The 48,192-nt window shown below is 58.6% G+C and carries 57 protein-coding genes (1 of these 57 cut by a window edge); 9 read left to right on the top strand and 48 right to left on the bottom strand.

Going from position 1 to position 48,192, the window contains the following annotated elements:
• Both NF876_RS01315 and NF876_RS01320 read left to right on the top strand, forming a co-directional pair.
• Positions 1 to 500 carry the 3' end of a hypothetical protein gene (locus NF876_RS01315; protein ID WP_262267209.1) on the top strand. Its footprint begins 937 nt before the window's first position, so only the last 500 of its 1,437 coding nucleotides appear in the window; its start codon lies off the left edge, out of view; it ends in the stop codon at positions 498 to 500.
• 23 nt (positions 501 to 523) lie between these two features.
• On the top strand, positions 524 to 829 hold the full coding sequence (locus NF876_RS01320; RefSeq protein WP_262267210.1) for a hypothetical protein: 306 nt from the start codon (positions 524 to 526) through the stop codon (positions 827 to 829).
• A gap of 318 nt (positions 830 to 1,147) precedes the next feature.
• On the opposite strand, the gene NF876_RS01325 is transcribed toward NF876_RS01320, so the two are convergent.
• The gene (locus tag NF876_RS01325) at positions 1,148 to 2,386 is read right to left on the bottom strand and encodes an AAA family ATPase (protein WP_262267211.1); all 1,239 of its coding nucleotides are present in this window, start codon (positions 2,384 to 2,386) and stop codon (positions 1,148 to 1,150) included.
• Between the two features lie 7 nt (positions 2,387 to 2,393).
• Positions 2,394 to 2,771, bottom strand: coding sequence for a hypothetical protein (locus NF876_RS01330; RefSeq protein WP_262267212.1), 378 nt, complete (start codon positions 2,769 to 2,771; stop codon positions 2,394 to 2,396).
• Positions 2,772 to 2,952: 181 nt separating this feature from the next.
• Between NF876_RS01330 and NF876_RS01335 the strand changes: the two genes are divergently transcribed.
• Complete coding sequence (locus NF876_RS01335; protein WP_262267213.1) at positions 2,953 to 3,318, top strand: hypothetical protein; 366 nt, start codon at positions 2,953 to 2,955, stop codon at positions 3,316 to 3,318.
• 5 nt (positions 3,319 to 3,323) lie between these two features.
• Here the strand turns inward: NF876_RS01335 and hfq are convergent, their stop codons facing one another.
• The 21 genes from hfq to NF876_RS01440 all read right to left on the bottom strand — a co-directional run bounded on the left by hfq (position 3,324) and on the right by NF876_RS01440 (position 16,487).
• Positions 3,324 to 3,560 carry an RNA chaperone Hfq gene (gene hfq, locus NF876_RS01340; protein ID WP_262267214.1) on the bottom strand — a complete coding sequence of 79 codons (237 nt, stop codon included), beginning with the start codon at positions 3,558 to 3,560 and terminating at the stop codon, positions 3,324 to 3,326.
• Positions 3,561 to 3,667: 107 nt separating this feature from the next.
• Entirely contained in the window at positions 3,668 to 4,018 is a 351-nt protein-coding gene (locus NF876_RS01345) for a hypothetical protein (protein WP_262267215.1), read from the bottom strand.
• Positions 4,019 to 4,057: 39 nt separating this feature from the next.
• Positions 4,058 to 5,062, bottom strand: coding sequence for a DUF4424 family protein (locus NF876_RS01350; RefSeq protein WP_262267216.1), 1,005 nt, complete (start codon positions 5,060 to 5,062; stop codon positions 4,058 to 4,060).
• 162 nt (positions 5,063 to 5,224) lie between these two features.
• Positions 5,225 to 5,590 carry a hypothetical protein gene (locus tag NF876_RS01355; RefSeq protein WP_262267217.1) on the bottom strand — a complete coding sequence of 122 codons (366 nt, stop codon included), beginning with the start codon at positions 5,588 to 5,590 and terminating at the stop codon, positions 5,225 to 5,227.
• 189 nt (positions 5,591 to 5,779) lie between these two features.
• On the bottom strand, positions 5,780 to 6,172 hold the full coding sequence (locus tag NF876_RS01360; protein WP_262267218.1) for a hypothetical protein: 393 nt from the start codon (positions 6,170 to 6,172) through the stop codon (positions 5,780 to 5,782).
• Positions 6,173 to 6,354: 182 nt separating this feature from the next.
• A complete protein-coding gene (locus tag NF876_RS01365) occupies positions 6,355 to 6,735 on the bottom strand; it encodes a hypothetical protein (RefSeq protein ID WP_262267219.1) in 381 nt (126 codons plus the stop codon).
• A gap of 192 nt (positions 6,736 to 6,927) precedes the next feature.
• Positions 6,928 to 7,575, bottom strand: coding sequence for a hypothetical protein (locus NF876_RS01370; RefSeq protein WP_262267220.1), 648 nt, complete (start codon positions 7,573 to 7,575; stop codon positions 6,928 to 6,930).
• Positions 7,576 to 7,586: 11 nt separating this feature from the next.
• Positions 7,587 to 8,267, bottom strand: coding sequence for an FRG domain-containing protein (locus NF876_RS01375; RefSeq protein WP_262267221.1), 681 nt, complete (start codon positions 8,265 to 8,267; stop codon positions 7,587 to 7,589).
• Positions 8,268 to 8,347: 80 nt separating this feature from the next.
• Positions 8,348 to 9,265, bottom strand: a complete 918-nt coding sequence (locus NF876_RS01380; protein ID WP_262267222.1) for a hypothetical protein — start codon at positions 9,263 to 9,265, stop codon at positions 8,348 to 8,350.
• A gap of 111 nt (positions 9,266 to 9,376) precedes the next feature.
• Positions 9,377 to 9,598, bottom strand: coding sequence for a hypothetical protein (locus tag NF876_RS01385; RefSeq protein ID WP_262267223.1), 222 nt, complete (start codon positions 9,596 to 9,598; stop codon positions 9,377 to 9,379).
• A 273-nt stretch (positions 9,599 to 9,871) separates the two neighbouring features.
• The gene (locus NF876_RS01390) at positions 9,872 to 10,039 is read right to left on the bottom strand and encodes a hypothetical protein (protein ID WP_262267224.1); all 168 of its coding nucleotides are present in this window, start codon (positions 10,037 to 10,039) and stop codon (positions 9,872 to 9,874) included.
• Between the two features lie 97 nt (positions 10,040 to 10,136).
• Positions 10,137 to 10,529 carry a hypothetical protein gene (locus NF876_RS01395; protein ID WP_114944437.1) on the bottom strand — a complete coding sequence of 131 codons (393 nt, stop codon included), beginning with the start codon at positions 10,527 to 10,529 and terminating at the stop codon, positions 10,137 to 10,139.
• A gap of 986 nt (positions 10,530 to 11,515) precedes the next feature.
• Positions 11,516 to 12,322: a hypothetical protein gene (locus NF876_RS01400; RefSeq protein WP_262267225.1), complete on the bottom strand. Its 807-nt coding sequence runs from the start codon at positions 12,320 to 12,322 to the stop codon at positions 11,516 to 11,518.
• A 75-nt stretch (positions 12,323 to 12,397) separates the two neighbouring features.
• Positions 12,398 to 12,883 carry a Panacea domain-containing protein gene (locus NF876_RS01405; protein WP_262267226.1) on the bottom strand — a complete coding sequence of 162 codons (486 nt, stop codon included), beginning with the start codon at positions 12,881 to 12,883 and terminating at the stop codon, positions 12,398 to 12,400.
• A gap of 112 nt (positions 12,884 to 12,995) precedes the next feature.
• Positions 12,996 to 13,715, bottom strand: a complete 720-nt coding sequence (locus NF876_RS01410; protein WP_262267227.1) for a hypothetical protein — start codon at positions 13,713 to 13,715, stop codon at positions 12,996 to 12,998.
• A gap of 312 nt (positions 13,716 to 14,027) precedes the next feature.
• Positions 14,028 to 14,282, bottom strand: a complete 255-nt coding sequence (locus NF876_RS01415) for a hypothetical protein (protein WP_114944445.1) — start codon at positions 14,280 to 14,282, stop codon at positions 14,028 to 14,030.
• A gap of 25 nt (positions 14,283 to 14,307) precedes the next feature.
• Positions 14,308 to 14,508: a hypothetical protein gene (locus tag NF876_RS01420; protein ID WP_114944446.1), complete on the bottom strand. Its 201-nt coding sequence runs from the start codon at positions 14,506 to 14,508 to the stop codon at positions 14,308 to 14,310.
• Positions 14,509 to 14,597: 89 nt separating this feature from the next.
• Complete coding sequence (locus NF876_RS43325) at positions 14,598 to 15,053, bottom strand: HAD domain-containing protein (RefSeq protein WP_373696612.1); 456 nt, start codon at positions 15,051 to 15,053, stop codon at positions 14,598 to 14,600.
• A gap of 161 nt (positions 15,054 to 15,214) precedes the next feature.
• The gene (locus NF876_RS01430) at positions 15,215 to 15,553 is read right to left on the bottom strand and encodes a hypothetical protein (RefSeq protein ID WP_262267229.1); all 339 of its coding nucleotides are present in this window, start codon (positions 15,551 to 15,553) and stop codon (positions 15,215 to 15,217) included.
• Between the two features lie 377 nt (positions 15,554 to 15,930).
• Entirely contained in the window at positions 15,931 to 16,248 is a 318-nt protein-coding gene (locus NF876_RS01435; protein ID WP_262267230.1) for a hypothetical protein, read from the bottom strand.
• Positions 16,245 to 16,487, bottom strand: a complete 243-nt coding sequence (locus NF876_RS01440) for a hypothetical protein (RefSeq protein WP_262267231.1) — start codon at positions 16,485 to 16,487, stop codon at positions 16,245 to 16,247. The genes NF876_RS01435 and NF876_RS01440 overlap by 4 nt, the downstream gene beginning before the upstream one ends.
• 565 nt (positions 16,488 to 17,052) lie before the next feature.
• On the opposite strand from NF876_RS01440, the gene NF876_RS01445 reads away from it, so the two are divergent.
• Complete coding sequence (locus NF876_RS01445) at positions 17,053 to 17,280, top strand: hypothetical protein (protein WP_262267232.1); 228 nt, start codon at positions 17,053 to 17,055, stop codon at positions 17,278 to 17,280.
• Positions 17,281 to 17,607: 327 nt separating this feature from the next.
• Here NF876_RS01445 and NF876_RS01450 read toward each other — a convergent pair whose 3' ends face one another.
• The 8 genes from NF876_RS01450 to NF876_RS01485 all read right to left on the bottom strand — a co-directional run bounded on the left by NF876_RS01450 (position 17,608) and on the right by NF876_RS01485 (position 23,266).
• Positions 17,608 to 18,522 (bottom strand): ATP-grasp domain-containing protein, encoded by a 915-nt coding sequence (locus NF876_RS01450; protein ID WP_262267233.1) that lies wholly within the window; start codon positions 18,520 to 18,522, stop codon positions 17,608 to 17,610.
• Between the two features lie 59 nt (positions 18,523 to 18,581).
• Positions 18,582 to 19,484: a 3'-5' exonuclease gene (locus NF876_RS01455; RefSeq protein ID WP_262267234.1), complete on the bottom strand. Its 903-nt coding sequence runs from the start codon at positions 19,482 to 19,484 to the stop codon at positions 18,582 to 18,584.
• A 22-nt stretch (positions 19,485 to 19,506) separates the two neighbouring features.
• On the bottom strand, positions 19,507 to 19,845 hold the full coding sequence (locus tag NF876_RS01460; protein ID WP_262267235.1) for a hypothetical protein: 339 nt from the start codon (positions 19,843 to 19,845) through the stop codon (positions 19,507 to 19,509).
• A gap of 14 nt (positions 19,846 to 19,859) precedes the next feature.
• Positions 19,860 to 20,369 (bottom strand): macro domain-containing protein, encoded by a 510-nt coding sequence (locus NF876_RS01465; protein WP_262267236.1) that lies wholly within the window; start codon positions 20,367 to 20,369, stop codon positions 19,860 to 19,862.
• Positions 20,370 to 20,513: 144 nt separating this feature from the next.
• Positions 20,514 to 21,347: a GIY-YIG nuclease family protein gene (locus NF876_RS01470; protein ID WP_262267237.1), complete on the bottom strand. Its 834-nt coding sequence runs from the start codon at positions 21,345 to 21,347 to the stop codon at positions 20,514 to 20,516.
• A gap of 82 nt (positions 21,348 to 21,429) precedes the next feature.
• The gene (locus tag NF876_RS01475; RefSeq protein WP_262267238.1) at positions 21,430 to 21,717 is read right to left on the bottom strand and encodes a hypothetical protein; all 288 of its coding nucleotides are present in this window, start codon (positions 21,715 to 21,717) and stop codon (positions 21,430 to 21,432) included.
• Between the two features lie 13 nt (positions 21,718 to 21,730).
• On the bottom strand, positions 21,731 to 22,828 hold the full coding sequence (locus NF876_RS01480) for a DNA-methyltransferase (protein WP_262267239.1): 1,098 nt from the start codon (positions 22,826 to 22,828) through the stop codon (positions 21,731 to 21,733).
• A gap of 42 nt (positions 22,829 to 22,870) precedes the next feature.
• Positions 22,871 to 23,266, bottom strand: coding sequence for a L5-gp82 domain-containing phage-derived protein (locus tag NF876_RS01485; RefSeq protein WP_262267240.1), 396 nt, complete (start codon positions 23,264 to 23,266; stop codon positions 22,871 to 22,873).
• A gap of 147 nt (positions 23,267 to 23,413) precedes the next feature.
• Here NF876_RS01485 and NF876_RS01490 point away from each other — a divergent pair, with 147 nt between their 5' ends.
• Complete coding sequence (locus tag NF876_RS01490; RefSeq protein ID WP_262267241.1) at positions 23,414 to 23,815, top strand: hypothetical protein; 402 nt, start codon at positions 23,414 to 23,416, stop codon at positions 23,813 to 23,815.
• A 10-nt stretch (positions 23,816 to 23,825) separates the two neighbouring features.
• On the opposite strand, the gene NF876_RS01495 is transcribed toward NF876_RS01490, so the two are convergent.
• The 6 genes from NF876_RS01495 to NF876_RS01520 all read right to left on the bottom strand — a co-directional run bounded on the left by NF876_RS01495 (position 23,826) and on the right by NF876_RS01520 (position 26,429).
• On the bottom strand, positions 23,826 to 24,146 hold the full coding sequence (locus NF876_RS01495) for a hypothetical protein (protein ID WP_262267242.1): 321 nt from the start codon (positions 24,144 to 24,146) through the stop codon (positions 23,826 to 23,828).
• Positions 24,139 to 24,513 (bottom strand): hypothetical protein, encoded by a 375-nt coding sequence (locus tag NF876_RS01500; protein ID WP_262267243.1) that lies wholly within the window; start codon positions 24,511 to 24,513, stop codon positions 24,139 to 24,141. The genes NF876_RS01495 and NF876_RS01500 overlap by 8 nt, the downstream gene beginning before the upstream one ends.
• Positions 24,514 to 24,540: 27 nt before the next feature.
• Positions 24,541 to 24,666 carry a hypothetical protein gene (locus NF876_RS01505; RefSeq protein WP_262267244.1) on the bottom strand — a complete coding sequence of 42 codons (126 nt, stop codon included), beginning with the start codon at positions 24,664 to 24,666 and terminating at the stop codon, positions 24,541 to 24,543.
• Positions 24,663 to 25,433: a hypothetical protein gene (locus tag NF876_RS01510; protein ID WP_262267245.1), complete on the bottom strand. Its 771-nt coding sequence runs from the start codon at positions 25,431 to 25,433 to the stop codon at positions 24,663 to 24,665. Before NF876_RS01510 ends, NF876_RS01505 begins: the two co-directional genes overlap by 4 nt.
• Positions 25,434 to 25,453: 20 nt before the next feature.
• Positions 25,454 to 26,113 (bottom strand): ribonuclease HI, encoded by a 660-nt coding sequence (gene rnhA / locus NF876_RS01515; RefSeq protein ID WP_315974450.1) that lies wholly within the window; start codon positions 26,111 to 26,113, stop codon positions 25,454 to 25,456.
• A 70-nt stretch (positions 26,114 to 26,183) separates the two neighbouring features.
• Positions 26,184 to 26,429: a hypothetical protein gene (locus NF876_RS01520; protein ID WP_262267246.1), complete on the bottom strand. Its 246-nt coding sequence runs from the start codon at positions 26,427 to 26,429 to the stop codon at positions 26,184 to 26,186.
• 569 nt (positions 26,430 to 26,998) lie between these two features.
• Here NF876_RS01520 and NF876_RS01525 point away from each other — a divergent pair.
• Positions 26,999 to 27,460, top strand: coding sequence for a Ros/MucR family transcriptional regulator (locus NF876_RS01525; RefSeq protein ID WP_262267247.1), 462 nt, complete (start codon positions 26,999 to 27,001; stop codon positions 27,458 to 27,460).
• A gap of 14 nt (positions 27,461 to 27,474) precedes the next feature.
• On the opposite strand, the gene NF876_RS01530 is transcribed toward NF876_RS01525, so the two are convergent.
• Together NF876_RS01530 and NF876_RS01535 are read right to left on the bottom strand one after the other, a co-directional pair.
• The gene (locus NF876_RS01530) at positions 27,475 to 27,873 is read right to left on the bottom strand and encodes a thermonuclease family protein (protein ID WP_262267248.1); all 399 of its coding nucleotides are present in this window, start codon (positions 27,871 to 27,873) and stop codon (positions 27,475 to 27,477) included.
• Between the two features lie 8 nt (positions 27,874 to 27,881).
• Positions 27,882 to 28,355, bottom strand: a complete 474-nt coding sequence (locus NF876_RS01535) for a hypothetical protein (RefSeq protein WP_262267249.1) — start codon at positions 28,353 to 28,355, stop codon at positions 27,882 to 27,884.
• Positions 28,356 to 28,611: 256 nt separating this feature from the next.
• On the opposite strand from NF876_RS01535, the gene dinB reads away from it, so the two are divergent.
• Positions 28,612 to 29,652 (top strand): DNA polymerase IV, encoded by a 1,041-nt coding sequence (gene dinB, locus NF876_RS01540; protein ID WP_373371474.1) that lies wholly within the window; start codon positions 28,612 to 28,614, stop codon positions 29,650 to 29,652.
• Between the two features lie 98 nt (positions 29,653 to 29,750).
• Here the strand turns inward: dinB and NF876_RS01545 are convergent, their stop codons facing one another.
• On the bottom strand, positions 29,751 to 30,524 hold the full coding sequence (locus tag NF876_RS01545; protein ID WP_262267250.1) for an ADYC domain-containing protein: 774 nt from the start codon (positions 30,522 to 30,524) through the stop codon (positions 29,751 to 29,753).
• 557 nt (positions 30,525 to 31,081) lie between these two features.
• Here NF876_RS01545 and recA point away from each other — a divergent pair.
• Positions 31,082 to 32,125 (top strand): recombinase RecA, encoded by a 1,044-nt coding sequence (gene recA, locus NF876_RS01550; RefSeq protein WP_262267251.1) that lies wholly within the window; start codon positions 31,082 to 31,084, stop codon positions 32,123 to 32,125.
• Between the two features lie 35 nt (positions 32,126 to 32,160).
• On the opposite strand, the gene NF876_RS01555 is transcribed toward recA, so the two are convergent.
• The 3 genes from NF876_RS01555 to NF876_RS01565 all read right to left on the bottom strand — a co-directional run bounded on the left by NF876_RS01555 (position 32,161) and on the right by NF876_RS01565 (position 36,316).
• Positions 32,161 to 33,303 (bottom strand): GGDEF domain-containing protein, encoded by a 1,143-nt coding sequence (locus NF876_RS01555; protein WP_262267252.1) that lies wholly within the window; start codon positions 33,301 to 33,303, stop codon positions 32,161 to 32,163.
• An 89-nt stretch (positions 33,304 to 33,392) separates the two neighbouring features.
• Positions 33,393 to 35,039 (bottom strand): bifunctional diguanylate cyclase/phosphodiesterase, encoded by a 1,647-nt coding sequence (locus NF876_RS01560; protein ID WP_262267253.1) that lies wholly within the window; start codon positions 35,037 to 35,039, stop codon positions 33,393 to 33,395.
• Between the two features lie 356 nt (positions 35,040 to 35,395).
• On the bottom strand, positions 35,396 to 36,316 hold the full coding sequence (locus NF876_RS01565; protein WP_262267254.1) for a metallophosphoesterase: 921 nt from the start codon (positions 36,314 to 36,316) through the stop codon (positions 35,396 to 35,398).
• Between the two features lie 496 nt (positions 36,317 to 36,812).
• Between NF876_RS01565 and NF876_RS01570 the strand changes: the two genes are divergently transcribed.
• Positions 36,813 to 38,396: a hypothetical protein gene (locus NF876_RS01570; RefSeq protein WP_262267255.1), complete on the top strand. Its 1,584-nt coding sequence runs from the start codon at positions 36,813 to 36,815 to the stop codon at positions 38,394 to 38,396.
• 156 nt (positions 38,397 to 38,552) lie between these two features.
• Here NF876_RS01570 and NF876_RS01575 read toward each other — a convergent pair whose 3' ends face one another.
• The 5 genes from NF876_RS01575 to NF876_RS01595 all read right to left on the bottom strand — a co-directional run.
• Positions 38,553 to 39,902 carry a M10 family metallopeptidase C-terminal domain-containing protein gene (locus tag NF876_RS01575; RefSeq protein WP_262267256.1) on the bottom strand — a complete coding sequence of 450 codons (1,350 nt, stop codon included), beginning with the start codon at positions 39,900 to 39,902 and terminating at the stop codon, positions 38,553 to 38,555.
• 1,102 nt (positions 39,903 to 41,004) lie between these two features.
• Positions 41,005 to 44,694 (bottom strand): vitamin B12-dependent ribonucleotide reductase, encoded by a 3,690-nt coding sequence (locus NF876_RS01580; RefSeq protein WP_262267257.1) that lies wholly within the window; start codon positions 44,692 to 44,694, stop codon positions 41,005 to 41,007.
• 247 nt (positions 44,695 to 44,941) lie between these two features.
• On the bottom strand, positions 44,942 to 45,154 hold the full coding sequence (locus NF876_RS01585; RefSeq protein ID WP_262267258.1) for a hypothetical protein: 213 nt from the start codon (positions 45,152 to 45,154) through the stop codon (positions 44,942 to 44,944).
• Between the two features lie 117 nt (positions 45,155 to 45,271).
• Positions 45,272 to 47,269 (bottom strand): hypothetical protein, encoded by a 1,998-nt coding sequence (locus NF876_RS01590; protein WP_262267259.1) that lies wholly within the window; start codon positions 47,267 to 47,269, stop codon positions 45,272 to 45,274.
• A gap of 179 nt (positions 47,270 to 47,448) precedes the next feature.
• The coding region (locus tag NF876_RS01595; protein WP_262267260.1) for a hypothetical protein at positions 47,449 to 48,192 on the bottom strand (744 nt) is incomplete at its 5' end.

The following is a 48,192-nucleotide window of genomic DNA, read 5'->3' on the forward strand; positions in this document are numbered from 1 at the left end:
GAAGCCCGTTTAACCGGGAACCCTCCGTGCCCGGATTCCGTTGTGACCCGGCGAGTCCCCAGGATCCCGCAGCAGTAGAGCGCGCAAGGGACCTACTGTGCAAGCCAGTCATCTTTGGCACCTTCCGGTTCGTAGCGAACGATTCCTATACGGGATACGCGGCCTGCATGTTCACGAACACCTGCCTAGATGGTGGCAAGATCGGGAACCACGGCGGCACCGGCGCCCTGTACCGCCATGGCCTCCCAAACTGGGTGCGGACCTGGGTGCCAATCCACGAGCTCGGACACACCTTCGGGCTCTGCCATGTCGATGGGTTGGACCGCATCATGGTCAACCCGAAGGACCATAGCTGGTGGAGCGGGTGGCTGATCCCGGAATACCTCTGCTTCAGCGGCGAGCCTCAGTTCAGCCACGACGAAGCAAAGAAGGTCTGGGACTATATCATAGCGAACTTCCCAATCGACTGCCTCGCTGACAGGCATGTTGTCGTGACATGAGTAGGATCAGCCACGATCGTAGCTTGCGGCTAGCGCTGACGGCGCTGCCCGCTCATGAGGCGGCGGCCGTGAAGCGGCGTCTCGACTCGCTTCGTACCGACTGCGGCTGTGGCCTTGGGGCGATCGTCATGCTCGGTGCGACGGGACTGTGGGTCGCCCATACGGTCGTGGCGCCGGTTGCCGGGCGGTCCTGGCAATCCACGGTCGCCTTGGGATTGCTCGTGGTCTTCACCAGTACATTGATCGGCAAGCTGCTGGGGATTGCGCTGTCACGCATACGTTTCCACTTCGCGGTACGAAGCCTGAGGCGGCGGGTTCCCCTTGAATAAAAGGACTGGTGGATGGTGGAACCGGTCATCGTTGAAGGTGAACGGCGGCCCCAGAGCTGCTACGGGTCGCCGGATTACTTACGTGGATGTTCCCCGTGACTGACGCAGCCGCCTCAAGGGGCGGCTGTGCCAGCTTTAGCAAAGGGTTGAGTGGCCACTTTGGTAGCGCCGGTGGCCGCTGATGGCTGTGGCGGTGAGGCGATCAGGAGCATGCCCGTCGACAACACGGCGAGGATGAGACACCAGCGCCAGACTGACGCCTCATTCCAAAGCCTCCGGATGGGTCTGGGAACCAGCCGATCAAACATGGTGCTCCTCCTATCCGGTGATCGTCACCTGGACCATATCAAGGTCCGACTCATTCATCGTGAGCTTGACGCGGCGAGCGCCCTTCTGCCTGGCCTCGATCAGGACATCGGCAATGCGCTTCTCGAGGGCTCTGATCACGGCGCGCACACCGCCGGCAGTCTGCAGAACCTCGGCCCGCTGCATGGCGTCGAACAGGATCATGTCGTCAATCCCGCCCTGGTCGAGCTCGAGGCCGTAACTCTCCACGATATTAACGATTTGGATGATCGCCACCCGGGCAAGGTCGAGCCCCTGAAGCGGGTTGAAGACGAACACCTCATCAATTCGGCTCAACACCTCGGCCGGGAAACCGGCCTCCTTGAGCACGTTGTGAACCGCAGTCAGTAGCTTATCGCGGTCGGTGATCTCCCGAGCCAATTCGCCAATCCGGTCTGCAGCTGCGTTGGTCGTTGCGGCGAAAATGGCCCGGTTGGTCGGCACTTTCTGGCCAGTCGAGGCTTCGGTCACGAAGCCATCATTCCAGGCAGTCAGAAACCGCTTCTGGACGTCGACATGGGCTTTCTCGATTTCATCAAGGAGCACGAAGGAGTTGGGTTGATCCCGCAGCCCCCCTGTGAGGCTCCCATATCGATCGGAGCCTGAGTATCCAGGCGGCACGCCAAAGAGGCGCTCGGCGCCGGCAGGATTGCTGCAGGTCGACATATCTTCAAAGAGGAACCCGCGCTTCAAGTTGCGAGCGAACTGCTTGCCCATTTCGGTCTTGCCCACGCCGGGCGGGCCGACGAACAGGAAGACGCCGACGGGCTTGTCGCGTGCGACTTGGGCCAAGCGACGGCGCAGGGTGGCCGCAACCTCGTCCGCCACAACATCCTGGCCTACGACCTTTTGCTTCACGGCAGCGGCAAGAGCAGTCGCGTCGAGGTTTTCGGCGCGCTGGACAGCAGCCAGACGTGCGAGGAGGCCATCCTTGTTAGTGTAGCGATCGAGAAGGTCCATGATGATCCGCAGCCACCTGGGTGGCAGTCCTTTGACGAAAAGCCCGACGAAACGGGAGGTGAGGCGGGTTTCGTGGGCTAGGCCGATAAGGACCAGAACCCACGTCACAATCGCGATGGCAAGGAACCAATTGAAGTACGAGCGCCCATAGATGGGCAGATTGGTCATGAGATAGATTGCCGTGATGTAGAGTGCGAGGAGGGTGAACCCGATCTTCACGACGAAGTATGGGAAAGAGAATGACTTTCTCATCGTCTCCTCACGAGGTGGCGACGGGCCGGTACCGGATCTGAAGACCCGGACCATACTGCCCTCCATAGCGACGGCCGGCGGCCTGGCTCCAGCCCTCGGCTTCTGACCAGGCGGCGAGGTCCGCCTCGCTGCATTTCGCGAGCTCGATCACCTTGGGAACCTCGGTGACGGTGACATCGACATAGCGTCCCTTCATGTCGCGATCGGCATAAAACCTGACCTGATCGCCGACCTTCAGACCTTTCCAGCGCTCATATCCTGGCCACGATGGAAATCGTGTCGTCGAGCTGCGCTCGCCTGCCAGAATGGCGTCGAATGTCGTCTTCGATTTCAGACCCGACCGTGAGTCGCGTCCGTAAGAGAAATACATCGTCGCCTTGAGCATGCTCATCTCATCCATTTTGCGGGATTTCTGATTTGAGTTTTTGCTGCCCCTTCCTGATAGATGATCCTAGCTGTGCCCTCCAAGGGCCCAGACGCTAGCGCGACAGGCTGTCTCCTTGACCATTCTCCTCCGTTCCTATTTTGTTCCTACAAATCCCCAAAGAAACGGAGTTACAGTTACCATGGCCGGCGCAATTCAGCCTGCAGATCAAATCAAGAGCCCGGAACGGTTGCTGGCGGAGGCGGAGCGCAGGATCAAGAAGCTCGAGGCGAAACTGGCTGGTCAGCAGGAGACGATCCGCGACCTCCGATCCCAGATCCGGCAGGATAACAACCAGGCTGAACAGATTGCTGAATTGAAGGCCGAGCTGGGTGAGCTTAAAGGCGAGCTCAGGGAGATCACCCGAGCAAACCACGAGTATGTCGCTCGCTATGAGGCCATACGTGACGAGATGGGGAAATCCAAAGTTGAGGCCAGAGGATCGGGGAAGTCTACGCAAGGCTCCAAAAATCTAGGAAGGATCATTCCCGAAGATGTTGCCGCCTGACATCGCTACATTTCGGGAGGACTGATTTCGAAGCCTTCCGGCACCGCGATCGTCGAGATCGTGTGCTTGTAGACGGTTTGAGAGCTTGAACCTCGGGTGAGGAGGACAGTGTATCGGTCGAACCGATCAATCCGCCCGATCAATCTCACCCCGTTGATCAAGAACATATTGACGTCCACCCTGGCGCCACGCAGACGCTCAAAGAACCAATCTTGCTCCTGCGGGCTGACGGATTTGGCCACCGTGCTCTCCTCACTGTGTGGCTCTTCTATACAGCGTGGGTTGCGGGCTCACGCAAGAAAAAAGCCGCCTCAAGGCGGCTTGCTCCGGTATCCACCCTCAGAAAGGCCTACTTTGGGCTTCCTGTATCGAGAGTCTCGGAAAGATCCCGGCTGCTGTAAGAGAAGTTCGCCCGATCAATCTCGTATCGCATTCCAGGCTTGCCGTTGAGCTCAATCGAGGCCCAAATCCCGGCTGACTGGAGTATTGTGACGCGTACAACTTTCTTCTTGAACCGGTATTCCCGCTTGAATGGAAGCTCCGCCGAAGGAAGCTCAACTTCGGTACATGCTCCTTCATACGACTCGTTTGTCGTGTAGTTGAAATAGCTGCAGTGCCTCTTGTAGCTTTCTGCGGTTGCCCCGCTTGAAATCGTGATCAATGCTGCAGTTAACAAGGATCCTAGTAGCGTATTCGTCATAGATGCTCCGCAATTGAGCGAGGATGGTGAGCAGAACGATCAGATTCCTGCTTCCAGGATCAGCACCGAAAGGTTCTGTTTGGGCTTGAAGTTCTTCTTGACCATCTGAAACTGCGTTGGCGCAATCTTCTTAACACCCTCGGCGCAGAAGCTGACCATATTGTCAGGTCGTCCTTTGTCGACGGTCAGCGTGAAGGTGCCGATGGGACCGGCCCAGTTCGCGCCAGTGACGAGGATGTACTCGAGCATACGCTGGCTCGCACCCTTGTCGCGCCTGAGTTCGCGGGCGGCCCACCTTTTCGCACCGTTTATGAAGTCCTTGTCCATGCAGGAATTTTCGCCGATGAGGTACATGTCCTCTACGGTCTTGGCGGTGACCATGGACTCCAAGGAGATAACAGTGGCTCCAACGCTGGGCTTATACCGATGCTGGATGACTGTGTCCCGCCCAGCCGGAAATGTTTGCTGCCAATGATAAGACCCAGCTAGGGCCCACTTTGGAAGCGGTTCCTTGTATGATGTGCCGTCCTGCCGGTAGGACTCTTGAAGCTCAATGATGCCTTCCTTTTCCAAGCGGGCGCCCGTGGCACGATCTAATCTCTTAAGGGCGGCATCCACTCGTTCAGCGTAGGGTGGAACCGGTATGTTTAAGTCTCGAAGGACCTTGGTCACATCCCGGCCCTCGACCATCGCTTTCGCCTCGAACTGAATGGGAAGTGGCCGCCCGTCAACCGTAACCGAGAACCGCATTGGGTTTGCCTCGGGTCCATCGGGGTAGTCTGCGTCTGACATCGTGACGCGAACCTCCGGCATGGGGAACGCCACCGTACCGGTGACATCCTGGGAGGTGAGATTCCGAAAGCGGTAGGTGACCCGGACTTCCTCGGTCGAGAGGAACAGATCTTCTGAAACCATACTCACGGCGTCGGTCTGAGTGAAAACGAGCTCTCCGGCCGCAAAGTGGGCCATCGTATCGTTTGCTTGAGCCGGCAGCGCCGCAACGCTAACCGACAAAATGGCAGCAACCGCAAGGAGGTGACGCATCGAAGAATCCTCATGACGGTGGGCGGGCACCGTTCCGCAACAGACCATATGAGAAAGAGCGCTTGTGCGAACCTTTCGTCGCCCTGCGACATAGCGATATTCCGGGGCACCCTCATCGAGCATGAAAAAAGCCGCCCGAGGGCGGCTCCTTCATGGTGCCGATTAGGCGGCCTGCTTCATCTCTTCGACAGCCTGCTCGCGCGACGTCGAGAGGCCGATTATCCGGAAAACCTGCTTGCTCTTGCGCTCGGCATCCGCCGGCATCTCGTCGAACACGCCGAAGACACGGATCGGCTGGCCTTCCTTCAGCTGCTCGCGAATCGAACTCAGGGCTGCACCGCTCGCAGTGTGGAACATCGTGTAGACTTTGTCTTTGCCCTGACGGCGATACTCGCCGATGAAGCTCACGAACTCCGTGCCGTTCTTATTCTTGCCTTCCTTGATAGTCTTGGGCGTGACCGTGCGCGGGTACGAACGGGCGCGGGTCTCGGTGGAAACGGCGGCGGAGGTGGCGGTATTGTCGTTCATCGAACTCTCTTCCTTTTCGGGGATTGAACCGAGCTTCTGCTCACTTTTCTGCAGGAACCTGAATTCTCGTCTTTCTGTCGGAGACCTTCAGATCGCTTTCCGGATGGTGCGTAATCACGCCCTCCGCACCCATGAGAAAAGCCGCCCGAAGGCGGCTCTCTTTATCGTCCCACGTTCTTGGACTTGACCTTATGCGGCGTCTTTCATTTCGGTCTGGGCGGCATCGACCGGAGCGCTCTCACGCGGCGTGCTCAGGCCGATAATCCGAAACACCTGACCCTCGGTGCGATCTTCCGTAGCCGGCATTGTCTCGAAGATGCCGAAGACGCGGATCGGCTGGCCCTCCTTGAGTTGATCCTTGATCGCCGCCAGAGACTTGCCTGACGCGGTGTGGAGCATCGTCGAGGGCTTGCTGGCGCCGCGGCGGGTGTACTCACCGACGAAGCTGACAAACGGCGTGCCGTTCTTGTTGGAGCCCTCCTTGATCGTCTTCGGCGTCACCATGCGCGGGTAGGTGCGCTGCTTCTGGGCGTTGTCGTTGGCGACGGTGGCGACGTTGGAGGCGACTGCTGCGTTTGTCATCGAACTTTCCTTTCCGGGGATTTGACAAAAACTCTTGCGCTCTCACCAGAGAGCAACTGATGTCTTTTCCTGCGTGGCGTAAGACACCTGGTGATGTGATCGATCGGTGCGTTCAACACGCCCGATCCGCCCATGAAAAAAGCCACCCGAAGGCGGCTCGTTCTTCTCTCTTCGTGCAGTCCTTATGCGGCCTGCTGCATCTCTTCGGCACCCTGCTCACGCGGGACCGACCGGCCAATAATCCGGAAAACCTGTTTTGCCTTCCGCTCACCGTCGGCCGGCATCTCGTCGAAGACGCCGAAGACCCGGATGGGCTGGCCTTCCTTCAGGTCGTCACGAAGTCCAGCGAGGGCAGCGCCACTCGCAGTGTGGAACATCGTGTAGGTCTTCTCGGAGCCGCGGCGGCGGTACTCACCGATGAAGCTGACGAATTCGGTGCCGTTCTTGTTCTTGCCTTCCTTGATTGCCTTGGGCGTCACAACGCGCGGGTAGGTGCGCTGCTGCTTGGCGTTGTCGTTAGCGGCGACGGTGGTGGCGGAGGTGGCAACGGCTGCGTTTGTCATCGAACTCATCCTTTTTCTGGGGATTTTGACCAAACTTTTCCCGCTTCTTTGAAGCGAAACCTGATCTTTGCTTTCGGGTATTTTCTGAATTTCCCTTAGCGCTCGATTGAGTGAGAGAACGAGCCAATATCCGAGCAATAAAAAACCCGGCACCAGGCCGGGTTCTCGATCATCTCGTGTATCCGCAGTAATCTAAGCAGGATGATCCACGCTCAGCCTGAATTCCTTGATCACCACATCGCCGTTATTTTTGAGTGTTCCTGTGACGAAGGCCGGCACGGTCATTGAGCCTTCGACCTCAAAGCCATCAGGATATTTCACCGGAACATCGACCAGGAGCTGGGCGCGTGTGCTGAACTTCCCGCCTGACTCGATCTCGACCGAGTCGGGAGAGCATTCCGTTACGAACAGGCTCGCCTTGGGGTGGTCCTTCTTCACCTCGTTCCACGACGGGTGCTTCTGGACATCGAAACTGCGAACGAAGGCAGCCACATGGACAGTGTCCGGCTCGGTCGGCATTGGACTGATCACTTGCTCGCCACCGTAGAACTGTGAGGAGGTTACCTTGCCGCGGACCCCCCATGACGCACCTAGGGACTGGTCCGTGCGAGATGCAACCTCCAAAGTGACTTCCTTTGTGGGACGAAGGGTTTCTCTGGCATGGATCCTAACGAAACCCTTTGCCACTTCAGTTGTCCGGATTCCGCCTCCGGCTTTGCCCTCAGAAGCACCCGCGAAGCCCTTCAATGCCTCTGCCGCTCGCTTCTTCACGCCCTGCGATCCAGCGGAACTCCGCTTCTTGACCCCTGCTCCGGCATCTCGAGACTGGGTTTTCGACATTTGAGACCTCGCTACAGGCGTGTACGATACTTCCAAGAGAGCGTGGCGCCTAGTCCATCGAGATCAACCATTAGGCGTCCACGGTTGACCCCAAAAGCATCAAGTGCCTGCCTGAAAAATGGTTTCTCAGCCCCGGGAATTTCAAGGGTATGATACCTTAGAGCGCGGCCGGGCGTCCATTTGGCCGTTGGGTCGGGGTGTAGGGAAAACAGGCCCTGCTGGGCAGTGATCCGTCCCACGCGCGGCGGGACCTGGACGAGAGCCACGTCCGATAATCTGGGATCGAAGGGCTGTACGTCATCCCTTCTGTCCAAGGAGGGCACGTTGATCATGTGGACGACGCCGTCGTCCGTGTTTTCTTCCTTCTCACAGGCAAACCAGGCCGCAACCAGAGGGTTGGTGGACCAGTCCAGAAGGCGGGTGGGAAGGCCATGGTGCTGTGCCAGGGCGAGCCATTCAAGTTCGCTGAAGCCACTCTCGACGTAACGTTTAGCTTCCCGAATAAAGTCCTTGAACAGGTTGTACTCGTCGGCACGACGGTAGCCCGCGCTTCCGACACACTGGTCGCGGCCGGCGGATGGGGTGAGAGGCCATTTCTTAGCGGCCTGCCCCCGGAAAAGCCAGGTTCCGTTGGTTCGGGTGGAAACGGTCCGAAGGAAGGTATCCCATGTGGGAGTCGGCAGGAGCGTCATGGCACCGGAGCATGTTACTTTGTTGGCGGCAAGCTATCGGATCGGCACGCAATAGCCAAGCTGATTGAGGAAGGCGCGGCCTAGGCCGCCGCCTTCACCTGTTTCACCTCCGGGTGCCACTGGAGGTAATAGGGAGCCTTCACCCAGTTGGTTCCGGCGTTATGGACGAACAGTACTACTGCGTCGTCCACCGGCAGCGCCGAGAGCAGCGAGCGGATCCGACGCTCCTGCTCCGCGTAAGCGCGGTTGGGGAGGTCGGCCATGTCGTAGGTCCAATCCATGGTCCGGATCAGGCCAGCGAGCTCACCGTTGTGAGCCGTCAGGACCTCCGGGTCCTGGCCCTCGGTCCGAGCGAAGGCTTCGGCCTTCCGCTCGATCTCCTCAATCTGAGCATCATAGGCGTCGAACCTAGCGTCGAAGGCGCGCAGATGCTCCATGTTGGCATCCTTGCGCTCAATCACGGACCTGGCGTAGTCCGCCAAGCAGGCGAAAGCCGGGTGTGCGAGGGCAGGGCCCGCCACCGGAAGCAGGATCTTCCCGAAGTAGCCCGACTTCACGCCGGCGTGGAACGCGCCGTCCGTCCATACCTTCCGCTTCTGGGGGTGGTCGGAATAGACCATCCAGTCCGGCCAGAAGGTGGAGTCACGGAACGAGAACTCGTTCACCTCCCCCAGGAATTCATCGCGGGCGACGTCCCAGGCAGCGAGCCCGGCGAGGCTCGGGCAGATGTCGATGAGGGTGAAGCGGGTGCGGGCACCATTGACAATCCCGCCCTCAGGACCGTCGAGGTCGATCAGCAGGTAGCGATTGCCCTCGGCGGCCAAAAACGCGTGCGTGAGGTGCCGCAGGCCTGCGGGAAGGTTCTGAAAGAGGGCGCGGATATCGGCCTGAACGGATTTCCGGGCTTCGCAGCGCTCTTTGGACAGGTTGTACTGGGCGGTCTCAATCTCCGAGATGGCGAGGCGCTGACCACGAATTTCATTATAGATGCGAGACATCGGCGAGCCCTTTTCCTTTCGGGGATTTCGAAATCACCCTGGTTCGATCTTCACGATCGAGAAAAAGAGCTTTGGACGAAGTCCTAAATCAAAGGTTCCTCGATAACTGTGTCAAGGAAGGTCGTCCGGGTCGACAAAGTCGACGTCGGACAATTCGGCCAGGAGGGAAACGGCGGCGATAGCCTGCACCGCCGGCGTGATCTCCTCCCATTGAGCATCGAAGGGGGAGCGTGTCTCAAGGTGGACGGTCTCTTCGTCGTCTCCGACCGTGACCGTCAAAGCTCCTGCTTGTCGGCCGTATTCCACCGTCAGCTTCTCGCTGATGGATAGCAACGAGACACGCCCCTCCCATCGGCTGGGTTGGCCGGCATTGGTTTGCTCCATCCCCTCAAATCGGACGGATTTTGCGAGAAGTCCCATCAGGTCAGACGCCCTTGCTGAGGGCATATCCCACGACAGCCAGCGGGAATACGACTCCCAGGGCAAAGCGCATCAGCTGTGCAACCATGTTGACCTCCATTCACTCACACCAGCGAGACCGTCCTCGCAGCGCACATGAAAAAAGCCGCCCGAGAGGGCGGCTTTTGTTTCCGGCATCGGGTGCCCTTAGGCTGCGGGCAGCGGTTCCTCGTCGGAGCCGTCATCCTCAACCTGGTGTTGGGGGTCGGCGCGATGATCGAGATCGTGCGACCGATCAAGATAGCTCGATGCCTTGCCGGGATCATTGGTCGAGGCGGCAAGCCAGTAGTAGAACTTTGCCAGGAGATATTTCACCAGAACCTACCTGTCTGGAGCGGAGGTGGCAGGGTCGGCACGCCGCGTGCGCCGTGGCAGGCTAGCGCCTGCGCCGACCCTAGGTGGCGAAAGCCGATTACGCGGCTTCCTTCATCTCGGTCTGGGCGGCTGCCTCCGGAGCCGTCTCACGCGGCGTCGACAGGCCGATGATGCGGAACACGCTGGATTCCTTGCGCTCCTCCGTGGCCGGCAGGGTCTCGAAGATGCCGAAGACGCGGATCGGCTGGCCTTCCTTGAGCTGCTCGCGGATCGCATCGAGAGATTTTCCGCTCGCGGTGTGCAGCATCGTCGAGGGCTTGCTGGCGCCGCGGCGGGTGTACTCGCCGACGAAGCTGACAAACGGCGTGCCGTTCTTGTTCGAGCCCTCCTTGATCGTCTTCGGCGTGACCATGCGCGGGTAGGTGCGCTGCTTCTGGGCGTTGTCGTTGGCGACGGTGGAAACGGCGGAGATGTTGGCAGCGTTTGTCATCGAACTGATCCTTATTTTGGGGATTGAAACGAGCCTTGCTCATTTTTGATCTGAGGAAATCTGATTCCCTTTCGGGGATTGAACCTTTTCCTCTTCGCTGATCTTTTCTGAATCCAAGAAACGTCCGGACACCCACCGCGCTGGAAACTTGCCTCGCAGACTGAGTAGAGGTTGACCGGGGTGGCTTTTGGGGTTTGGCTCAACGAGCACAAAAGAAGCCGCGAGATTCGTAGGGCCCATGTGGCACTCTCGCGGCTTCTTTCGTTAGGTGACCTTTAAGTTGGAGGTCGATCCACCCTCGTCCCTGATGAGATAGGGAGCCCGTCAGCGGTGCTCAGTGCTACCCGGCGTTTTAGATCCGTGGGTCATGGATCCGCGTCAGCGATGATCAGAGGCTGAGGCAACGGTCGGGTTACATGTCCGCCGTGTACCTGGCCAAAAGGCTACTTTGGTCAAAGAGTTCCTGCAGTACGGCCAATGGGCCAACAGATGAGGCAGGTATGTTGTCGACTATCAATGTCGGAAGCAGCTAGCGTATCTAACGTTTCATCTTAACCTCCTCTGAGGTCGATTTTGCGGGGATTTCAACTTCCCCTTCTTCACATTCTCAAATGAATTAAAAATCTGATTGGCGGTGATCCTGGGATGCCAACCCACCTTCGACGCCCGAGAGGTAGCGAGCCCTTGAGCGGTGCCCATACTATCCGATGTTTTAGACCCGTGGATCTTGGGTCCGCGTCAGCGACGATCAGAGGCTGAGGTCTCGTTGCGAGCACCTGGCCAAAAAGGATACTTGTTTTGAAGCCCTGCAGAACGGTCAAAAGGACCAACGGATGAGGCAGGTATATGTCAGAAAGCCACTCTGGGCTGGGACGTTGATTTGATCTAGAGCTTCATTGTTGCCTCCTCTCAAGGCCACTTTCTTCTATTGGGGATTTCAACTTCCCCTTCTGCGCATTCTCAGTTGGATAGAAAATCCATGCTTCCTAAGCTGCGGAAGCCGCAGCCTCTTGCTCGTCGATCTGGTGCAGAACCGAGTAAAGTGCCCCATGGAACTGGTGATAGATCTTGGCGGCGCGACCAGCCCCAACAAAGGGCATGATCATCTGAGCAGGGACATATGCCCCGACATGGGTCTCCTGGGATCCTAGATCGGCTCCTACCAGCACTCCGGCAAGGCGTCCTTCATTGTCGACGACTGGACCGCCCAGATCGCTCCGGTTCGGATAATCGAAGCACACATGGGCTGCGATCGTGTGCTTGCCTCCAAACGCGGCGTCGGCACCGTCGCGGAAGTACGTCATCGTCGGGTGGGTGGAGATCCAGCCGGCTTTAACGACATGGGGCGGCTCGCTTCCGAGCGTGTTAAGATTGAGAGTGCTATCCCCGAAGACACCATCGGCATAGCCGATGCGCCATACGTGGTTTTTGCCATTCATGGCCGCGATGGTGGCGATCTCAGGATTGGGCCAGCGCTCAATCTCATCGCCGCGGACCTGGAGGACGGCGATCGGGAGAACGGGGGTCTCATAGACCCAGTCGACCCAGTAAACTCGTCCGGTGCCGTCCAGAAGGTGGATGCGAAGATCGTGATAGGGGCCAGCCCCTTTCCACTGCTCCCAAGGGAGTTTGATCTTGCCATCTGAGATCGTCGCGAAGGCTCCGCCGCCCACGTTGGTGGCAAATCCGACGAATGAGCGTTCGCCATTGTAGGGGTATCTGCAGATTGCAGCGATGCTCCCTTTCAGGGACGCGAGGCCTTGTTCGGTGAATACGCCAGGGTTTTTCGGCAACGGAGCCTCCGTGGACTTAAATCGGCTGGGACAAGGTGGACCCGACCATCGATCGGGTCCCAGAGTGCGGTGGCTCTACTGGATGAGCGAAACCTGCCGCGCCTGGGCGGTGAAGTGATGGGCAATCACCGCCTGGGGGATCTCGACGGGCGCGGACAGGAGGAAGTGATGCTCTTCGGCCACCCGCCGCCACGGTGAGTTTGGACCGTGCGCGAGGAGGCTCAGGCTGGCCTCGGGCAGCCCGGCGTGGCGCTCGTCCACCCATTCGATGAGTTCGTGGGTGATCGTGTCCTCATCCGGCACGGCCGGGCACCCCTTGACCTGAACCGGCTCGGTGATCGGAGCATCCCCGTAGGATGACAACTGAGCGAACAGGCGGCCGAAGACTGGACCCTCGCTCCAGACCTCCGGGGCTTCGGTCAGGAGCGGCTTTCCAAGGATCGGGATCGACCAGCCATACAGGAGATAGCAGAGCGTCTGGATCCGCTTGTGAGTGATACCGCCAGAAGCGGCGTGGCGAGCGATCAGCGTATTTGCGACTGCAATCGGGGGGTATGCCATGGTCCGAGATCTCCGTTGAAGGGAAGGCAAACGAATGCGGCGCGGGAGGATGAATCCTCCCGCGCTGGTGGTCGGTCTGGCCGACGCTAGATCGTGGCTGTGAGGCTACCTCTTAGCCGCCGCGACGGTTCCACTCGGCGTTGATCGCCTCGTGCATCGCTGCGCACATGCGGTCCTGAAGATCGTCCTGGTTGTCCTTCAACCAGGTCCGAATTTCTTCATCAGTGGGGGCCAGCTCGATGCTATCACTGATCAGGGCGTCAACGTCGTTGACATCATAGGCGGCCACCGCCCAGCCCCGGCGGCGCATTTCCTCGAGGGCGAGGCAGAGATCATGGTGGCTGAGTTCTGCTGGATCGAACGGGACGGGGGGCGGAGCGTGCGGGACCACCCCATCCGAATGCCTCAGACGGTCGAGCAGTTCTTGAACCCCGTCCTGATCCAGCGAGATATCCTCGTTGAGGTCCTCGGCCTCTCCGGAGGCCAGGAGATGGACCTCATTCGACCGCTTGAAGGGCTCCCCCAAGCCATCTTCATGGTAATGGAAAAGAGCCGCGATGACCGTGTTCTTGTCCTGGGTGCTGAGGGGATAGAGGAGATCGGCCGTCGGCCCCTCGACCTGTAACTTGAGCCGACGGAGTTCGTGGGGGCGAACGTTGTGAGCTCCAAACTCCTCGGGCGTCTCCTGAGGTGTGTAGATCCCAATTTCCACACCCCACTGGAGGAGATGGCCTCCTTCGTTCAGGCCGAGGATCTCACCCTCCTCGAGAGCTTTTACGTCGAGCAACTCTCCCGTCGCGGGGAGGTGAAGCATCATTCTGGGCAGATTCACGTCGCAGTTCCTTACAGAAAGCAAGAGCACAGAGATCGAAAGCGGTATGGCAGGCGATTTCCCGCGCCACGGCTTCGGTCCATTCCGGATCGGTTTTCAGGGTCTTGATCCGCGCAGGAAGTAGTTCCTCCTTGTGCTTCCGAGCCGCGATCAGGGCGTCGTAAGCGACGAGAAGGGTTTCACGGGGGTCTGCCATGACTGCGGAATCCTGCGGCTGTAAGGCTGAAGAGGCTGTGTCCCCCTGGTCAGGGGACTTTGGCCAGTTCTCCAGCCTCCACCGTAGCAGAGGCGGGTAAACCAATCCCGACATGGTCAGTGGTTCTGGTATCGGCCGAGCTCGCTGGGCCGAACCCGCATGAAGGTCGTGGCCGTGTTGCCGTTTCCATCAAGGATGTCGGCGCCATCGTCGTGGAGCCGAACCCCGAAGTACCCACGCGTTGCCTTCGGATTCAGCGAATAGAACAGCCGCAGGAACCCAGGCTTCGTGGAGGCCGTCGATCTGGCAAGCTGGCGTGACTCGATCCGGCGGCTGCCTTCTCGATCGATGACGCGGTAATGATCCGGCATCGTGTTTCCTTTCCGTGAAAAGCGATTAGGCGCAGAGGAGCCGCTCGGCCGTGGCCGACGCGGCTGCGTAGGAGGTGTGGGGGAGGGAGAAGAAGTCGCCCTGGGCCGTCTCGACCTGGACCACGAAGCCGTTGCCTTCGGGCAGGACGGTTGCGTCCTTTACGTCAGAACCGAAGGCCTGGATGTTGGCAGCTTCCTGAGACGAAAAACGATCGTAACCGGACATCGTGGCTCTCCTTGATTTTGGGGATTTTCAATTCATCCCTTTCATCTCGGACTGAGCCTGGAATTCAGATCCTGGGAGTTGGCACTCCGCTACCCGCGCAATAGGGCGATTGCTGTCTCCGCATCGGTCCATGTGAGCCCGATGCTAGGGTCAACCTGAATGTGGAAATGCTTCTGGTGCGGCAGCATGCCTGGATCATCATCAATGATGACGTACCGAGCAGGCCGGTGGCGCTGCAGATGACGATCGATCTCGGAGCCTCGGATCGGAACGTCAGCAATCTCTTCCTCCGGGAGAAGATCTGGCGTCCGCCAATCTATGAAATAACGATCCTGACCAATCCCGGCCTTAGCCAGCTTATCCCGGCAGTCGGCGTCGCGGCGCCAGGTGCTTGCGACAACCAGACGCGCACCTGTTTGGTCGAGGATATCGACAACCATAGCGGCGGACCCAGGCGGTATGTAGCCGGCGCCGCCGAGTTTCGTTGACCGATCTGTGACGATGACGCCATCGATATCGAGATATACGAGCGGGCTCGCAGCCATCTTTATCCTCGGGGATTTCGTCCTTGGGTGTCCGGTTCCTGTTGAGGGGGAGAAACCAAGGAGTTTTGAAATGGTTCGGAGGTTTACAAATTCGTTCAAAAGAAAAGCCACCTTAACCAAGGTGGCTTTTCCCAAGCTGGCCGAGATCCGGGGGCTATGGATCAGGCCGCTGTTTGCTCCTTCGGCGGCAGCGCCTCGCTGATCACGCGGAAGACGTTGCGCTCGAAAGTGCCGTAGAGGGCGACCGGGCCCTCCTGAAAGAGGTGCTGCGTGCTGTCGAAGGCCTTGCCGAAAGCCATCGTCGTGACGGTCACTTCGCGGTTGTCCTTGCGACGAGTGAAGGTCAGCTTGGCCTTCGCATAGGGCTTGTCGTTCTTGTCCTTAGAGACCTCGACTGCCGACAGGTGGCCGCGCACCGGAAATGCCGGGGAGCGATCCTGGGAAACCTGAGTGCCAGAGACGTTATTCGAAACCTGGTTGTCGTTCACTGCCGTGTCCATGATTGGCTTTCTCTCTTGTTGTGCCAAAGGCTGGTGATGATGTGGTCCCTGTCTCAGGTGACCGATCGGTGTCGTCTGGGCGGTTGAGCTCCGCCTCTTTTCGTTTTGGGGATTTTGAAGTCTTCCCTTCCGACCTAGCTGTTCGATTGATGCTGATCTTTTGGGGATTTTCGTCTTTACCCTTCCGCCTGAATTGTTGGCTTAGAGCCCTTCAACTTTGGGGGTCGAAAACTTCTGATCCGGGGAATTAGGCATCCAGCTTCTGGAATGGCTGACCCATTCTGGGTCAGAACATCCTTGTGCCGTAGCATGGAGGGCGACGCGCCCTCAGGGCCATATTGGCGGCCGTGGGCCGGACATCTATTGCAAGAAGACTGTTAGGCCTCGCCGTCGATAAGGCGGTGGATTTCCTCGAAAGCGCGATGACGCTCCGGAAACGTCTCATAAGAGAGAGTTTCTTGTAACAAGCCTTCCAGCGCCATCACGGCATGTTCGACCTCGTACCATTTCGCAATGGTGAGAGTGAATGTTCCCTCCTTACCGTGGAAAACGTCGAACAGAGCCGTAAATCTCTCTCGTCCGCCGTCGGATTCCATGACGTGACGCAGGCAGTCCGACAGGAGCATGCAATGCTTTTCGTTGAGGGTGACCGTGCGTGTCTCAACCTCGAAATCGATACACGTCATATGTTTCATTGGGGATTTCCTGAAGCAGAGTTTCCCCCTTCTTTCAGGAGCTGATCTAAGACCTCTAAATACCGTGCGAAGTCTTCAGGGCTCGCTTGGTCCTCGTACTCGCGTGCGAACTTCTGAGCCGCTCTCGAAGGTTCGGTTTCGTTGTCACCCAGAGCTTCGAGGTGGCCGTCTCGAGCGATGTCTCCATCATACAGCGTGAGATACCGGCGCGCGGCATCCTCAGGTGAAAGAATGACCATCGAAGTGTCCTTTCCAGGAGGATAAATACGGCTTCTTGCTTCCAGAATGGCTGACCCGTTTCGGGTCAGACGATCTCCACGCTATGGGCCGGGGAGGGCGGCACGCCCTCAGGCCAGAACTTGGCGGCCGAAGGCCGAACATCACTGCGTGGGATAGCGGGGATAATTCGTTAACCAGAATTGACGGGAGGGAAATCGGGTGTGATCCAGAGCGAGAACAAAGGAGGAACATGCACCCATGAGCGGGGTATTTAATCTGGTCCAGAAGCCGGAATTTCATCTCGGACGAACTGCAGCGATAGACCTGGAGTCGTCACCCCGTTCCAGGAAGGGAGGCTCTGCCTCACCTCCCTGCAAGCCGCCGCTTTGTCCTCCGGGATGCAGCAAGTCGGTCGCACCATCGCCTGCGGCTCCGGAGCAACCGCGTTGCGCACCCATCGGCACGCCTCGGACTTCGTCTCGGGCTCTGCACCGGGACTTGCACCCACCCTCCGCTCCTCGCCGGAGAGGCAGGGTTGCAGGAAGGGCCTGCAACCTGCCCCCCACTGAAGAAGAGGAATTCAAAATGAGCGTAGTTTCCGGAGCAATGAACGTCCTGGCCGATGTGAAGGCTGGCTTTGTCTCTCAGACGGATGTCGCCGAGGCGCGGGAGCAGCTGACAGCGGCCCTTCTGGCGGACGAGAGCCTGCCCCTGGAAGTCCGGCTCCTCCTGGAACTGCGCGAGGTTGAGGCCGGGTTCGTGGACAACAAGCGGATCGGCCGCCTGATCGGCGAGGCTGGCAAGCGGCACTGACCAGACCGCGATACATAATGGGGCCAACGGGTCGGCGTGAACCAGGATCGCCGGCCCTTTCTATTGGGCGCCTATTGTTTAACGCCTAGTGCTTTCTTGATCATCGGTATCATGTCCGACAGTTCGATTTCGCCGCGTACGAATGCGTCGAAGATGGGATCCGTCCGTGGGTCGCGTTTCGCACCTGACATGAGGCTGCTATGGGCTGCGGCTTCGACTACCCGGCGACGTTCTTCTATTTCTTCGGCGCTGATGCGTGGGGAATGTTCCTTTGAGGGAGGATCTGTCAAAGGATTCGCCTGTGTAGGAGGTATGCTGAAGAGCAGCTTACCCGAAATGCGCCAGAACCGCATCAACAAGAGCAGGAACTCTGGCCGCGTAGAGCCCAACCTGACCCAGCCGCATCGGATTCAGCTCGATGATCCCGACCTCGCCATTGATCATGGCGACATCTAGAACGAAGCTGCCACCTCCGAGCTGGTCGACCGCCTCTGATGCGAAAGAGAGATATTGGTCGAGCCGGAGGTTGGACATCGCGGGTCCGCCTACCTTAATATCTCCGCGATGCTCGATCATCGCCGGGTCATAAAGGGCGATGTTGTCCAACGGCGTCTTCCACGGGATGCATCCGGCGCCCGTTACGACCTGTCCATCGACAATGAAGAGTCGGTATTCATACGTCATCTCGACGTATTCCTGCACCAGCAGGCAGGCTTCCTCGTCGATGAAGGAGTAAACCAGGGCATCCAAGGCTTGCCAGAGCGAGGTGCCGACGGGAACCTGCTTGGTGAAATACTTGTCCCGCGTGGCCTTCACAAACGCATCCTTGCCCTCCAAGTGGAGCCGCTGGACTTCAGCGTCCGCCTGATCGAGGTCGCAGAGCTTGGTGGACCGGCCGGCGAGTTCAAGGAAGCCCGGCATTGTCCAATAGGGCAGGGTCTTTTCATTCGGGCCCGGGTACTTCAGGCCGTCACGGAAAAGATCACTGCGATGGCCGGCTCGTCCGAAGATATGGGTGACGCCCTCCGGGACCTTCCCCACATCGTCATAGGCCTTGATCTGCGATCCGGCGCGATCCTTGAGAGCCTTCCAGAGGATTGCGTTTTCAAGCCGCTCCTCAGGGTCCATGCCACGATCCAGGACGAAGGCGTAAGGAGGGACAGGCTCAAGGTTGGCGGCAAGAACCGCCATCCCGATCGAGGCGAGCCGGGGCTTCACGAGCATTTCAGCGAGATCGTCCATTCCCTTTTCCTTTCGGGGATTCCAGCGATTTGAATTCCGCCGGTCCTCAGATCTTGGCTTCAATCGGCTCTTGCGGAAAACCGTTCCAGGGCGGTGATCCGGCGCACGGGAGGATCGACTGGGCGCAGATAGATTTGCGACTGCAGGAAGGTGATTTCCTCCTGGAGCTTCTCTTCGGGAACGTCGATCCACCACGCTTTCTGTGAGCCGTCCGATCCATCCGACCAGCGGTAGGACCGCGCTTTGAGAAGGTCCTTTCGCTCATAGGGTGTGTTGGGCGCTTTCACGCGGCAGGTTATCGCTCTGGAGGCCTGCAGCAGGTAGGAGATCGGGGAGCGTCCAGACTTCGGAAGGGGAAGCCTGAGGATCTGGAGGGCGGCGAGGCAATCTTGCGCGGCCCTATGTGCCTTGAAGAAGAACCCGCTTTTCATGCCGATGTAGCTGAGTGTCGCGCTCTCAAAGCCTTCGTCTTTCCAAGGGACCTCATAAAGGGAACAGGCCCAGGGCTTCGTGGTGAAGATCGGCGACAGCTTTTCCAGCCAGCGGCGATCGAAGGCGGCCTTGTGCGCCACACAGATTTCGGTGGCTGAGACGAGGCCAACGACGGCATCAAGGTCGATGATTTTCCCCTGAACCATGCTGTCATCGATACCAGTCAGCTCAGTGATAGCGGCGGGGATCGGCTGGGACGGTTGCTGCAGCTGCTGGAACGGCTGGAAGATCTCAATGATCTCACCGTCATCCGTGAAGGTAAACGGAACCATGGCAAGCTCGATGATGTCACCACTCCTGGGATCGAGCGAGGTGGTCTCCGTATCCACATAGAGGCCAAAGTGCTGTCCGACCGGGAGATCTTTCGGATCGGGGGCAGGGCGGAACGCTTCCGGATCGGTGACCAGCTCGCGCAGGACGCGATAGCGGCCGGAGGCTTCGAGGGCAGCTGCCATCTCCTCAAATTGCATGGGTCAAACTTTCTGTAAGCGGTTAGCTGCTGATGGCGACCGGCTCGGAATTGAGGCCGCACTCTTTGACTTGGTCCCAGAGGAGCGAGGTGGCACGCGGCTTCCCATCGGGCGTGCGGCCATGGGTGTAGTCCCCAACCTTAAGGAGGCGGCAGTATCCAAAGCGTTGCTCGGGTCGATCCTTTCGGCCCTTCCAGTACGGACAGCACTGGGTTTTCAGGGACGGCGCTCCGTCTGCCCCTGTGGCGACGCTGGTGATGCGGTAGCAGTAATCCCCGTGTGGGATGACTGCCTCAGCACGGCCGATCCGACGGTCGTGGCGAGACTGACGGCTAAGGGCTGCAGCGGCTTGGACGGGCATCAGCTGTCGGCTCCTTATTGCACGTAGATCGTGACGTCGATCGGGGAGGCTCGGAAGACCTCATCGATGATGGCCCTGATCATCGGCCAGTCGCCGCCAGAAAGTCCGGCGCCAATCCGGGGGAGGGCGAGTGACGTCGGGTGAATGACCTCATCAGGACGGCGCGAATCCAGAATGATGCCTGCCAGCATCTGATCCCGGGCCGAGGTGAGCGAGGAGCGCACGGCGTCGTATTCGACGCGGCGGCGGTCGGTACCGACTTCTAACTGGATGAAAAGGTTGGCGATGGCCGCCAGATTAGGGCGCAGCCGCCGGCGGAGTCCCACCTCGGTCACGCCGACGAACTGAACGGTACCAAGCAGTGAGGGAGCAACGGACGTGTTCGGACGAGTGCCGCGGACGGTCGGCACCGAGCTATGGAGCCGCTTGAACTCGCGTTTGACGTGGGGCCAGGTGTCGGCAATGGCCTCGGCGAAGCCCTTGCCCATTGCGCCGATGCAATTTGTGCCCTGACCGATGATCATCGCCTCGGTCTGAAGAGCATTGCCGCGAATTTCTCGAATCATCGAAGTTCCTGGGGTTTTCCAAAAGATCGAATTCGATCCCTTGCTCTGATCTCCGCTTTAACAATTCGTCTGCAAGCAATTTAATTCGAAATAATGAATGGCCTAATTCCGGTTCAGGCCCATTTCTCGGCTTTGGAGCTTGCGTTTCCAGAGATCTTCCATACCGATGATGTTCTCGACCGTGCTGGCAGAGCCGGCGACTTCTAGAATGGAAACCTGGTAGTCGCTGGGATCTCGGCTCCGGAGGGCAACGTTACCGCCGTGGCCGCCGTTAACGTAGGCGAGCCAGCGGCCGTAGAACCCACTTTCGCCATAGGCCGCGCCGACATATTGCTCCTTGGTCTTGGGACAAGTCAGGAGATAAACCCCGCGGGAGTTCGAAAGGGCAGTCCGCCAGGAGAGCGGGAGTCCTTCGAGCGTCGAGAGGGGTGAAAGGAAGCGGCCGAACCCGGGAAACTCAGGCTCTTGGAATGCTGCCCGGATTTCAAGAACGGCCTTGTTCTGATTGTCGGCCCGCTGGATCCAGGCGCGTTCTGAGGCGCCCCAATCAATCACGAGGCGGCCGGCGAGGTCGTTGAGTTGCTCCTCCAGAGCGAGATCGTAGATGTCGCAGGTGCCGGCAAGATCGATCCCGTCGGCATGGGGCCAAACTCGGTCCCCCGTGGAGGGTCCTAAATAGCGGCATCGGTAAAAACCGGCGAGGAGAGTTTCCCCGGCCGGAGTGACCACGAAGGATGCCCAATAGCCTGTCTGCAGCTTCGGCCTATTTCCAAAGCTCTGAGTGCCCTGGTACAGCTCGAAGGCAGGCCTATCGTCCCTCCATAGCTCGTACGGCGTCCGCCCTCTGGCCGAGCGAGGGTCTTTGTGCCTCAGAAGACGAATGTCCGAGGGCGGGACATTAGCTTGGGCGAAGAGCGTGTTGAGGTAGAGCGGCATCGATCGCTAGGAGGTTTGCTCAGTCCGAAACCGGGCGTTCAATGAACTATGTAGCGTGAATGCCTTAAGCCGCGGTTATCCGCTAGGGTTCAAAGCCGCGGCTGATCCGGCTCGCCGAGTTCTTGATGGATGAGGCAAAGACCCACTGCATGACGTCTTCCTCATTGTCATGCGGTTCGTGATCGGACTGGTTTACGAACCGCGCTCTCATGCCAATGTCGTCATCCCTGAGGATGCCTAGGGCATTGTCCCAGCGAAGGTTCTTTTTTACTTGCGCGGTCCGGGCCTGCTCCATCAGGACTGGGCCGTAGGTATCCGACTTCGGAGTCGGAATATGCGTAAGCTCGGTGAGCTTGATGTGGCGTCTCATCGGTCGGCCCTCATTAGGGGAGAAAGTCGAGAAGGTTGGTCTGGGCCGGCGCATCGACGCGGCGAGCCTCCGCCTGCCAGACGGCAAGCGTCTCGTCGGAGACGCCAGGGAGGTGTGAGACGAGATCCGGCTCCACCGATGCGAGGCGCTTTGCCCTAAGGTCCTCATAGAATAGGTCGCACCCGGAAAAGCTCCGTCCCGTCTCACGGCAGGCGACATGGGTTGTCCCCGATCCGGAGAAAGGGTCGATGATGAGATCCCCGGGCATCGAATAGACGAGGACCGCCCGGCGGGCGAGTTCTAAGGGAAACTGCGCGGGATGGCCGGTCCGTTCAGGATGATTGTGGCCGACATTGCCGATATCGTCCCAAACATTAGACGGCCAGGCACCTAATGGGTGGGAAGAGAGTTTTCCTTTGTGCTTCCCTTTAAAAGCCCGCTTGCCTGGCCCTTTTTGCGGCTTCCGAGCCGGTGTCGGGTTGAAAACAGGGCTCGGCCCCTTCGAGAATACTAGAGCAGTCTCATGACGCTCCGCCAAGCGGCCGCGGGGCGTGAGACCGTGCGGCTGTGTCCAAATCACCCTGGACTGAAATGTAAGGCCAGTCTTCTTCAGCGGTTCGAACAGGAGCGCATCGAGTGGGGCAAGGCCTCCCGTTTCGTCTCGGGTCGATCCGACTTGAAGGAACAGGGTGCCGCCGTCCTTTAGGATGCGGGCGCATTCTGAGATGACCTGCATTGTCCAGCCCATGAAATAGACGAAGGCCATCTGGTCCGCAGAAGCTCCATCACCGTATCTTTTCCCGACATTGTAGGGAATTGAGCTCAGAATCAGGCGAGCCGCTCCGTCAGGTAAGGAGTCCAGATAATCGAGAACATCCGCCTTTGCGGTGGTATCGATGAGGGCAGCGAGGCTCTCGAGCTGGCGGGCTTTGCGCTCCGTAACCCGCTCACGGATACGGGCCTCGGTCTTGCGGGCATTATGCTTCAAAGCAAGATTGTAAATCTTGCCCCGGCTCCATCCTGAGGCAGCTCGGATCTCATCATAGGTCAAGACCGGCAAGGCTTGGAGGATGTCGGCCTCTGTCACCAGAACAGGCGAACGAGCGTTCATGGGGTACTCCAGCGATGAACTGATGTCGAAAGGGCGATGGGATCAGGCAACGCCGAGGGCGTACGAGAGCTTGCCGTCAATTGCGAACACCTGGGCGGTTGCGACGGGCTCTAGAGTATCGGCACGGACGAAGGTGTCGAACTTGTGCGGGTTGTATCGGATTTGGACGGCATCCGGATGATCACGCACGGCAGCAACGTCCTGGTCACGGACATGCCCCCGAGCGAACGCATGTACGCTTCGGACATTTTCCTCGCGGGTCCGGCGGAGGCCTGCCTGGCTCACCTCGAAGCGTACGTCCTGAAGTACAACCTGTTTTGGCTTCGCGACCACCTTCCCCTTTTTCTCACCGGTCATTGCTTTGAGGGAGCTGCAGCGCCGATGAAGGTCGCAATAGGCTCGCACTTCGCCAGTGGGAAGATCGGTTGTGGTGTTCATCGGGTGCTCTGTCGGGGTTGGAACAAGTGGTGTTAACAATCAAGGCCTTGAAGCCCCAGAGAGCGGAGCCGGATTGTGTAAGGAACCCGTTTGGTAGACAAAGGATTTCTGAGACGGCGACGGCTTCAGCGATAACGGGACGAGAGTATGAATTCGAAGTGCTTCTTCTTGGCTGCTTTTTTGGGATTTGCAGGCGGCCCCGTCTCGGCGCTGACGCTCGGCTGTGCACTGATTAGCGATCCTGTCGAGGCAGAGCGCATGGGTTCGGTTGATCGCTTCGTCATCAATGAGAATGCCCACGAAGTGCATATGTATTCGCGCTACAGCCCAGGCGAACCGGAATGGAGCTTCGGGACCAAGAAGGGCGATGTCTTCGACCCGAAGGGCGATAGCTTCTTGGTCAGGAAGGACGCTACCGGAGTATTCGGGGCTGGTGTGAGGGCCGGTTTCCCGCATGCCTTCTACTTCAACACCGGCACGAGCATTCTGACGTGGACTTACATCTGGAAGGACAAGGTCACCCGGATGCAATGGTTCTGCATCCCTTAATCCGGGAGACTTACCGGACCTGAAGGATGGTTTGGCTGGTCTGCCGAAGCGCCTTTAAGGCCTTCTCCTGATGCGGGTACAGCTTGCCAGGGCTGGCCTTCCTCAGGTCCTCCTGGGTGAAGGTGAACTCGTCGACCAGCTTTGAACGATCTAACCCAACAAACTCCCAGCACAGGCGAGCGGTAGGCATGATGTTCTCGCAGATCCGCTTGATGCGGCCAAGTAGCCCGGACTGCTCACGCGCGGTACCGTATTCGGCCTGCGGGTATTCCCTGGCCATCTCCCGAACGGCCTCCAAAATCTCAGAACGCGCTTGCTGTCGATCAAGCATCGGTAGGATCTCCGTTGATGATCGGGCGCTCGGCCCGGACGTTTGAAATGATTTCGGCGAAATCAATGTCCTTTGATTTGCAAAGGGCCATGAGGTCGAAGAGCAAAAATTGAACCTGGGTATCGGGCTTACCTGCCATGTCGTTGGCGAACGCCCTTTGGGCCTTCTGGAGGAGCACATCGAAATGCGATCCCTGGGCCTCACATAGATCCATGAGGGACAGGATCAGGTGCCAGATCTGGATACCCGTGTCGCCGACCATTCCAGCCGTGCGCTCGTACGTTTCGATGGCGAGACCGGCGCGAGTTGTGCCTGCGAGTGCTTCGAGAACTGCTTCGGCGGAGTGGATGGACTGCGGACTGATCATGGATGGTCTTTCGGACATCTGAGGGGGTTAGTCGACCAAGAGGCCGATAAGCGCAACAAGTGCGACCGTCACGGCGGCGCAGGAAGGCATGAACAGGAGCAGAGAAACGAGGAACCTCCCTTCCTCGCGCGTGATGAGTTTGCCATCAGTCATTCGCCGAAAAGCTCCTTCTTGCGGGTATCGAGCCGGTCGTTGGCGAAAGCCATCGCTGCAGTCCTGTTGGGACGCTCTTCTGCTGGACAGGTGTCGACCTTGAGGAACTGGGCGATCTTTATCCTCGCCTTCCGGATCTCGGCGATGCTGTCGAGCGGGATGTCCAAGAGGTATCGGCGGACCTGGTTCACGTACGGATTCGTTTCGTCGGGTACCGTCTCCCGGAGGGTGACCCGATTGAAGCCGCGCCGAAGGTCAATTCTGATCCTTACTGGGATCAGGTCATTGCGGCTGATCTCGATCTCAGCAACGCCGTCGCGATGAAACCGGATGGTCGAGGGCACCAAGAACTTGTTCTTGAGCGATCCTTCCTGGACGAGGCGGTAAACCTCCATACGATCCGAAACCTGGCGGGATCGCCGGTCGATCATGAGGAGGAGACCCGCTTTCTTCTGAACGAGGGGCGGCTCGACCGTGATCTCGGCGAGTGACACGAACCTCTGGAACGAGGAGCTTGCAAGAGTCCCCAGGCGCTTCTGAACGGGACTCGGTCGCACCCGGTCCGCGACGAAGTAGTACGCCGCCGGCACCACGGTTAGGATCATAAAGACGAAAGCAAGCGAGGTGTCGAAGATTAGGTCGACAAAGGCCAACACGAGAAATGCCACAACGGCGGCCAGCACGGGCGCGGCGTCGAGTTTAGCCTTCAGAGATTGAAGCGAGCGGGATCGTGCCCAGACCAGAGCCTGGGATGCATACGTCGTCATGACTGTCCTTGGGCGTGCGGTTAGCGGGATTTCAGGAGGTCGAGGGCAGCCTGGGCGGCGTCTCTGAGATCAGCGGGTGAGCCTGTCGCCAGTGCTCGTTCGAGTTGCGCGATGATCTGTTCCTCGGGCGATTTCACCGGAAACTGGATCTTCGGCGGCGAGGGGCGCTTTTGTTCGTCCGCGCCACTCCAATCCGGCTCCAGGACGGTGCCGCGGCCAGCGTTGACGGCCAGCTGATCGGCCATCTCATTGTACTGGTTGCCGTTATGGCCGCGGACCCACTGCCATTTGATCTGCTGCTTCGACGCGAGGCGGTCGAGTTCCTGCCAGAGATCTTGGTTTTCGACCGGCTTCTTCTGGGCGTTGCGCCAGTTGTTGCGCTTCCAATTGACGATCCATTCCGTGATGCCCTTGATCACATACTGGCTGTCGGCATGGATGGTGAAGCTGCACTCCTCCGCCTTAAAATGATCAAGCAGCGCGATGGCGGCCGAAAGCTCCATCTTGTTGTTCGTTGTCTGCGAGCCGCCGAAACCGGAGAGGGAATGGGCATTGCCGTGCCTATCCAGGATGACGACGCCGAAGCCGCCGGGACCAGGATTCCCAGAGCAAGCGCCATCGATGTAGGCCTGAACGACCAGGCGGCCGGCAGCATCACGCAGAAAATGATTATCGAACATGCGGGAGGTCTCGGATTGGAAATGGCTGCGAAGCAATCAGGGGCCGCCGGAGCGGCCCCTAGTTCCGAGGCTAGTGCCAGCGCGAGGCGAGGCTGGCAACAGTCGTCTCGCCCGGATCGAAGGCAATTTCAGCGGTCATCTTCCGAGCCTGCCCTGCGGAGGCGAAGCCGAGGACGAGCGTCGCCCGGTTTTCGCTGGAAATGAGATTGAGGCTCATCGACTTGAGAGCGCCGTGGGTCGGCTCATACATGCGGCGGTAACGGTCGCGCAGCTGGGCGACGGTGCCATACCGGGAGGTCGTGTCGATCGCGATCATGTACTCTACTCTCGTGTTGGATCAGCTACTCCCGCCTGACTGCCTTGTCCTGAGCATCCTTCGGGGGTTTTCCTGATCTTTTGAACCGATTTCGAGGCCATCAAAGAAGAAAGAGAACAACAGATTAGGAGGATTTCTCCGACCGATTTGAACGCCTTACGGGGTTTAGAATAGACGCCATTTTTCGCCCTGAAACTGGTTCGTTGACCGCCAATCCAAAACACAGCAGATCCCGACTAGACCACGAACGCCACTGGAACACGCCAATAGCCTTGCTCTAACCGATCGATCCTTCCAGAGCCGCGCTTGAAAAATCAACGATGCGGCTTGGAATAGAGCCAATTGGAAGATAAATGCCTTCCCGGGGTTTAACTGCCCCGCAATTTTAGGTGCCGAACTGGTCCGTTGACCGCAAGTCCAAGAACACAGCAGATCCCGGATAGAACACAAACGCTGATGGAAGATCCCAATAGCCTTTTGCTCCAGCCTGAGCATCCCTTTGAAGGTGGTCCTATCAGAACCACGCCCCTATACCCTCCGGACTGCTTAGAACCGAAGAGAGTATCTCTATGAACACCCCTGAAGTCGCCACCGCATCGACGAGCAACGACCTTCTTCAGATGACGGCAGATGTCGTGACTGCCTATGTGGCGAACAATTCCCTGGTCCGGCAGGACATTCCGACGCTGATCGAGAACGTGCATAAGGCGTTCGCCACGATCCAGAGTGGTCCTGCGGAGATCAAGACGGCAGAGCCCCTGCAGCCGCGGCTGCCAATCAAAAAGACAATCACGCCGGACTATCTGATCAGCCTGGAGGATGGCCGCCAGTATCGGACCCTGAAGCGGCACCTGAGGGGAGTGGGCCTGACGCCGGAGGAATACCGCCTCAAGTGGGGTCTGCCCCACGACTATCCGATGGTCGCCCCGAATTATTCTCAGCAGCGTTCCCAGATGGCCAAGAGCATGGGCCTCGGTGCCCAGGGGAAGAAGCCCGCAAAGAAGGCCGGCCGTCGCTCCGCTGCAGCGTAGGGATAAGAAACTGGTCAGGTCCAGCGTTTGGCATGGCCAGCGCGGACAAGGAGGCGGCCCAGGTCGGAGCCGTCGATTGCGATACGGGCGAGGGTTCGCCCGTATCGATCCTTGCCCCTCCTGCGGATGGTGGCGGAGCGAGCCCGTTCGATTGTATCCCGAAGGAACTCAGTCGCGGCAACAGCCTTGTTGAGCTCCCTGCGGGAGCGCGGGCGCCGGAGTTCGGGCGCGTTCACGTTCTGGAGCCGGACCTTTTCCGCGACGGATCGATCCGGCCCGAGAATCCAGACGGTGTCGCCGTCGATCACGCAGAGATTTCGTGGATTGATGGCGTGCTTTGCAGAGGACCGGATCCAGACCCACAACAGGCAGGCGAACAGAAGACCGAGGGCAGCCGGGACAGCAAGGTTCATGGAACTCCTCAGGCGATTGCTTGCGTGGAGAGGGATGAGGCGGAACCGGCGAGGGCCCGTCTGATCCGCTCGAGGTGGCGAGCCGCCAGCGCAGCATCCAAATGGCGGATGCCGGTGTAGACGCGGCGGCTCGTGTATCCGGCAGCCTCGGTTGCGAGCTTGCGCCGCTCCTCTTTTCGGATCTTTCGTGGATCGACGGTCCGGATGAGGGAGATCGGGCCGAAGTCCTGCCCGCGGCGGGCGAGGGTGTCGTGAAGGCACTTCTCGCCGCTCGGCGTAATCACCATACAGGTGACGCGTTTCCGGCTGCCGGCGGGTTGCCTGGTGCGGCGCAGGTGTCCGAGTTTCAGAAGATCCTCGACATACGAAGTGACGGCGTAGGCCCATTTGACCTGAACGGCAAAGCCAGCCTCGCCGCGGGAGGCCGCAAGGCGGAGGTAGGCAGTGCGTATGGCCAAGCCCTTATGCTTGTCAGCGGACATCGGACGCTCCTGAGATTTTCGGGGATTGATCGAAAACGATCTCAAAAACGGCGGCCCGACAGGAAACAGGTGGAAATCCTAGGTGGGGAGTACAAATGAAGAACAGGCAATGCTATTACTAAGGTGACCTGATAGCCTGTATCCATTCGTGGGGACCACGTTGGACTTCACCCTTGATCCAGTCATTGCCGATCCGAGGCCGGAAGAAGCCGTAACGGGCGAGGTCATTGCCGATCGTCGCGTGATACATTGTGACATGGATGCCTTCTTCGCCAGTGTAGAGCAGCGGGACAATCCAGAGTTCCGGGGGAAGCCCGTCGCGGTGGGCGGCTCGAGAGAGCGGGGCGTGGTGGCGGCTGCCAGCTATGAGGCGCGCCGCTTCGGCGTCCATTCTGCGATGCCGTCGGTGACGGCGCGCCGCAAGTGCCCCGATCTGATCTTCGTGAAGCCACGCTTCGACGTCTATAAGCAAGTCTCCCTGCAAATCCGAGAGATCTTCCACGAGTACACGCCCTTGGTGGAGCCCCTCTCGCTGGACGAGGCTTATCTTGATGTCACCGAGAACCTGAAGGGCATTCCGTATGCAACGCAAGTTGCGCGTGAGATCCGAGCGAAGATCTTTCAGGAGACAGGGCTGACTGCGTCGGTTGGTATATCATACCAAAAATTTCTGGCAAAGATGGCGTCGGATCAGCGTAAGCCCAACGGTATGTTCGTCATCACGCCCGAGATGGGGCCGGCGTTTATGGAGCAGCTTCCGATCCAGAAATTTCATGGGATCGGCCCTGCGACCGCTGCGAAGTTCAACAGGCTCGGCATTTTCACGGGGCTCGACCTGAAGGGGCGGTCGCTGGAATTTCTGCAGGAGCGGTTCGGCAAGGCTGGGAGCTACTATTACTGGCTTGCTAGAGGGGTCGACCATCGTCCGGTGCGCCCAGACCGGATCCGGAAGTCCGTTGGAGCCGAGAACACATTCTCGAGCGATCTGACTGAGTTGGAAGCTATGAAGACGGCGCTCCAGCCGATCATCGATAAGGTTTGGCGCCATTGCGATCAGACCGGGGTGAGGGGCCGTACGGTGACGCTCAAGGTGAAGTATGCGGACTTTCACCAGATCACCCGCAGCCGAACCCTGGCGAGTATGGTGGAGGGCAGGGCGGCGCTCGAGGCCGCGTCGTTTGAACTTCTGTCGGCTTTGGTTCCCTTCCCAAAGGCGGTTCGGCTCCTTGGGGTCTCTCTGTCCACTTTGAATACGGACGAGGAATCCGAAACCCCGCAGCTATCTTTGGCGCTGTGAGTGGAGGACAACAATGGATCTATAGGGAATTTTGAAGCTGAGACTTTTCCAAGCCGGCGTCGTCCAGACGTGTCGACAACCTTGGCATGTCGCAGGCATTACGATCGATTGTAGATCAGCGTGGCTTGTTCTCGGTTGTCTTCCTGGCACCGCTCTCCCGTTTGGCCGATCAGGCGAGGATATGTCCGCTCCAGTTCTTCCAGCGAAACGCTTCCAGGAATCCGGGGTTTTCGAACGCAGATCGCTCCGCCGACTCCCCATGCAGCCTCAAACCCTAGAGGACCTGGATCCGGGGTGGGTTGGAGGATGCCAAGCCTATCATAGACATCAATCGGCGTGTCATCGCGCGTATGACCGACCCCATCTCCACCGTAATCAGCCCGAACCATTCGCACGCAGGCTTGGTGATAGTCCCATAAGGACTCGCCAGTCGCAGCAGAGCGCCAAGGCTTATAGCCCCATCGCACGCACTTGCCGATTGCTCCACCTGTACAGATTAACGCGAAGGCGTGTTCGTCACGCAGATGGCGCCCATCCTTCGTCCACACGCCGCTTAGGGGAAATGCCTTGGCTATCCCGTCTGGACCGGGCAGGCAAAGATTGGTCCAGGCGCCGGTGTTCGGATCCTGGACCGACAGCGTGTGTAACTGGATGTCGTGATCCGGGTCGCTCGGATCCGGCTCAACCGCCTCAATGCGAACTTTCTGCCGTCTGTTATCAGGGCTTGCGATCGACAGGACAGCGCCAATCAGCTGGGCGCTCGTTAGGATGCGCCCATCCGGCAACGTCATTCTGAACTCGGTCCCGACAGCCTGAATGTCGCTCTTTGCAATTTGCGAATAACTCGGCGACGGAAGGCTGATTGCCGCCATGAGAGTCATCACAAGCGCGAGGACCGGGAGCCTCACGGCTGCCGCCTTGCCTTACCGGACAGCGAAAGCCGTTCCGTCCGGGAGTACGACGTGCGTAATGGTCACGGCTTGGGCATCAAACGTGGCTTTATCGCTTAAGGCGTTACTTGCGAGCCGGTTTGACGCAAGCCTGTTTGAGGCAAGTCTCGCGGTGGCTGGGACACTGAATGCCAATACCAGAGTGAACGCTGCAGTGGCGGCAGCAAAGATCGATCTGCGTCTGGAGATCATGGCGTCCTCCCTTAGAAAGGGACTGCCCGTGGCCGACGGTCTCAATCCGTCACCACACGCCGATTTTACTCCTGATCGCCTAAGGCTTCCAGACCACATGGGAGGAGGATGCATGAGGGCAGCGCTGCAAAGCTCCACTATCTGAGATAAGGCTGAAGTGCTCCCGATCCGGCGATCCAGCCAAGCTTTGTCCCCGACAAAGTGGCGCAGTTCTTGATTTGTTCTGGTCTTTCACCGCGGATCGAGATAGGGTCCCACGATCCCAAATCACGACGTGCGGAGCCTTTATGAGCTTGGATAAGAAGAAGGCGATCGAGACAGCGGTCGCGCAGATCGAACGCGCCTTCGGCAAGGGCGCAATCATGCGCCTCGGCGGCGATCAGGTTGTCGAGGTCGAGACGATTTCGACCGGCTCGCTGGGCTTGGACATCGCCCTTGGTGTTGGCGGTCTTCCCAAGGGCCGGATCGTCGAGATCTATGGGCCGGAGTCTTCGGGCAAGACGACACTCACGCTCCACGCCATTGCCGAGGCCCAGAAGAAGGGCGGTGTTTGCGCCTTCATCGACGCCGAGCATGCGCTCGACCCAGTCTATGCCCGCAAGCTGGGCGTGAACCTTGACGATCTCATCGTCTCCCAGCCGGATCATGGCGAGCAGGCGCTGGAAATTGCCGACACGATGGTGCGTTCGGGCGCGATCGATGTCGTGATCATCGACTCCGTCGCTGCCCTGACCCCGAAGGCCGAAATTGAAGGCGAGATGGGTGAGAGCCGCCCCGGCCTTCAGGCCCGTCTCATGAGCCAGGCGTTGCGGAAGCTGACCGGTTCCATCAACCGGACGAACACGCTGGTGATCTTCATCAACCAGATCCGCATGAAGATCGGCGTGACCTACGGCAGCCCGGAGACCACGACGGGTGGCAACGCCCTGAAGTTCTACGCTTCTGTTCGTCTCGACATCCGCCGGATCTCGACCCTGAAGGATCGCGATGAGCCGATCGGCAACCAGGTGCGGGTGAAGGTGGTCAAGAACAAGGTCGCTCCGCCCTTCAAGCAGGTCGAGTTCGACATCATGTTCGGAGAAGGTGTCTCGAAGATGGGCGAGCTCATCGACCTCGGCGTGAAGGCTGGCGTCGTCGAGAAGTCGGGCGCCTGGTTCTCGTACGACAGCCAGCGCCTCGGACAGGGCCGTGAGAACTCCAAGACCTTCCTGAAGGAGAATCCGGAAATCGCAGCCCAGATCGAGGGTAAGATCCGCGAGAATGCAGGCCTGCTCATGCACGATCTTCAGGCCAATGATACGGGCGACACTGCGGCCGACGATGCCGCGTAATGGAAGAGGCCGGTCCGTGAGGACCGGCCTTTTTCTTAAGCGACCTGTTGATCCGGCAGCGGGACAATATCGAATGAGCGGTATCGTCCCCGACCCTCGGACTTCGCCTGATACAAAGCCTTGTCCGCACCTCGCATGATTTCGTCGCGGGTCAATTGGGGATCCTTCGCCATGAAGATCCCGATGCTCGTTCCGATTGTGATCTCCTGGCGATCCAGCCCGATCGGTGCGCTTATCGCTGCGATGATCCGCTGGGAGATTGTCTCGGCAATATCAATCGAAACAGGATCCCTGAGCAGGACGGCGAATTCATCGCCACCACGACGGGCCGGGATATCATCAGCCCGGATTGCGTTCTGAAGACGTTTCGCAACGATCCGCAGCAATTCATCACCGGCAGCGTGACCGAGCTTGTCGTTAACCTGCTTGAAGCCGTCCAGATCGAGATACAGGACCGTCAGCGCCTCGCCGTGGGTACGGAGCCTGTCGAGGTCCGCGTCCAAACGCTGGCGGAACAGAACCCGATTGGTCAGTCCGGTCAGGGCGTCGTGGTGGGCCAGGTGCGTCAGGTTCTTGGCCAGATCCTGAACCTCGTCATGGGCGCCCTCCAACAGATCATTCTGCCACTTCATGAAGGCGATCAGCCCGAAGCCGCAGAGGATCATCCCAATCATCATGAATGTGAAGGTGCGATGCAAGCCCATCAGGGCGACATGATTCTCGGTAATCAGGTCGGCAACATATTGGTTCGCCACGCCGACAAGATGCGGCAGGATCGTTGCAATGGGCTCTAGTATCGCGGTTGCTTGAACGGCCGCACCGGACTTGTCGATGCTGTAGATGAGTGGCTCTGCGGCTCTGCGGATCTCCTCGATCCGATCAGCCGCCGCCTTGGTGTCTTGGCTACTTTGGATGAAGGTACCGAAGTTTCCATCCTTCAGCATGTTGAAGCGGCTCTGAACGATGTCGAACCTGAGGATGACATCGTCAGCAGTCACGCCGCTGTCACCGGTGCGATAGGCAAGGAGGGAATGCTGAAGGCGGAAGAATTCAGATTCGGCCTTGTTCGCCACCCACGCCACATCCAGGCGCGAAACTCCTGCCAATTTGTCCTGGCGGTCGGCGATAAGCCATAGGAAGTACGCGGCCCCGATGATGAAGCCGGCGCCGAGGAGCACCAGGACAATCTTGAGCCTGTTGAGGGATCGCGCACGGTTGGGCGCCCTCTTGCTCATGGCTCTCATCGCTCTCAGACCACTGATGATCATTAGATTGCCGCCTCGCTGACTATGCGAATGCGTGCGCTCGGCAGCGGAATGACATTGTCGAAGACCAGGGGTCCAATATCACTGGCAGGCACAGGAGCTCCCAGGAGGTAGCCCTGAGCGTCGGTGAACCCTTCCTTGACGAGGAAGTGGAGTTCGTCTGCTGTCTCGACTCCTTCGGCGATCACGGGCAGGCCGAGACCATCGCACAACAGGCGCACGGCCCGGACGATCGCGGCGGCCTGCTTATTGGCATGAACCGCCTTGATGAAGGATCGGTCGATTTTGATCTTGTCGAGCGGAAACTCCCGCACATTCGACAAAGAGGAATAGCCGGTTCCGAAATCGTCCATGGCAATGGTGACGCCCAGCGCCTTGAGCCTATTGAGCGTTTGGCGGGCTCGGCTGGGATCACTGATAAGGGCTGTCTCGGTCACCTCGATCTCGAGGCGCTCTGGAGAGAGCCTGGTGTCAGCCAGAATGCTTTCGACCAACTCGGCCAGTCCCTCATCAATAAGCTGCCGCGCAGAAACATTGACCGCGATCGTGAGCGGTCGCGTCCAGCTTGCTGCCTCACGGCAGGCTGTGCGTAAGACCCATTCGCCTAAGGTGAGTATAAGGCTGCTCTCTTCCGCAATCGGTATGAAGAGCCCGGGTGAGAGGTCATCACGGACGGGATGTTTCCACCGCAACAGCGCTTCAAAGCCCGTCACCTCCCCGGTGCCGATCTTCGCCTGGGGCTGGTAAACGAGGTAGAGTTGATCGTCCTGAATGGCTTGGCGGAGATCCTGTTCGATGGTCCGGCGCTCGCGGAGCTTGTCACCCATCGTTGGATCGAAGAAGCGGCAGGACCCGCTCGTTTCCTCCTTGACCCGGTGAAGAGCGGTATCGGCGCAGGAGAGCAACTCGGCCCGGTCACTGGCATCGGTGGGATACAAGGCAATGCCGATGCTCACGGACACGGACCCGGGAAGGTCTTCGACCTGAAGGCCGGCAGCAACTGCCTTCTGCAGCCGCTCTGCAAGGAGGCGGACTTCCGTCGGGCTTTCAATATTGGGCATGAGAACCGCGAATTCGTCGCCGCCAAGCCGCGCAAGGATCTGCCCGCGGCTCAGTACCGTCGCCAGCTTGCTGGCAACATCCCGAAGGGTATGGTCGCCGGTCGTATGACCATAGAGGTCGTTAATGTCCTTGAAGCCGTCGATGTCGAGGCAGAGAATTGCCAGCTGTTGGTTCCTGGCCTGGTGGACGGCAATTTCACGATCGAGCCTGTCAATGAAGTTGGCCCGGTTCTCAAGGCCAGTCACAAGATCACGGGTCCGGTTCCAACGATCCCGGATGCTCATGCCGGCGCCAATTCCGGTGAGAACGACACCTGTGACGAAGGCCAGGAGGGTTAAGCTGATCCCAAATCCATCTGGGGGAGGGGGCGCTACCACTCTGGTTCCGACCCAGTAGGTCGACCATAGGCCGAAGAGCGCGGCCGCGATTGCCACGCCTCTGAGGACAAATCGTTTGGAACCCCGGATTTTGCCTGCCTGTGTCCACTGATGGACGCACGTAAGACAGGCGACAGCAAGGGTCGCAACCTCCATCGCGATCAAAAGAGCAGATCGCTCTGTGAAGACAAACTCAGAAACGGTCAGCATAGGACGCCCGCGTTAACCTCCGAGCCTCAGCTGCCACAAAGTGCTTGAACTCGAACCAGATTAAAAATGTCGATTGAGATATCGATATACCGGGTTCGCACCGGTATGGCGGGGCGGCATCATGCCTTTGGATCGGGCCTAGAGGGCTGGGCATCCAATCCGCCATAGGAAAGTCAAATCGAGACCTTCACTGTTGTGACTTTTAATTCGGATCCAGCCTAACTACAATCGGTTTGAAGCGTTTTAAGCACCAGGGTTAATCCGACGCCTAAGCGATCAAATCCCTTGTTTGGTGCATAGAATCTTTATACGTCGGGAGGTGACGCAGGCTCACGTTCTCGGGCCTGCGCTCCGCTCTAGCTGACGTACACCAGCTTGCTGGGGTCGAGTTCCGCTTCACCGTCCCACTGATATGCGGCGAGATGGCCACCCTTCGCGACGGAGTAGTCGAGGCAGAGCCGGCGCCGGTCAGTCAGGCCCGGATTTCCTTGAAGCCAGTAATGCCCAAAGACTACCGAGGCGGCGTGGTCGTACTCCAAGCGATCCTCGGGGCCGAGTTCGATATCCGGCAGGAGAGCGGTTGTCTCTGGATCGACGAGAGCAGCGCTCCTGTAGGTGGTAGCCACATCGTCCCACCAGCGGATGCGAGTGTTGGTTCGCTCATGGCCATCCTTATCGAAGAACGATACGCCTGCGGGGAGGGCGATCTCAAGGCCTTTTAGAAGGATCTCGACGGCGTTGTGCGCCGGATGCCCCTTGGCGAAAGAGGCATAGATGCCATCCTCTGTGAGCGAAGCGTCCTGATTGACGAAGTTCCTCATGATGGCGATTTCGCGAGCATGCCAGCAGGCATGAATGACCCGAAGGCCATCAGTCTCCCACCAGAGGGGCAGGGTCATGAACCACTCGACCGTTTCCCGGTGGAGAGGAGAGCCCTCGCCGACGGCCTCTAGGAATGCCTGATGCTGGTTGCGATTCTTGGCACTGTGCGCCCGGAGCGGCCGAGAGGGCTCGTTGGGATCGGTGAGGAACCAGCCGATGGCATTGTGCTCATGGTTGCCCATCGTCACCAGGGCAAAGCCTTCGTCTCTCATCTGCCGGAGGATCCGAACGGTTTCGAGTTGCTCGGGGCCACGGTCGATGAGGTCGCCCACGCTGACCAGCGTCCGGTCCTGATGCTGCCAGATGCCGTTCTTGAGCTTATAGCCCAGCTTGGAGAGGAGGGCGGTAAGCTTGGATGCGTGTCCATGGACGTCGGCGACAATATCAAAGCGCAATTCGAACTCCTTTCAGGTGCACTTTCAGCACCCAAAGCTTGGCCGTTCGTACGAGACGGACGGGCGTCATTTGATTTCTACTTTTCGGGGATCTTGATGACCCAAATTGCCAAGCTTTGCGGAAGAAATAAAGCCGAAAATTCCGCCTTGAGTGCTCGGAATTAACCGAACGTTAACCATGTCGGCGATATCAAGGCAGCAACCGGGATGTGGGGCACTCGGCTGACGTGGTTGAGGGGTGGCGCGGATGTACCGTCACCCCTGACCACTGTCCAGCGGCGGCGCCCGATCGTTGTGATCTGCTGGCACAATCTCTCAAGCAAAGCCGAAATCCCGCGGTTTAAATCTAGCATTTTGTATCCGATGACTAATATCTTGACCGCCCCCACACGGCACTCGGGCCCACTGAGATAAGTCATTGACGCTATGCATCGACAGGATCAGAATCATCCACGCGCCGTGATTTGACTGACGCATCCCAAGTAAGGGGACGATCATGCTTCAGATCATTATTCTGGCTTGCGTTCTTGCTGTCATAATGCCGATCGTGCCTGCCAGGGGACAACCAAACGGAGTCCTGACTCAGGCCAATGCCAAGGTGCTGATTGATCAATATTACTGCTACTCGATGGGAGCCGCAGCAGCACAGACTGTTCTTTTGAAGAAGTGGTTCAAGGCAATCGGAGCAACCGATCAGGAATTCACAAACTTTCAGGCTAACGCAGAGCGAGCTCGGCGGACCGCTTGTGGAGAACCACCAAGTAATTTTATTCCTGCTCCCATGGGTTCGATTACTGCCCGGTTTCAGAACAATCATCATCTTACAAATGCCGAAGCAAAACTGACTCTCCTCGACTCGTTGGAAAGATACGCAAAACTCCTGGCATCCAGTTGTGGTTTGCCGACAGAGAGAGATCTTGCGCAATCTCTCTTTGTTCGGATGCGTAGCGTATCTGGAGGACCGAGCGCGACACCTGCAAGCTTCGATCCTTCAAATCCGTCTGCGTTTCTGGGTTCGTGCGGAAGGGGCGGCGGCCAAGTTCCGGATATCAGCGACGACATAGGCAGTTGGGGCAATTCTGCAAAGGATCACTATCGACAGTGCGTGAATAACGTAATCGCCAAGGCGAAACCTGCAGAATGTGTCAACAACCCTTATGCGTCTCAGACCCTGAACAACATAAAATATGGGACTGCATTTATACTTGGGTTGGTCACAGCCGCTACCGCCACCGGGCCTGCTGCTCCCATTGTCGTACTTGGAGCCGCAGTTACAATATTAGTTACTATTCAAATTGATAATGCAAACGAAGAACAGCGCCGAAAAGATCAGGAAAACATAAAAAAACTACAAGAGCAGCTAGCCGAAAAGGAGAAGAGCGACGCTACTGGGTCAGCGCCTGCTTCACCCACTGCTACAACTCCGTCAGACTCCAACAGTGATTCTGACGACATTACACTTGCTCCAACCCCTGTACCTGAGGATACGCCAGATAAGAATAAGCAATGCAGTCGGTTTCCTGTCGCTGGAACAGGATACGAGCTCTCGTATGCACGAGAGGATGGTGGCGTCATAGGAATTCTGGACTCGATCCGATCGTGTCGCTGTGAGGCAAGAGCTGTTGAAGGTCTAAATAATTCAGGCATAGCCGGACGAATCGGTTCCGAGTGTCAGTCGGATGAAGACCGAACCCGCGCAGACTGCGCTCAAAATCCGTTCGATGATCACGATCGTCCTCGCGAAGAATGTATTGCTTTGCTTCTGCAGGACAATTCAGCCTCGGTGAACGTCGAGGCGCTTTTGTGTAGTCAGGTTAGGTGCTCACAGTACTCATCGAAAGTCGGCATGAGTCCAAATAGAGTGCTTGCTTGTGGGTGCCTCGGGCTCTCTATAGACGGACCCACTAGAACAGCGACCTGCGACAGGATGAGGTGCGAAGGAGAATGTGTGTGCCGCGGCCAGAGGTGCAGTTGCGAAGGGAGTGATATGCATACAACTCCCCCTACACCGCCCAGACCTCCTGTTCGACCTCTAATTCCCCACGGCCTTGGCGGGATTACTCTGCCGCCATTGCGTTAACGTTCGTTTTAGGAATCCTGAGGTCTGCTGCCTTTAGCAGATCTGTCTGCACACGTTTCCGCGATCTGTTTCAAAGGAGCCGGGATCGGCTCCGGAGACACTCTAGACCAATGCCCGAAACAAGAAAGGGGAGGCCTGAGGCCTCCCCTTTTGGGTTTAGAGCATGAAGTAGGCGGCCTTCATGGACGAGACGCCTTTGACGCCGATGTAGTGGTCCGCGACGCCGTCTCCGTTGGAGTCTATAACGAGGTTATCGGTGGCAGTGTTGTAGTAGAACTGCCCCGCCTTGTTAGCATTCAGCTTCCAGTCGCCCGTGGAGTTGCCGAGGAAGGTCATCTTCTGGCGGCCGGCGACATCCGGGTTAGCATCGAAGCTCCGGAAGTTGATCTTGTCGTCCGCCCGAAAATCATAGATCCGATCAAACGAATTCAGGTCGCCAAGGTCCCCGTAGGAGTTGAACTTGAACTGGTCTTTCCCGGATCCCCCATAGAGCCGATCAGCGCCAGCACCGCCCCAGATGGTGTCGTTTCCGGCACCACCCGATAGGTAGTCCATTCCGTCGCCACCGCTGAGGAGGTCGTTGCCCGACTCCCCATAGAGCTTATCATCGCCGGCGCCACCATAGAGCTTATCGTTCCCGGCGCCGCCCTTGAGAGTGTTGTTCTCGGAGTTGCCAGTGATCGTATCGTTGAACTTCGAGCCTCTGGCGTTTTCGATGACCGTCGCCTTGCTGATAACAACCTGGCCATCAGAGATAACAGAACCCGCCTTCTTGTTGACGTAGCTCCAGCTTCCGGGCTCAAGATTGATCGAGACTTTGTACTTCGCTGCCGAAGCGTCGAGCGTGTCGATCCCGCCGGCATCGAAGATGTACTTGTCGTTGCCCATCTTGTAGGTGTTGGTGCCAAGACGAACCTGCGGAGTTCCGTAGATCTCCTGGAGCGCCATGATGTCATAAACGCCCATCTTGTTGTCCGGGCCCGTATAATCGTAGCCCATGGCGGAGGAGGCGAGTTCCTTGCCCCTCAGAGCGTACGGTCCCTCGAAGGGATGCTGAAGTCCAAGAGCATGGCCGATCTCATGGAGAAGGGTGTGAATGCCCTGGCCGCTCTTGGTGTTGTATTTGATATGACTGTCGGCCCAGACCTGGCCCTGTTCGAACCTACCGAGCACCTTGTTGTAGTAGATGCCCATCCCGCTGCCGACGATATCTCCGGTGAAATCGTACTGACCGAAGGCGAGCAGAGAATTGGCTGCGTCAGATTCGACGAAAGTCACATTGGCGATCGAGGAGATGTAGCCGAGAGCGGCATAGACCGTCGCCTTCTCCTGAGCCGAGTAGGTCGAGAAGGTCGATGCCTTCCTGTCGCTGCTTCCTTCCGGGGCCGCATTCATGAAAGAGAAGGTGATGACGGCCCCTTCTCCGTCAGCCTTGTTTGCGTAGTCGCGGAACGACTCGTTGTCCTTATCGGTTCCGCGGAGGGCAAGGATGGCTCTAGCAGACATATTATTACTTTCTCATTCTTGAAGCAGGAGCAAGCGAGCGCACTTGTAATGCATCAAACCGAAATAGAATGGTAGGATACAAAACCGTTTGCGCCGCTGGCGGTCAAGCTGTTTCAGTTTCATTCTGGGGATTTAATTTCCCGTCCTAATAAGGACGCCGTCTCGAAATGCCTGCTGGCTTGTGCACCCCGGATGATGGTCATCGCGCGTTAATCAGTGTGGCAAACGGGGTTTGTTGATCCGTACAAAAAAGGGGCGCGCGCACAAGCGCCCCGTTATGTGCTGATCTTAAGTTCAAGCGAAGAGTTCCGCCTGCTCGATCCTAGGTCTTGCCGCTGCGGATTCCAGAGCGAGTTGCCTCTGAACACGCGGACTGTGCATTCCGATCTTAAGACGGTGGCGTTCGTCTTCACACCTGGCGATATAGTCTTGAACGGCATCATCGCGGACGGCCTCGCACATCTCGCGAGACCCTACTGCAACCAAGCGATTGCCATCGTAGAGGACGCTAGGTCGGTTCTCGACATCGATAATATGCACGGGCTACGTCCCCTTAGATATGCGCTGTACGTCCAGCCTGAATGGCCCGAGGCATCATGGATTGTCCGGGGCGGCAACGATCGGCGACATAGGATCCAGCGGCAGCGGCACTCGAGAATACGCCTTCAAATTTTCCATCGATGTACAGACCAACGTGATCAGAGCCGCGAATTGGGGTCAGATCGTATGTTCGCTCGGTCCGAGGCTTCGGCTTCCTGGACGGCACGGTCCGGACAATCTTAAGGGCTGATGCCTGGGTAAGGGCGGCACTAGTGTCGTCAAATGGTCCGTGTGACAAACCATCGATAATCAATTCCACCCGTGAGCCGTCGAGGGGCACTAGTCTGATCTGACCCAAAAGGGCGCAGCGCCGGACTTTGCTATTCAGCTTCCGGCTAAATGTGGTGCGATTTCCATAGGAGCCAGTTTTGGAGCACTTGCGCATCGTCGGATCATAATGAAGGCAGATGAGGTCTCTCCGCACGACACGCTTATAGGCGATATCGAGCGGAGAATTGGGTTAAACAACGCCTTTATGGGCGCCAGCTAAGGGTTGATCTCCCTAGCCACATCCTGAGCTTTGGCCGCATGCAGTGCATGAGGTGCATTTGCCCGCACGGATCATCTGGAAACTGCCGCAGGCGCCGCAAGCCTCGCCAATGAACCCTTGGCTCTTCGCCAATGCCACTTTCGATGCGAGCTCTCCTTCCTCTCGCACCGCTGGGGGCTGGAACGGCAGACTCTCAATCGGGTGCATTGCCAAAGCGGCGTTGCCGTCGACTTGAGGGATCATAGCCGTCGATGAGATGGCGACGGTCTGGGCAACCGCCTGCACATCCGACCGAACAAATCCGCGCGAGATCGGGAGTACAACTCCCGAAGAATCCGACGAAGTGCCGTCATTCTTGCCCAGGCCGACGGTCGTCGGTGCGTTCTCCGGCTCGACGTGGGCGAGGTCGTTGCGGCCGAGATAGGACACGGCGAGCTCGCGGAACACGTAGTCGAGGATCGAGGTCGCGGACTTGATCCGGTCGTTGTTCTGGACGAAGCCGGCCGGCTCGAAGCGCGTGAAGGTGAAGGCCTCCACGTATTCCTCCAGCGGCACGCCGTATTGCAGGCCCAGCGAGATCGCGATGGCGAAGTTGTTCATCATGGCCCGGAAGGCGGCGCCTTCCTTGTGCATGTCGATGAAGATCTCGCCGAGGCGCCCATCATTATATTCGCCAGTCCGGAGGTAGACGCGATGTCCGCCGACCGTTGCCTTCTGGGTGTAGCCCTTGCGGCGGTCGGGCATGCGCTCACGGTCCCTGACCTTTACAATGCGCTCGACAACCTTCTCGACCATGCGCTCAGAGATCTGAGCCACCTTAGCTGCCGCGGGGAGGGCGGCGACGGATTCCGCCGCATCGTCCGCATCCTGGTCCTCATCGGCGATGAGGGCGGAGTTCAGGGGCTGCGAGAGCTTGGATCCGTCGCGGTAGAGGGCGTTCGCCTTCAGACCCAGCTTCCAGGACAGCATGTAGGCGTTCTTGCAATCCTCCACAGTGGCGTCGTTGGGCATGTTGATCGTCTTGGAGATCGCCCCCGAGATGAAGGGCTGCGCGGCCGCCATCATGCGGATGTGGCTCTCGACCGAGAGATAGCGCTTGCCGATCTTGCCGCACGGATTGGCGCAGTCGAACACCGCGTAGTGCTCCACCTTGAGGAACGGCGCGCCTTCCAGCGTCATCGCCCCGCAGATGTGGATGTTCGCGGCCTCGATGTCGGCCTTCGAGAAGCCGAGGAAGGACAAGAGGTCGAAGGACGGATCGTTGAGCCTGTCCGCCGGCACCTTGAGCGTGCCGGTCAGGAAGTCCTCGCCCAGAGTCCAGCGGTTGAAGACGAACTTGATGTCGAATGCCGATTTCAGGCCCTTCTCCACCGCGTCGATCTTCTCGTCCGAGAAACCCTTGGCGCGCAGGGAGCCCGGGTTGATGGCGGGCGCCTGCTTCATGGAGCCGTGGCCGACCGCATAGGCCTCGATCTCGGCGATCTCGTGCTCGCGGTAGCCGAGCGCCCGCAGGGCGTCGGGCACCGCCCGGTTGATGATCTTGAAGTAGCCGCCGCCGGCGAGCTTCTTGAACTTCACCAGGGCGAAGTCAGGCTCGATGCCGGTGGTGTCGCAATCCATCACGAGGCCGATCGTGCCGGTGGGCGCGATCACGGTGGCCTGCGCGTTGCGGTAGCCATACCTCTTACCAAGGTCCAGCGCTGTCTCCCAAGCCTCTTTGGATTCGGTGGCAAGCTGGCTGCCGAGGGAGTTCCAGGCCTCATTCAGAGGTCCGGAACGATTCAGGGTATCCACGTCGAGCGGAACCAAGCTGGTGGACAACCCATCGTACCCGTCCAGAGCGCCGATGGCTGCGCGGCGGTGGTTATACATCACCCGCAGCATGTGCTTGGCATTCTTCTCGTATTGAGGGAACGGTCCAAGCTCTCCAGCCATCTCGGCCGAGGTAGCATAGGAGACGCCGGTCATGATCGAGGTGAGGGCACCTGCAATGGCTCGTCCTTCATCGGAGTCGTAAGGCAGGCCCATTGTCATGAGCAGGCCACCGATGTTTGCGAAGCCGAGGCCGAGCGTGCGGTACTCGTAGGAGAGCTGCGCGATTTTCTTGGATGGGAACTGCGCCATCATCACGGAGATTTCGAGCACCACCGTCCAGAGGCGGCAAGCATGCTTGAAGTCCGCGATGCTGAAGGTGCTTCCTTGACGATCGAGGAACTGCAGCAGGTTGGCGGAGGCGAGGTTGCACGCCGTGTCGTCCAGGAACATGTATTCCGAGCACGGGTTCGAGGCACGGATGCGGCCACCCTCAGGGCTGGTGTGCCAGTCGTTCATGGTGGTGTTGAAGTGCAGGCCCGGATCGGCGGACGCCCAGGCGGCATGGCCGATCTGCTCCCACAGGTCGCGAGCCTTCAGGGTTTTCATGACATGGCCACCACGACGGGCCGTTAGGTGCCAGTCGGCATCGTTCTCAACAGCGCGGAGGAACTCCTCAGTTACGGAAACCGAATTGTTGGAGTTCTGGCCGGAGACGGTGAGGTAGGCTTCCGAATCCCAATCGGTGTCGTAGATCGGGAAGTCGATGTCGGTGTAGCCCTGGCGCGCGAACTGGATCACGCGGTTGATGTAATTGTCCGGGATCATCACCCGGCGAGCCAGCTTGATCTCCTTCTTCAGGGCCGGGTTCTTCTCCGGATCGAAGCAGGCATCGCCCTCGGCCTCGCAGTTCACGCAGGCCTTCAGGATGGCTTTCAGGTGCTTAGAAGCGAGTTTGGAGCCCGTGACCAGCGCGGCAACCTTCTGCTCCTCCTTTACCTTCCAGTCGATGTAGCTCTCGATGTCGGGGTGATCTACATCGATCACGACCATCTTGGCCGCGCGGCGCGTGGTGCCGCCCGACTTGATGGCGCCGGCGGCGCGGTCACCGATCTTGAGGAAGGACATCAGGCCGGACGAGCGGCCGCCGCCGGAGAGCTTCTCGCCTTCTCCCCTGAGATAGGAGAAGTTGGAGCCGGTTCCCGAGCCGTACTTGAACAGGCGCGCCTCGCGCACCCAAAGGTCCATGATGCCGCCCTCGTTCACCAGGTCGTCCTCGACGCTCTGGATGAAGCAGGCATGGGGTTGCGGATGCTCGTAAGACGACTTGGACTTGGTCAGCTTTCCGGTCTTGTAGTCCACGTAATAGTGACCCTGGCTCGGACCGTCGATGCCATAGGCCCAGTGCAGGCCAGTGTTGAACCATTGCGGGGAGTTGGGCGCCACCATCTGATTGGCGAGCATGAAGCGCAACTCGTCATGAAATGCATGGGCATCTTCTTCCGACGAGAAGTAGCCGCCCTTCCAGCCCCAATAGGTCCAGCAGCCGGCGAGCCGGTCGAAGACCTGCTTGGAGGAGATCTCGGAACCGAAGCGCTGATCCTCGGGGAGCTGGCCAAGCGCCGCCTCGTCGGGCACGGAGCGCCAGAGCCAGGAGGGAACGTCGTTCTCCTCCACCTTCTTCAGGCGGGCCGGGACGCCGGCTTTGCGAAAGTACTTCTGGGCCAGCACATCCGCTGCGACCTGGCTCCAGGATTCGGGAACCTCGATGTTCTCGAGCTTGAAGACGATCGAGCCGTCCGGATTGCGGATCTCGCTCGTGGCGAGCCGGAAGGCGAGGGCAGCGTAGGGCGACTGCCCTGCTGTGGTGAAACGGCGCTCGAAATGCATCGTAGGCTAATCCTTACTTCGGAGATCTCAATCTCCGGGCCGCAGGGGCGGCTCATTGATGAGGGGTCTCAGGGTCTTTCGCTTCCCAGTGGAGGGCATACTCGAAGCGACCCAGAGGATGCTCTGGAACACCGCAAGTATGATTTGCGAAATAAATTGTACTTTAAGTGCGAGATAATTCCAAAGACGATCACGCCCTGACAGGGATCAAGGCGAAAATGTCCTTAATTTTCGTCACTTTGATCTCTCAGGAGAGAAGACGGCGTCGATCGATGTGCCTGCACCGGATCGCGAATTGGATCGCCTTCGAGGCGCCGCCGACGTGGCAAATAGCTTCGGCAGCGGCCAGGAAGTCATCTCTGTAGGTCCGGCGAGTATAGATGGCCGAATGCGCCTCGGACTGACTGAATCCAGCGAGGCTCATGGCCCGCTGCAGACGCGGAAGGGGCCGAGTGATCATGGGAGGTCTCCGGATCCAGATTTTGGGGTTTGGTTCTGGTCAGTGGATCTCGTGATCACCTGATCTAAGTGGATCTTGTTCTATCCCTTGTGGGTGGGAAGAGGGCGGTGCACTCCTTTATGAAAGCACCGCAGCATCGATCTGGGCCTGAGCATAGTAGCGATAGGCCTCTTCGGTCGGTCCTTTGAGCGTCCTTCGCGCAGTCTCAATTTCGTTTCGGACCTGTTTCAGCCTAGCCAGACCGTTCCGGATCTGGCTTTCAAGCCGGCGCTTTTCGGACATGATCTCCCGGTCGACCCGGGCGGCGTCGGCGGGATCAACGGGCAGGGTAGGGACATAAACGAAATCCCGCTCTATGGAAGTCCGCCAGGAGAGTAGGCTTTCGAGCAGGCGGTTGCTCAGGCCGGGGACGGCGTGGAACCGCTTGATGTCGATGTCGGCAGCGGTCTCGATCCCATAGGAGGCAAGGAAGATCTGCCGTTCCGTGGTCAGAGCCTCTATCCTGGCCTCAGCAATCCGGTAGCCATCGAGGTAGCGGTTCCTTTGCAGCGCCCAATGATTGTCTTTGAGCTCCTCTTGGCGGCGGTTCCGGAGGGCTGGGAGCTGGTCCCAAACGTCGCGAAGCTCCTGAAGGACGGTCTTCTGACGAGAGAACTCTTCTGAACTCGCCCTGAGTGTCCACTCGGCCTCGGCAGCTTCCCACTTGAGCTTTGCTCGCTCTAAGCGACGCCTGATGGCAGCCTCGTCGTCCTCGGTATCAAACAGACCGTGGGTGACAAAGAATGCGAGGATCCCAGCACCGATGAACCACATCGGGTGAATGGCCTCAATCTTGGTGAAGATGCCTAATGTAATCAGGCCAAATCCGATGATCACTGCGGCCAGATGGGCAAGGTTCCCTTTGCGGCGGACTGCTAGAGCCGCTTCCGAGGGAGCCGAGTCAAGGTTGAGGACATTGGGCGCCTCACCTGGTGGGTCGAGGGTTTCGGCTTCCCGCCAGAGGGTCTCAAAGTCAGCGCTTTCTCCGAAGACAACTGCCTCAGCCATGAAACTTGAGGCCGTCCCGTTGTCGGATGAGAGCCGGCACCACGGGCACGAGGTTCCTGTGTGGTGCCAATGGGATCCATCGGAGCGGCATGGCTTCAGATTTTGCTCTAGTCGGCTGAGGGCAGCCATCCACTCGCGCGCTGACGGGCGTCCGCCCTTGACCGCAGGTTTTCCGAACGCACGCTCAAACAACGCGGCCAACTCTGGGCCCACAATTGACAAGGATGGGGTCTTTGGCGGCTGCTCCATTAGATGGACGCTACGACGGGAGCCATATGGGAAGCGAAACTCAGCGATCGCTCTCGAGATCGGCATGTCACCATCTCCGAGGTAGCGTCCTGCGAAGGGATGGCGGCCAGCAAAGAGTAACTGGAATATCAGAATAGCCAGGGCAAAATTGTCATGGTTAACGCTGCGAACCAGACCACCAAAGGGCTTGTCTTGAAGTTCGGGGGCAAGCAGCGTTACCTGCGCGGCTTCTCCGACTACAGAATCGATCATGTCGATCTGGAAGGTGTCGCAGCCCGTGAGAATGACCGATGCATCCTGTCCGACCAGAATATTGGCAGGGTTGACGTTTCCAACGATGCACCCGGCTTTGATCACCGCGTTGAATGCCCGAGCAAGATTGATCGAGACCCTGACAAGAAATCTCCAATCGGCATTAGGAAAGCGCTCGATCTGCCCCTTAGGGCTGGAGAGCGTTGAGATGGGAAACCGCCCTCTGACCAAGGGCATCAGGAACCCGATAGGCTCGTGACTATCCTTCGGATAGAGCAGGGTTGTCGGCCAGGCCGTCACCTTCCTTAGTTCGCTGTTGTTGAGCTGCAGCATCCCCTTGAGCCGGGCAGTCATGTGCGCACTAGGGCTGCCGTGGAGGACTTTGGCCGCAAGCCGTCCGTCGGCGGGCACACGATAGACGGCTCCGCCGCTCTCATCGGAGAGCATTTCACCGAGCGGGAATGGTACTCCAGCCTCGTCAGTCACCCGGGGTGCATTGAGGTTAACAGCGATGCTTTCGCCTGAAGGGAGCCGCCGGTCCGTTGGAAGGGCAGGGCTGAGATGCATCGCGTAAGGTCCTCATGTGACGCGGCCGATTTACATTCAGGTGAATGCGATGGGCACGATAGAGGATCGATCTGTTAATTGGAATTTACGATTTAAAACAGCGTAAACGCCAGCCGCTTTGCGCCTATTCGGCGGCTAATTTCGTGCGGCAGATCATTGCGAGCGTCGTAGCCCTACGGTTATGAGAGGAGAGATACCTCGTTGCGCGCCTTCTGGTATCGGTCGAATTCCAGGCTCAAGATTTCTGCGCCACGCGAGCGAACCTTCTTGATCCGTGCGAGCGTTTTCTCGAGGTCCGCGATCCCGAGCCTAAGCTGGAGTTCCAGATCTCTGGCTTGTGCCGCGATATCCGCCTTAACTCCATCGACCTGCACGGGCAGGAGTGGCTCGGCAGGATCGAATTGGAATCCGCTCTGCAGCGTTCTGCGCCAATCGACCAAGGTTTTCGCGATTGAGGGACCAATACCCTGGATGCGCGAAAGGTTTTCCTCGGCCGGGATGTCGGCTGCCGTCTTGACCTTCGCGTCTTGGAGAGCTTTCAGACGCGGGTCACCTATATTGAAGATATCGGCCTCATGAATTGGGAACCCTGATAGAAACTGCTGACGCTGGGTGTCCCATTGGACGTCCCTGAGAGCCTCCATCTTCTCCTCTTCCTGATCGGGAAGGCTGTTCCACTCATTCCGGAGGTCCAGCAGTTGGAGTTTCTTGGTGTCGAAGGATCGCGGTCCAGCGCATTGCTCCCATTCGGCCTCGACGCTCTTCCATTCGGCCTCGGCAGCTTGGAGCCGCTTCTGGAAGGCACTGGTGTCTGTAGGAATTGCCAGGACGCAGCAGAGACAGAGGAGTCCGACCCCTCCAATAGACCATAGCGATACTGGGTCTCCTCCAGCGATGCTGAGGATCGGGAGAAGGATGAAAGC

The organism is Microvirga yunnanensis, assembly GCF_025460875.1.

What these genes read in the sequence shown, in the direction of transcription:
- NF876_RS01460 (WP_262267235.1), bottom strand. Translation starts at nt 19,845, where the DNA reads ATGCCCGTCCAAGCCGCTGCAGCCCTTAGCCGTCAGTCTCGCCACGAC.
- NF876_RS01590 (WP_262267259.1), bottom strand. Translation starts at nt 47,269, where the DNA reads ATGCATCTCAGCCCTGCCCTTCCAACGGACCGGCGGCTCCCTTCAGGC.
- NF876_RS01520 (WP_262267246.1), bottom strand. Translation starts at nt 26,429, where the DNA reads ATGATCGCGATCGACACGACCTCCCGGTATGGCACCGTCGCCCAGCTG.
- NF876_RS01525 (WP_262267247.1), top strand. Translation starts at nt 26,999, where the DNA reads ATGAACACCCCTGAAGTCGCCACCGCATCGACGAGCAACGACCTTCTT.
- NF876_RS01335 (WP_262267213.1), top strand. Translation starts at nt 2,953, where the DNA reads ATGGCCGGCGCAATTCAGCCTGCAGATCAAATCAAGAGCCCGGAACGG.
- dinB (WP_373371474.1), top strand. Translation starts at nt 28,612, where the DNA reads ATGGATGCCTTCTTCGCCAGTGTAGAGCAGCGGGACAATCCAGAGTTC.
- NF876_RS01330 (WP_262267212.1), bottom strand. Translation starts at nt 2,771, where the DNA reads ATGCTCAAGGCGACGATGTATTTCTCTTACGGACGCGACTCACGGTCG.
- NF876_RS01440 (WP_262267231.1), bottom strand. Translation starts at nt 16,487, where the DNA reads ATGGTCATTCTTTCACCTGAGGATGCCGCGCGCCGGTATCTCACGCTG.
- NF876_RS01575 (WP_262267256.1), bottom strand. Translation starts at nt 39,902, where the DNA reads ATGTCTGCTAGAGCCATCCTTGCCCTCCGCGGAACCGATAAGGACAAC.
- NF876_RS01325 (WP_262267211.1), bottom strand. Translation starts at nt 2,386, where the DNA reads ATGAGAAAGTCATTCTCTTTCCCATACTTCGTCGTGAAGATCGGGTTC.
- NF876_RS01365 (WP_262267219.1), bottom strand. Translation starts at nt 6,735, where the DNA reads ATGACAAACGCAGCCGTTGCCACCTCCGCCACCACCGTCGCCGCTAAC.
- NF876_RS01500 (WP_262267243.1), bottom strand. Translation starts at nt 24,513, where the DNA reads ATGATCAGTCCGCAGTCCATCCACTCCGCCGAAGCAGTTCTCGAAGCA.
- NF876_RS01345 (WP_262267215.1), bottom strand. Translation starts at nt 4,018, where the DNA reads ATGACGAATACGCTACTAGGATCCTTGTTAACTGCAGCATTGATCACG.
- rnhA (WP_315974450.1), bottom strand. Translation starts at nt 26,113, where the DNA reads ATGTTCGATAATCATTTTCTGCGTGATGCTGCCGGCCGCCTGGTCGTT.
- NF876_RS01490 (WP_262267241.1), top strand. Translation starts at nt 23,414, where the DNA reads ATGAATTCGAAGTGCTTCTTCTTGGCTGCTTTTTTGGGATTTGCAGGC.
- NF876_RS01355 (WP_262267217.1), bottom strand. Translation starts at nt 5,590, where the DNA reads ATGAACGACAATACCGCCACCTCCGCCGCCGTTTCCACCGAGACCCGC.
- NF876_RS01480 (WP_262267239.1), bottom strand. Translation starts at nt 22,828, where the DNA reads ATGAACGCTCGTTCGCCTGTTCTGGTGACAGAGGCCGACATCCTCCAA.
- NF876_RS01485 (WP_262267240.1), bottom strand. Translation starts at nt 23,266, where the DNA reads ATGAACACCACAACCGATCTTCCCACTGGCGAAGTGCGAGCCTATTGC.
- NF876_RS01585 (WP_262267258.1), bottom strand. Translation starts at nt 45,154, where the DNA reads ATGATCACTCGGCCCCTTCCGCGTCTGCAGCGGGCCATGAGCCTCGCT.
- NF876_RS01580 (WP_262267257.1), bottom strand. Translation starts at nt 44,694, where the DNA reads ATGCATTTCGAGCGCCGTTTCACCACAGCAGGGCAGTCGCCCTACGCT.
- NF876_RS01530 (WP_262267248.1), bottom strand. Translation starts at nt 27,873, where the DNA reads ATGAACCTTGCTGTCCCGGCTGCCCTCGGTCTTCTGTTCGCCTGCCTG.
- NF876_RS01470 (WP_262267237.1), bottom strand. Translation starts at nt 21,347, where the DNA reads ATGCCGCTCTACCTCAACACGCTCTTCGCCCAAGCTAATGTCCCGCCC.
- NF876_RS43325 (WP_373696612.1), bottom strand. Translation starts at nt 15,053, where the DNA reads ATGGCTGCGAGCCCGCTCGTATATCTCGATATCGATGGCGTCATCGTC.
- NF876_RS01475 (WP_262267238.1), bottom strand. Translation starts at nt 21,717, where the DNA reads ATGAGACGCCACATCAAGCTCACCGAGCTTACGCATATTCCGACTCCG.
- NF876_RS01535 (WP_262267249.1), bottom strand. Translation starts at nt 28,355, where the DNA reads ATGTCCGCTGACAAGCATAAGGGCTTGGCCATACGCACTGCCTACCTC.
- NF876_RS01570 (WP_262267255.1), top strand. Translation starts at nt 36,813, where the DNA reads ATGCTTCAGATCATTATTCTGGCTTGCGTTCTTGCTGTCATAATGCCG.
- NF876_RS01505 (WP_262267244.1), bottom strand. Translation starts at nt 24,666, where the DNA reads ATGACTGATGGCAAACTCATCACGCGCGAGGAAGGGAGGTTCCTCGTT.
- NF876_RS01350 (WP_262267216.1), bottom strand. Translation starts at nt 5,062, where the DNA reads ATGCGTCACCTCCTTGCGGTTGCTGCCATTTTGTCGGTTAGCGTTGCG.
- NF876_RS01465 (WP_262267236.1), bottom strand. Translation starts at nt 20,369, where the DNA reads ATGATCATCGGTCAGGGCACAAATTGCATCGGCGCAATGGGCAAGGGC.
- NF876_RS01495 (WP_262267242.1), bottom strand. Translation starts at nt 24,146, where the DNA reads ATGCTTGATCGACAGCAAGCGCGTTCTGAGATTTTGGAGGCCGTTCGG.
- NF876_RS01360 (WP_262267218.1), bottom strand. Translation starts at nt 6,172, where the DNA reads ATGACAAACGCAGCAGTCGCCTCCAACGTCGCCACCGTCGCCAACGAC.
- NF876_RS01430 (WP_262267229.1), bottom strand. Translation starts at nt 15,553, where the DNA reads ATGGACACGGCAGTGAACGACAACCAGGTTTCGAATAACGTCTCTGGC.
- NF876_RS01420 (WP_114944446.1), bottom strand. Translation starts at nt 14,508, where the DNA reads ATGTCCGGTTACGATCGTTTTTCGTCTCAGGAAGCTGCCAACATCCAG.
- NF876_RS01375 (WP_262267221.1), bottom strand. Translation starts at nt 8,267, where the DNA reads ATGACGCTCCTGCCGACTCCCACATGGGATACCTTCCTTCGGACCGTT.
- recA (WP_262267251.1), top strand. Translation starts at nt 31,082, where the DNA reads ATGAGCTTGGATAAGAAGAAGGCGATCGAGACAGCGGTCGCGCAGATC.
- NF876_RS01445 (WP_262267232.1), top strand. Translation starts at nt 17,053, where the DNA reads ATGAGCGTAGTTTCCGGAGCAATGAACGTCCTGGCCGATGTGAAGGCT.
- NF876_RS01370 (WP_262267220.1), bottom strand. Translation starts at nt 7,575, where the DNA reads ATGTCGAAAACCCAGTCTCGAGATGCCGGAGCAGGGGTCAAGAAGCGG.
- NF876_RS01560 (WP_262267253.1), bottom strand. Translation starts at nt 35,039, where the DNA reads ATGCTGACCGTTTCTGAGTTTGTCTTCACAGAGCGATCTGCTCTTTTG.
- NF876_RS01450 (WP_262267233.1), bottom strand. Translation starts at nt 18,522, where the DNA reads ATGGACGATCTCGCTGAAATGCTCGTGAAGCCCCGGCTCGCCTCGATC.
- NF876_RS01545 (WP_262267250.1), bottom strand. Translation starts at nt 30,524, where the DNA reads ATGGCGGCAATCAGCCTTCCGTCGCCGAGTTATTCGCAAATTGCAAAG.
- NF876_RS01380 (WP_262267222.1), bottom strand. Translation starts at nt 9,265, where the DNA reads ATGTCTCGCATCTATAATGAAATTCGTGGTCAGCGCCTCGCCATCTCG.
- NF876_RS01415 (WP_114944445.1), bottom strand. Translation starts at nt 14,282, where the DNA reads ATGCCGGATCATTACCGCGTCATCGATCGAGAAGGCAGCCGCCGGATC.
- NF876_RS01405 (WP_262267226.1), bottom strand. Translation starts at nt 12,883, where the DNA reads ATGGCATACCCCCCGATTGCAGTCGCAAATACGCTGATCGCTCGCCAC.
- NF876_RS01455 (WP_262267234.1), bottom strand. Translation starts at nt 19,484, where the DNA reads ATGCAATTTGAGGAGATGGCAGCTGCCCTCGAAGCCTCCGGCCGCTAT.
- NF876_RS01395 (WP_114944437.1), bottom strand. Translation starts at nt 10,529, where the DNA reads ATGACAAACGCTGCCAACATCTCCGCCGTTTCCACCGTCGCCAACGAC.
- NF876_RS01435 (WP_262267230.1), bottom strand. Translation starts at nt 16,248, where the DNA reads ATGAAACATATGACGTGTATCGATTTCGAGGTTGAGACACGCACGGTC.
- NF876_RS01510 (WP_262267245.1), bottom strand. Translation starts at nt 25,433, where the DNA reads ATGACGACGTATGCATCCCAGGCTCTGGTCTGGGCACGATCCCGCTCG.